The organism is Oerskovia sp. 140933, from assembly GCF_059651515.1.
Genome location: NZ_JAMXIO010000007.1, coordinates 55,710 through 113,380, shown reverse-complemented (window position 1 = coordinate 113,380; position 57,671 = coordinate 55,710). Strand labels below are relative to the sequence as shown.

The window sequence follows — 57,671 nt, the reverse complement described above, 5'->3', positions numbered from 1 at the left end:
AACGGGACCAGCACCGCCAGGACCGTGAGCGCGACCCGCAGCGCCGGGTTCCGCACGCGCTGCGCGAGGAGCGCGAGCGTCAGGTAGAACGCCGCGGACGCGCCCGTGTGACCGCTGGGGAAGCTCGACGTGGGCGGGGCGTGGTCGAGCATCTCGACCTCGGGCCGCGTGCGACCCACGACGATCGACGACGTGAGGAAGATCAGGGCCTGCAGCGACACCGCGAGCGCGGGGACCAGGGCGAACCACCACTGCCGGGTGCGCCACCAGATCAGCGCGACCGCGAGCACGCACGCCCCGATGATGAACTCGGTCATCCCGATCGCCGACAGCATCTCCGTGACCGTGTCGAGGGACGGGGTCCGGACCGAGACCAGGGCCTCGTTGACCCCCGCCTCGCCCGGCAGGTTGCCCAGCGGGCCCTTGATGAGGAAGCCGACCCCGACGATCACGACCCACAGCGCAGCACCGGGCAGGAACGCGCGCAGCAGCAGGTCACGGGCGACTTCACGGCCGGTCGGGCGCGAGGTGTCGAGCTCGTAGCGGTGGACGAACGGGTGCACGGGGCCTCCTGGTGACGGTCGGTGCCCGCCGACCCGTGGGGGTCACGGTGGGGACGTCCCCGGACATTACGCGCAGAGGGGGCGACTCGCGCGGCGAGCGCCGGACGAGGTGCGCGGCCTGGCTAGGCTCGCCCGGTGCACCCACCACGACACGTGATCGAGGCCTTCGGGGCCGTCGGGCTCCCCGTGCGGCTCGACGGCGGACGCGGCACCGCGTGGCGCGTCGGGGACACCGTGCTCAAGCCGCTCGACCTGCTGCCCGCCGAGCTCGAGTGGCTGCGGGACCATGCGCCGTCGGGAGGGAGCGGTCCACGGTTGAGCCTGCCGCTCGCAAGCACGTCCGGCGACCTGGTCGTCGACGGGTGGACGGCGTGCCCGGCGCTCGCGGGCGAGCACGTCCCGGGGCGCTGGGCGGAGATCGCGGAGGTCGCGCGGCGCTTCGCCGAGGTGTTCGACGGCGTCGCGCGGCCCGGATTCCTCGACGAGCGCACGCACGCGTGGGCACGGGCGGACCGGCTCGCGTGGGGCGAGGAAGCGGTCCACGTGCCCGACGACGTCCCGCACCTCCCCGCGCTGCTCGCGGCCCGGCGGCCGGTCGCCGAGTCGCCGACCGTCGTCCACGGCGACCTGACGGGCAACGTGCTCTTCGCCGACGGCCTGCCGCCCGCGGTCGTCGACCTCACGCTGTACTGGCGGCCCGTCCGGTACTCCGTGGCGGTCGTCGCGGTCGACGCGGTCTGCTTCGAGGACGCGCCGTCGTCGCTGCTGGAGACGATCGACCCGGGGGACGGGTTCGCTCAGCACCTCGTGCGCGCGCTCGTGTTCCGGATCGCGACGGACTGGTTCAACGAGCTGCCGCTCGACACCCACGACGTGTACGCCGCGACGGTGGGGCGGGTGCTCGACCTGGCTGCGCGCGGGCGGTGAGGTCGGTCTCCGGTCGGAGGCCTCAGCGCGCGCCGGTGACCGTCGCCGCGGGGCGCGGCAGGACCGCCGCGACGACACCCCCGGCGATCGCCAGGACGGGCCCGAGCACGAACGCCGCGACCTCCGCAGGCATCAGCCGACCGACCGACTGCGTCTCGTCCGCGGCGACGCCCTCGGCATAGCCCGTGTACGCGCCCGCGGCGAACAGCAGGGCTCCGCCGATGATCGCGAGCCAGCACAGGCCGAGCACCGTGCGCCGCAGTCCTGGTGTCATCTCTTGTGCCCCCTGTGCGCGTCGCCGGTGATGGCGGGAACCCTAGCGCAGCGGTGGCCGCTGTCAGGCAGGTCTGGAGCGCGGCCCACGAGGCTGCGAGGATGCCCGGATGACCGACGCGGAGACCTGGGACCTGCTCGACGAGCGGGGCGCCCCCACGGGCGAGACGCACCGCCGGGATGATCCGCGGTGGCCGACGAACCGCTTCCACCTCATGGTGGCGACGTGCGTCGTACGGTCCGACGGACTGGTCCTGCTGACCCGTCGGGCCGCGACCAAGGCCTTCCCGTTCATGTGGGAGATCCCCGGAGGCAGCGTTCTCGCGGGCGAGACCGGCGCCCAGGCCGCCGTACGCGAGGTCCGCGAGGAGACCGGGCTCGCCGTCGACGGCAGCGATCTCCGCCGGGTGGGAAGAGGCGCCGAGTCCACCGCGCTGCTCGACGTCTACGTCGCGGCCGTACGAGGTCGCCCGCGCCTCCACCTCGACCCGGCCGAGGTCGATCGCGCTGCCTGGGTCACGTGGAGCGAGGTCGAGACGCACCGCGCCGCCGGGCGGATGCCGGCCCCCTGGGTGGGATGCTTCGCCCCGCTCTGGCCGGACCTCACGAGGGCGGTGGCGCAGGCGGCGCAGGGTGAAGGAGCTTCCGGACCATGACGAGCCGCGAGACGGTGACTCCGGAGAGCCACGCGAGGTAGGTGCGGGGGAGTCCCTGCGCGGGGGCGCCGATCGTGGTCATGACCGTACGATCGAGCCTCGAGCCGGTCGAGGGTCGAACGGGCCCCAGCCGACCTCCTCTGGTACCGGGCCGCCGACGTCGACGGGTTGCGGCGGGTCCTCTCCGTGTGGTCGGTGGCGCGCTCACGAGCCGGTACAGTTCCCGCCGGGTCCCGTTCCCGGTCGTCGTCGACCGGACCCGTCGAGCCGGGGTAGACGGGCTTTCCGCTTCGGCGAGGACGGCGGTGCAGGGGTGGTTGCAGGGCGGGTGCGTCGCACACGGTGGATGCTGCGTGCCGGGTCGGGGGGCGCGTTCGTGTGCGTGCTCCTGCTCGGTACCCCGACGGTCGCGAGTGCAGACCCGGACGACGGGCTGTCCGAGACGTCCCGTACCCGGTACGAGGTCGACGGGGTGGGCCCGGTCCGGGTGACCGTCACGACGACGATCCGCAACGAGCAGCCCGCCGGTGCGCAGTACTTCTACTACTGGGACGAGTACGGGATCCTGCTTCCCGCGGGAGCGGCCGACCTCTCGGCCACGAGCGACGGAGCCGCGCTCGAGGTCACCGTCGAACCGACCGAGGACCCGTCGACGAGCGCAGCCCGGGTGTCGTTCCCGCCGCTGAACTACGGGCGCGAGCGGACCGTCGAGTGGGCCTACACGATCCCGGGGGAGCCGATCCGCTCGGAGGGGTACACGCGCGTCGGCCCCGGATACGCCACGTTCGCGGTCAACGCCGCAGGCGACCCGGGTCAGGTCGTGGTGGAGATCGTCGTGCCCACGTCGATGGACTTCGACAGCACGTGGGACGGATTCACGCCGATCCTCGAGGGCGAGACCCGGACGCACCGCGCTGCCGACAGCACGGACGACTACGGCACGTGGGCGTTCGTCTCGCTGCGCGACCCCGACCAGGCGGAGATGACGACGGTCGAGGTGGGCGGTACGGAGCTCGTGCTGGAGAGCTTCCCCGGTGACACGGAGTGGAGCGGCTTCGTCGCCGAGCAGGTCACCGCAGGTCTGCCGCTCCTCGAGCGCTCGGTCGGCATGCCGTGGCCCGGCGACCTGGAGCGGATCCGCGAGGACGTGTCGCCCGGGGTGCTCGGGTACGCGTGGTTCGACTCGGCGGCCTCGGAGGTCGTCATCCCCGAGGACCTCGACGCCGAGCTGCTGTTCCACGAGCTCTCGCACGCGTGGCTCGACGGTGAGAGCTTCGAGGACCGGTGGTTGTACGAGGGCCTGGCGGAGGTGGTCGGGAAGAGCGTGGCCGCTGAGATCGGGGGACCCGCAGAGCCGTCGCCCGCGCCCGCGAGGGACGCGGCGGACGCCCTGCCGCTCACCGCCTGGGAGGAGGTCGACGTCGACGACGGTGCGGACGCCGTCGAGGAGTACGCCTACGCCGCGGCAGGGGCCGCGATGTCGGAGCTCGTCGGTGGTCTGGACGGCGAAGCCCTCGGGTCGCTCGTCGCGGCCGCCCACGCGGGCGAGAGCGCGTACGACGAGCCCGGCATCCTCGACCACCCGGGCCGGACCGACGGACGTCGTTTCCTCGACCTCGTCGAGCTGCGCGGTGGGGTGGCCGAGGCCGAGGCGACGTACCGGACGTGGGTCGCCGATGCCGCCGAGCTGGCGCTGCTCGACGCGCGGGCCCCGGCCCGCGCGGCGTACGTCGTCCTCGACGAGGCCGACGGCGCGTGGTTGCCGCCCGCGGGGCTGCGCGCCGCGATGACGGACTGGGCGTTCGAGGACGCCGAGGCGGCCCGGCAGGAGATCGGCGCCGACGCGGCGGCATCCGCCGGGCGCGTGCAGCAGGCTGCGGATGCCGCCGGGCTGCCGGACCCGGCCGCCGTGCGCGATCAGTACGAGAGCGCGGAGAGCGCAGAGGAGTACGCGGCGCTCGTGACCGTACTGCCGCGCGCGGCCGAGGTCGTGGGGGAGGTGGGCGACGCGATGGCCTCCGCCTCGGGTGGCGGCCCGCTCGCGGGCCTCGGGCGAGGGCTCCTGGACGTGGACGGCGCCGTCGACGGTGCCCGGGCCGCACTCGACGACGGACGGCTGGACGACGCTTCGAGGGTGGCCGGTGACGCCTCGTCCCGTGCCGCCGTCGCGCCGTGGCTCGGTGCCGGCGCCGTGGTGCTCGTGCTGGGTGCGCTCGGCGGTGGCCTCGTCGTCCTGCTGCGCCGCCGTCGTCGCCGGACCGTGAGCGCGGTCGAGGCCGCGGCGCCGGTGGCTCCGTCGAACGACGGTCCCGGTCGGTCGGCTGACGTCGACACCGGCGAGGGGCCGCAGTGATCTGAGGGTGATGCAGGTCGTGCCGGCGGCCGGGTGGCGGCTGGACTCACCTGTCCACCGTTCTGCCGGGGGGACAATGGGAGACAGCAACGTCTGCCGAGAAGAAGGAGTCCCACGTGCCCCAAGGAACTGTTCGATGGTTCGACGCCGACCGAGGGTTCGGTTTCATCGACCTCGGGAACGACGCCGAGGACCTGTTCGTGCATGCGTCCGAGATCCTCGGTGACGACGGACCGAAGGTGCTCCGCGAGGGGCAGACCCTCGAGTTCGAGGTGGGCGAGGGAGACCGTGGCCCGCAGGCGCGCCGCGTCCGTGTCACGGGCGACCGTCCCGCCGACGCTCCCATGGGCGTGCTCGGCACCGTCAACTGGTACGAGCCGACCAAGGGCTACGGGTTCGTCACGCCCGACGACGACCGCACCGAGATCTTCGTGCACAGCTCGGCGATCGTGGGGGGCGGTGTGATCTCGGAGGGCCAGCGGGTGGCGTTCCTCGTCGTCGACGGCGAGAAGGGGCCGCAGGCCGACCACCTGCTGCCGCTCAGGGCCGAGGCCGCACGGCCGGCCTCGGACGGCGCGGACGGCACGGTGTCCTGGTACGACGAGGTCAAGGGCTTCGGGTTCGTCGCCCCCGACTCCGGTGGCGGCGACGTGTTCGTCCACGTCAGCGCGCTCGGCTCGGGTCTGACCGAGCTCTCCGAGGGAGACCGCGTGACGTACGACGTCGTCGACGGCGACAAGGGGCCGAACGCCCGCAACGTGCAGCTCGCGCGCGGCTCCGGCGGCGGACGCGGCGCCGTGGACCGTGGACGGCCGGGCCGTCCCGGGGCATCCGGTGGGCCCGTGCGTGGAGGCGAGGGCACGGTCGCCCGCTACGACGAGGAGCGTGGCTTCGGCTTCATCACCCCCGACGACGGGGGCCTGGACCTGTTCGTGCACGTGTCGGTCGTGCGGGGCGACGAGGTCCTGGAAGAGGGCGACCGGGTCCGGTACAAGGTGCGCCAGAGCGACCGGGGACCGCAGGCGGACGGCGTCGAGCTGATCTGAGCGAGGGGCGGGCGGCCTGTCTGAAACCCAGGGCGCTCGTCCCGTTCCGCGTGGGCGCCCTGCTTCTCCGTCGGCGCAGCCACCGTGCACCGTCGGGAATACTCCCCTCCGTCCCAAGGTTGAGCCTAGTGGACTCAAGTTCGGCCGTCCCCGCTTGCGCAGCGGCACCGACCGGCATAACTTGAGTGAGGACGACTCAACCGGCAGCCGGGTGGCGACACCCACACCGGGGCAGGGGAAGGTCCGGGCGTGCGCGCCATGACGCGCCGCCGGGCAGGGAACCACCACGGTCTGCCGCACGGACATCGCACACGTAGCAGCACCAGCAACAACGGAGGCACGAACATGGCACGAGCGGTCGGAATCGACCTGGGCACCACCAACTCGGTGGTCGCCGTCCTCGAGGGTGGGGAGCCCACCGTCATCGCGAACGCCGAGGGCGCTCGCACGACCCCGTCGGTCGTCGCGTTCTCGAAGACCGGCGAGGTCCTCGTCGGCGAGATCGCCAAGCGCCAGGCGGTCACCAACGTCGACCGCACCATCACGTCGGTCAAGCGCCACATGGGCACCGACTGGTCGGTCGAGATCGACGACAAGAAGTACAGCGCGCAGGAGATCTCCGCGCGCGTGCTCGGCAAGCTGAAGCGCGACGCCGAGGAGTACCTGGGCGAGCCCGTCACGGACGCGGTCATCACGGTCCCGGCGTACTTCAACGACGCCGAGCGCCAGGCGACCAAGGACGCGGGGCAGATCGCGGGCCTCAACGTCCTGCGCATCATCAACGAGCCCACCGCTGCCGCTCTGGCCTACGGCCTGGAGAAGGGCAAGGAGGACGAGCTCATCCTCGTCTTCGACCTCGGTGGTGGGACGTTCGACGTGTCCCTGCTCGAGGTGGGCAAGGACGAGGACGACTTCTCGACCATCCAGGTCCGTGCGACCTCGGGTGACAACCGCCTCGGTGGCGACGACTGGGACAACCGGATCGTCGAGCACCTCATCCAGCAGGTGAAGAACAGCTCGGGCGTGGACCTGTCCAAGGACAAGATCGCGCTCCAGCGTCTGCGTGAGGCTGCCGAGCAGGCGAAGAAGGAGCTGTCGTCCGCGACGAGCACCAACATCTCCATGCAGTACCTCTCGATGAGCGAGAACGGCCCCATCCACCTGGACGAGAAGCTCACGCGTGCTCAGTTCCAGCAGATGACGCAGGACCTCATCGACCGGACCAAGGCGCCGTTCCACGCGGTCATCCGTGACGCCGGCATCTCGGTCAACGACATCGACCACGTCGTGCTCGTGGGTGGTTCCACCCGTATGCCCGCCGTGACCGAGGTCGTCCGGGAGCTCACGGGCGGCAAGGAGCCCAACAAGAGCGTCAACCCGGACGAGGTCGTCGCCGTCGGTGCCGCACTGCAGGCCGGTGTCATCAAGGGCGAGCGCAAGGACGTCCTCCTGATCGACGTCACCCCGCTGTCCCTGGGCATCGAGACCAAGGGTGGCGTGATGACCAAGCTCATCGAGCGCAACACGGCCATCCCGACCAAGCGCAGCGAGGTCTTCTCGACCGCCGAGGACAACCAGCCGTCGGTGCTGATCCAGGTCTTCCAGGGTGAGCGCGAGTTCGCCCGCGACAACAAGCCGCTGGGCACGTTCGAGCTCACGGGCATCGCCCCGGCGCCGCGCGGCCTGCCGCAGATCGAGGTCACCTTCGACATCGACGCGAACGGCATCGTGCACGTCGGCGCGAAGGACCGCGGCACCGGCAAGGAGCAGAAGATGACCATCACCGGTGGCTCCGCGCTGCCGAAGGAGGACATCGACCGCATGGTCAAGGAGGCCGAGGAGCACGCGGCCGAGGACAAGAAGCGTCGCGAGGAGGCGGAGACCCGCAACCAGGCCGAGGCGTTCGTGTACTCGACCGAGAAGCTCGTCGCGGAGAACAAGGAGAAGATCCCCGCCGACGTCGTGACCGAGGTCGAGGCCGACATCGCGTCGGTCAAGTCCGCGCTCGAGGGCGAGGACGCCGAGGCCGTGAAGTCCGCCCACGAGAAGCTCCTGGCCTCGAGCCAGAAGATCGGCGAGGCGCTGTACGCCTCGGCCGAGCAGGAGCAGGCGGCGGGCAACCAGAGCGCGGCTGACGCGGACGCCGCTGCGGCTGCCGGCGCGCCCTTCGCGCCCGACGAGGACATCGTCGACGCGGAGATCGTGGACGAGGACGACAAGAAGTGACGAGCGACGCCCAGGGCCCCGAGGAGCGCAACGGCTCCGAGGACCAGCCCTTCCAGTTCACGGACAAGCGCAAGGTGACCCCGGAGGGGCAGCCCAAGGAGGCTGCCCCCGAGGGGGCCGGCTCGGCCGGGGACGACGCCGAGCAGGACCCGCTGGCCGGGCTCGACTTCGAGCCCACCGGCGAGGCCGGGGACGACGCAGCCCTGCTGGCTGCGCAGTCCGAGGCGGCGGCCCACCTCGACGCGCTCCAGCGCGAGCGGGCCAGCTTCACCAACTACCGCAACCGGTCGCTGCGTGACCAGGAGGCCGCGCGCGTCAAGGGCATCGAGGACGTCCTGGCGGCGCTCCTCCCGGTCCTCGACGACATCGACCGGGCGCGCCAGCACGGCGAGCTCGACGGGCCGTTCGTCGCGATCTCCGACAAGCTCGACGCGAGCCTGGCGAAGTTCGGCATCGAGCGCTACGGCGCGGTGGGCGAGGAGTTCGACCCGGCCGTGCACGAGGCGCTCATGCACCAGGTCGACCCGGCCGCGACGTCGGCCACGGTCAACATGGTCATCGAGCCGGGCTACCGGATCGGCGAGAGGATCGTGCGCGCGGCGCGCGTGTCGGTCGTCGGACCGGAGTAGGACGGCAGGTGGGTGCGGTGTCCTGAGGGACGCGGCACCCACCGGACCCGGAGGCCCGACGACGGAGCCCACCTTCCGCGTGAAGGTGCGGCTCCGCCGTCGGGCACCGGGAGCAGGACACCGATGGACGTAAGCAGGAACTGCCGGCCCCGGGGCCGGTGACACACCGATGAGAGGAGGCGCCTTGACCGGTCAGGACTGGATCGAGAAGGACTTCTACGCCGCGCTGGGCGTCCCCAAGGATGCCGACGACGCCGCGATCAAGAAGGCGTACCGCAAGCTGGCCCGCACCTACCACCCCGACCAGAACCAGGGGGACGCGAAGGCCGAGGCCAAGTTCAAGGAGATCGGGGAGGCCTACGCGGTCCTGTCCGACCCCGAGCAGCGCCAGCAGTACGACGCGATCCGGGCCATGGCCGGCGGGGGCGCCCGCTTCTCCGCAGGAGCCGGCGGTCCCGCCGGTGGAGCCGGGGGGTTCGAGGACATCTTCGGCGGCATGTTCGGCGGTGGCGGTGGCGGCGGTGGCGGCGGAGGCCGCGTGCGGTACTCCACCCAGACCGGCGGAGGCGGCGGCTTCGAGGACATCCTCGGGTCGATGTTCGGCGGCGGGGGAGGCCAGACCGGCTTCCGCCCCAACGCCGGGTACCAGCGCCCGCAGCCCGGCGCGGACGTGCACTCGTCGGCGACGCTCGGGTTCCGACCCGCGGTCGAGGGGTCGACCGTCAACGTCACGACCGAGGGCCGCACCATCACGGCCCGCATCCCGGCGGGGGTGCGCGACGGCCAGAAGATCCGGCTGCGCGGCAAGGGCCGCCCCGGTGTCGCGGGCGGACCGCCCGGCGACCTGGTCATCACGGTGCACGTCACGCCGCACCCCGTGTTCTCGGTCGACGAGAAGCACAACCTGCGCCTGACGGTCCCCGTGACGTTCGCGGAGGCCGCGCTCGGCTCGACCATCGAGGTCCCGACGCTCGACGGCAAGCCCGTCAAGGTCAAGGTCCCCGCGGGCACGCCGTCCGGCCGGACGCTGCGCGTCAAGGGCAAGGGCGTCAAGACCGCCAAGGCGACGGGCGACCTGCTCGTCACGATCCAGGTCGTCGTGCCGCAGAAGCTCTCGAAGACCGCCAAGGAGGCCGTCGAGGCGCTCGCCGCGGCGACCGACGGCGAGGGCGACGTGCGGTCCGACGTGTTCGCGCGCGCAGCAGACTAGGGGACTGGTAGCGGTGCTGCGGGTCGGACCCGCGGCACGGACCGGTCGGAGCACGAAGCAGCGAGAGGAGGCAAGCATGGCCAGGAACGAGTCGCCCGCAGGGAACCACCTGCCGTTCAACGCGTACGACGACGCCCCCGTGCTCGCCATCTCGCAGGCCGCGGTGCTCGCGGGGATGCACCCGCAGACCCTGCGCCAGTACGACCGCCTGGGCCTCGTGACGCCGCGACGCACCATGGGTCGGGGGCGCCGGTACTCGCAGCGGGACGTCGCCAAGCTGCTCGAGGTCCAGCAGCTCTCCCAGGAGGAGGGCATCAACCTGGCGGGCATCCGTCGGATCCTGGCGCTCGAGGAGCAGGTGGGTCGCCTGGAGGCCCGGCTCGACGCGATCTCGACGCAGCTCGAGGGAGGCCGCGTGTTCGCGGCGGGGGTGAGCGGCGACGTCGTCATGGTGCCGCGCGGACGCCGGGTCCGGCGCCGCAGCGCGGAGGACGTCGGGCGCGTCGTCGGCGGGCAGGACACCGAGACCCGGGCGCTCGTCCTGTGGCGGCCCGGGCGCGGGGACTGACCCTCTGTCGACGTGCCCGGACAGGACGATCCACGGCCCGGCCCGCAGCATCCGGATTCCCGCGACGAGCATTTACGTGCGTTCCGCGTCACGTAAAAATGGCGGAATTCCGCCGAAGTGAGTGAGGCCTTGCTTCCTGTACAAGGGATGCGGCAAGGAATACCGTGAAGGAAATGCACGGTTGAACGCCCTCCCCTTCGAGCAAGGAGAAGTCCCATGAGCAGCCTGATGGAGTTGCCCCAGGTCGTCGAGTGTTCGATCGACGGCTGCGGATACAACCACGAGCACGGCTGCCACGCCGGCGCCGTGACGATCGCCGCGCACGGCACCGACGCCGAGTGCGCGACGTTCATCCCGCTGACCGCCAAGGGCGGCCTGGAGAAGGTCATCGCCCACGTCGGCGCCTGCCAGCGGGGTGAGTGCGCGCACAACGAGGCGCTCGAGTGCAACGCCTCCTCGATCCGCGTCGGAGCCGGACCTCAGGGTGCCGACCACGCGGACTGCCTCACCTACGCCCCCCGCTGACCCTCGCGCCGACCCGGCGCGCCCCCTCGACGCCCCGCTCGTCCCTCGCCGGACGACGGGGCGTCGAGGCGTGGTGGCGTCAGCGCGACAGATCCTGGAGCATCCTGGCGGCGTCGGCGTGCTGCGGGGGAAGCGGCTCGACCCAGATGCGGGGAGGCCGACGGAGGATCGCGGTCACCCCGAACGTGAGGGCCGTGCGCTCGATCCTGTGCCGGAGCTCGGCGCGCAGCGGGGCGAGGTCGGTCGTGCGCACGCAGAGCGCGGCGTAGATGCCCCCGCCGAGGGTCGCCACGGGATGTCCGAGCCCGAAGGTCTCGGAGAGGACCTTGCCCATGGCCGCCGCGCGAGCGACCTTCTGCCACCCGTCGATCCGCTCGATCGCGACGTCCACCATGACGAGGCAGTGGGTGGTCGAGGCCGGCGCCCCGAGCCGGTCGGCCACCCCGTACGTCTCCTGGAGGCGCTGGACGAGGTACGGGACCGTGACGAGACCGGACCGAGGGTCGGTGGTCGGCGGGGCCCCGGGGACCAGCTCGTTCCCCACCGCCCACCCGGTGCTGATCGCCCGCAGCACGCGTACGTCGGGGGCCGTGCCCCAGAGGTCGAACAAGCAGGTGAGGTCGTCGATCGTCTCGCCGATGCTGATGCCGTCGCGGCCGCGGGCCTCGCCGAGCCGCTCTGCTGCGGGAGCCGGGCACCTGGCGTCCGTGATGGCTTCGACGAGCGCCTCGACGGCAGGGTGGTACCAGTCGCCAGGCCGCAGCCAGACGCTGTTCGTGCTGGCCGCCTGCCACTCGTCGAGCAGCGAGGCGACGGCTGGCTCGGGGTAGCCAGGTCGTAGGTCCATACCCATGAGACGTCCGGACCCGTCCCTCATGACGCGACAGCGGCCGTCCGGTTTATCTTTCATCCGCTCGACACACCGGCGCATATGCAGCACACTCGGCCCGTTCTGTCATCCTGAGAAGCGGACAAGAAGGGTGAAGTGCGGGTGAGACGTAGGCAACACCATGCACTCTGCCGTCTAGGATGAGCGGGAGAGCCTCACCTGCTGATGAGGCGGAGTCAGAGGCGGTAGGGCATGACCCAGGTCGAGACGTCGAGGGACGATGCTGCGACGAGTGACGCCGAGCTGATCACCGCTGTCCGTGCGGGGGACTACACGGCGTTCGGTGCGCTCTACGAGCGGCACGCCGCCGCGGCCCGCACCGTCGCGCGCCAGTACGTCCGCTCGGGCTCCGACGCCGATGACATGGTCTCGGAGGCCTTCGCGAAGGTCCTGGGGATCCTGCAGGCGGGCGGGGGACCTGACGTCACGTTCCGCGCCTACCTCTTCACCGTCGTCCGACGCCTGTCCTACGACCTCACGAACGCAGGCCGACGGACCCAGCCCACCGACGACATCGAGACCTTCGAGAGCGCGTTCGGTCCCATGGCGTCGACCGAGGACCCCACGCTGGAGGGTTTCGAGCGCTCTGTCGTGACGAAGGCCTACCAGGGCCTGCCCGAGCGGTGGCAGGCCGTCCTCTGGTACACCGAGGTCGAGGAGATGACCCCGGCGCAGATCGCCCCCCTGCTCGGGCTCACCGCGAACGGCGTCTCGGCGCTCGCCTACCGGGCACGTGAAGGGCTCCGCCAGGGGTACCTCCAGCAGCACCTGACGGGTGCGAGCAGCGCGGGCTGCGAGGGCGTCAACCCTCTGCTCGGGTCCTACGTCCGCGGCGGTCTCGCGAAGCGCGAGACGGGCAAGGTCGACGCGCACCTCGAGGAGTGCGGAGAGTGCCGCGCGCTCGTGCTCGAGCTCGGCGACGTCTCGCACGGCATGCGCGCCGTCATCGCACCGCTCGTCTTCGGGGTCGCGGGTCTGGGCCTCGTCGGGACGGCGCTCCCGCTCGCGGGCGGTGCCGCCGTGGGTGCCGGTGCAGGTGGCGTGACCGGCGCCGGTGGCGGGGCGACGGGTGCTGGTGCGGGCGGCGGAGCGACCGGCGCGGGTGCCGGTGGCGGGGCTGCCGGGGCCACGGGCTCAGGCGCTGCCGCGGGCGGTGGGAGCGTCGCGGCAGGAACCGGCGCCGTGGGCGGCGGAGCTGCGGGCACGGGTGCCATGGGCGGTGCCGCCGCGGCGGCGGGTGCGGCGGCGTCCGGCGGCGGGTTGGGTGCCGCGGCTGCGGTCGGCGCGGTCGGAGCCACCGCCGCGGTCGGCACCGGAGCGGTCGCTGCTGCTGGTGCGACCGGCCTGGCGGCCTTCATCGCGGCGTCGCCCCTGATCGCTGCGGCGGTCGGGGTGGTCGCGGTCGCTGCGGTCGGTGCCGGCGTCGTCGCCGTGTCCGGCGGCTTCTCGACCACCCCGCCACCGAGCGCCGGGTCCTCGCCGGACCCGTCGGCGACGACCTCCCCGACCGGCGATCCCTCGGTCGCGCCGACCGGAGACCCCGCCCCGACCCCGAGCGGCGACCCCACGGCTCCCACGAACACGACCCCTCTCGAGGCGGCGCCGGCCGAACCGGCGACCCCTGCCGCACCGCTCCCGACCGAGGGCACGACGGTCGGGAACACTGCTCCGGAGCAGCCCGGCACGCTCCCGCTCACGCCTCCCACGATCCTCGTGCCGCCCACCACTCCGTTGGTCCCCGTCGTCCCGATCGTGCCCGGCACTCCGGATCCCGTCGTCCCGGTGACCCCTCCGGCCCCGGCATCGCTCGACCTCACGTTCGCCCCGCTCACGCTCGCGGCCCGCGACCCGGAGGACCTGACCGTCACGGCGTCCAACGCGGGCGGTACGTCCGCGGAGGAGGTCGTGGTCGACGTGACGCTCCCGGCCGACGTGTCGGTCGTGACGTCGACGGTCACGTCCGGACGTGGTGTCGTCCCGGCGATCAGGCTGGCTGCTCTGCCGTGCGGTCCGGCGGTCCCCGGGGAGGGGGGCACGTCGCTCGTGTCCTGTTCCGTGGGCGTGCTGGCACCCGGTGAGAAGAAGGACCTCGTCGTCACGGTCCAGGCCTCGCGCGGCGGGGAGTACACCTTCGACGGTGCCGTGCACGGCAAGGGCCTGAGCCCGGTGAAGAAGACGTATGCCCCGGCCCCCGTGCCCGCCTACGGCCCGGAGATCGACCTGGCGACGCCGGTCGTCGGGACCCTGGTCAACCCGGGCGCGACCTCGGTCCGTCTCACGGCCCGCAACACCGGTGACGTCGACGCGCAAGGCGTCACGTTCGCGGTGGGCAGGCTGCCCGACGGCGTGACCGCCCAGGCGCTGACCGGCGGGTGGGGCTGCACGACGGCCGGCGCGTCCCTCACGTGCGCGAACCCGCTCGCATCGCTCCCGGCACCCGCCAAGGGGGGGAGTTCGGGTCCGCCCGTGACCCTCGACGTCCAGCTCGTCGCGGGCGACGGCGCCCAGCAGTCCACGACGGGTTTGAGCTTCTCCGCGACCACGGGCGCGAGCCTGAAGGACTCGGCGAGCGCCGACCTCGCGGTCGGCGAGCCGTGGGCGGGCGCGACCCGGGTCGTCCCGGCGGGCGCCAAGGTCGCCCCGCAGTGCGTGGGCGACAGGGCGACGCTTGCGTTGCGCGGGGTGGGCAACACGACGTCCTACGACGACCTGAAGGCGCGCCTCGACGCGGTGGGTTCCGTCTCGGAGGTGGCATTGCCGCGGGAGGGCAGTGCTTCCCTGGTGATCGACGACGGCTACCGCTTCCCGGCGGGCAGGGCGGCCCTGACGCTGACGACGACGGTGGCAGGCGTCGAGCACAGCCGCATCGTTGATCTCGGCGAGGGCGGCGCGTTCGCCGGGCTCGACTGTTACCGGGTGCCGGACGGAGACTGGCTGTCCTCGGCAGACGTCGTCGCTGAGAACGACGGGGGGACCGTCCGGCTCGTGGGGCGGGCGAAGAATGTCTCGGGGACGCCGATGGAGGTGCGGATGCTCGCGCCGAAGGGCCTGGCGGGCGTCGACGACTCAGCGACTCTGACGCTCGAGCCAGGCGGCGTGCCGAGCACGTTCGTCATCGACACCGGCCTGACCGTGGTCGATGCCGGCAAGATCACGTTCCGGCAGAGCCGGTGGGTCAAGGACGTCGGGCCGGGAGACGACGCCGAGTCCGACGCCAAGGAGTACACGCACACGACCAGTGCGGCGCTCGAACGGGCCGAGATCGCGCCCATGTCGACGGCCGCGGTCGGGCAGTGCAGCTACGACGCGGACGCCCTCGCATCCACGGCCCCGGTGACGCTGACGCTCGACAACAAGTCCTCGTCGCTGCCCGTGCCGTTCTCGGTCGACGGGGAGATCCCGGTCGTGGTGGAGCCCGGCCAGGTCGCCACGGTGACAAGGTCGGTCGGCTATGCGGGTGCGACGTTCGTGGTGCTGGCCGATGGGCGTCGGATCGCCGGTCATGAGGTTGCTGGTGTGAGCTGCTATGTGCCGTCGTGGTCGCGGGAGGTGTCGGTCGTTGCGGAGAACGTGGGTGGTCAGGTGCGGTTGACCGGCACGGTGGTGAACTCGACGGCTGAGGCGATGGATGTGCAGATGTTTGCTCCGAAGGATCTGGGGGTGGCGGACTCGGAGAAGGTCACGGTGGCTGCGGGGGAGAGTGCGTCGTTCGTGATCGACACGGGTCGTGGGTCGGTCCATGCCGGGCAGGTCACGTTCCGTCAGGACCGGTGGGTGGTGGAGCAGGGGTCGGCGGGCCAGGAGTATTCGCACGTGGAGTCGGCGTCGTTCGACGGGGCGGTGATCGCTCCGACGGTGGCGGCTCCGACGGTCGGGCAGTGCACCTATGACGCGGCGGCAGGTGCGTCGGTCGCGGACGTGGTGTTCGTGTTCGACAACTCGGCGTCGACGTTGCCGGTGGAGTTCGGTGTCGTCGGGCAGGACGGGCTCGGTGCGGTGGTCGGTGCGGGGCAGTCCAGGACGGTGAGGGCTCCGGGCTTGTTGCGTGGGTTGGAGGCGCAGGAGTTCGTGGTGCTGGCCGATGGGCGTCGGATCGCCGGTCATGAGGTTGCTGGTGTGAGCTGCTATGTGCCGTCGTGGTCGCGGGAGGTGTCGGTCGTTGCGGAGAACGTGGGTGGTCAGGTGCGGTTGACCGGCACGGTGGTGAACTCGACGGCTGAGGCGATGGATGTGCAGATGTTTGCTCCGAAGGATCTGGGGGTGGCGGACTCGGAGAAGGTCACGGTGGCTGCGGGGGAGAGTGCGTCGTTCGTGATCGACACGGGTCGTGGGTCGGTCCATGCCGGGCAGGTCACGTTCCGTCAGGACCGGTGGGTGGTGGAGCAGGGGTCGGCGGGCCAGGAGTATTCGCACGTGGAGTCGGCGTCGTTCGACGGGGCGGTGATCGCTCCGACGGTGGCGGCTCCGACGGTCGGGCAGTGCACCTATGACGCGGCGGCAGGTGCGTCGGTCGCGGACGTGGTGTTCGTGTTCGACAACTCGGCGTCGACGTTGCCGGTGGAGTTCTCGGTCGACGGCCACGCCCCGGTCACGCTGGTGCCGGGTGAGATCACCACGGTGAACGACTCGGTCGGCTACCAGGGCGGCACCTTCACGGTCCTGGCCGACGGCCGCGCGATCGCGACCCACGCCGTCCCCGGTGCGAGCTGCTACGTCCCCGACTGGTCGGCGCAGCAGACGGCCCGGTCGGAGGTCGTCGACGGCAGCGCCATCCGGATCGTCGGGTCCTACACGAACAAGTCCAAGGGGCCTGTGCGGGTCCAGATGTCCTCGAAGACGTATGGCGACACCGGACCAGCGGTCACCGTCCCCGCGGGAGCCACCCAGGAGTTCTCCCTGGCGACGGGCGTCCGCGTCCTCCCGCCGGGATCGGTCGAGTTCACGCAGTCGGTCACGGCCGACGGCACGCCGCGCACGAACAAGGTGACGGCCCGGTACGAGGCCGCGCGCTACGAGACGTACGCCCCGACGGTCGGCGTTCCGATCCTCGGTGTCTGCTTCTACGACGAGCAGCAGCAGCAGTCGTACCGTCCCGTGACGTTCGTGTACGACAACATGGCTTCGTCGGCGGCCGTGACGTTCCACGTCGAGGTGGACGGGGTGCTCGCCCCGGAGACCCAGCGCGTGGTGCAGAACCAGAAGCGGGTGCAGCTCAAGGTGCCCAGCGTCCCGGAGGCTGGGGCGTCCTACCGCGTGGTGACGGACACCGGCCACTCCTGGACGTTCGAGGTCGCGGGCCAGACGTGCCTGCCGACGTGGCGGTGGACCGAGCTGTACGCGAAAGGCGACAGGGTGACCTACGACGAGCAGCACTACGTCGCGAAGGCCCGGAACATCGCTGTCCTGCCCTCGATCGGCAAGGGCTACTGGAAGCTGGAGAAGGGCGGGTCCGACGACTGACCCGGACCCTGGGGGCGGGGGAGGGGCTGGGGCACGCGCCCCAGCCCCTCCGTCGTCCGGGGCAGACCGCGTCAGCCCTGAGGCCTCGCCGCCTGCGGCTCCCCCTCGACGGGCACGGCGAGCGGGGCGAGGTGGTAGGACGCGAGGTCGGTCGCGGCGGTCGGTGCGCTGCCGTCCCCGAACGGTGATCCACCGAGGGCCTCGCGGCCGTGCGGGTGAGCCAGCCGGACAGGTCGGGACCGTCGGGCACGATCCCGCTGGGGTTGAGCTGGGAGTGCACCCGGTAGTAGTGGTGCTTGATGTGCTCGAAGTTCACGGTGTCGCCGAACCCGGGCGTCTGGAACAGGTCACGCGCGTACCCCCACAGGACCTTGTCCTCGGTGATCTTGTTGCGGTTCGTCTTGAAGTGGCCGTGGTAGACCGCGTCGAAGCGGACGAGCGTCGTGAAGAGCCGCACGTCGGCCTCGGTGATGTGGTCGCCCACGAGGTAGCGCCGCTCGGACAGCCGGTCGGAGAGCCAGTCGAGGCGCTCGAACAGGATCCCGAACGCCCTGTCGTACTTCTCCTGCGAGTCGGCGAACCCGGCCCGGTACACGCCGTTGTTGACGTCGAGGTAGACCTTCTCGGCGACGTCGTCGATCTCGTCGCGCCACGCCTCGGGGTAGAGGTCGGGGGCGCCGGGGCGGTGGTGCGCGGTCCACTCGGTCGACAGGTCGAGCGTGATCTGCGGGTAGTCGTTGGTCACGAGCAGGCGCGAGGGGACGTCCACGATCGCGGGCACGCTCACGCCGCCGTCGTCCTCGGGGTCGCGCGCGAGGTAGTGCTCGGCGAGGAAGCGCGAGCCGAGCTCGGGGTCCACCCCGTCGCGGTCGAGCGTGAAGCGCCAGGACCGGGAGTCCTGGATCGGGTCGACGATCCCCAGCGAGATCGCGCCCTCGAGCCCGAGCAGCCGGCGCACGATGATCGACCGGTGCGCCCACGGGCACGCGAGGCTCGCGACGAGGCGGTAGCGCCCGGCCTCGACGGGCCACCGGCCCTGCTCGTCGCCCTGCCCGCCGGGCCCCGAGCCGCTGTCCGCGGTGATGCGGTCGGTGAAGTGCGGGCCGCGGCGCTTCCAGCCGCGGGGGACGGGGTTCGATCCGGTGGTGTCGCTCATGGACCGAACCTACGCCGGGCCCTGGGCGTCCGCAGCGACCCGGGTCACGGGGCGGGTGTGACGTCCGTCCGGACCGGTCGCAGGCGGGACCCGACCACCCGGGACGTGCCGTCGTCGTGCACCTCGACGAGGACCGTGACGGTCTGCGTGACTGTCCATGCGGACAGGCTCACGCCCGCGGGGACGGTGCCGAGCGTGTCGGTCGCGGGGGTGGGCGCGGTCCAGCCGTCGGTGAGCGTCACGGTCTGGGTGCACTCGACGGACGCGAGCGCGAAGATCCCCTCGGCGGCCACGAGCCACGCCGGTTCCGGGCCCTCGTACGCGCACGACCGCTCCTCGGTCCCGCTCTCGGGCGAGAGGCCGGGGACGGGGAAGCCCTGGGTGTGCGCGGTCGCGAGCTGGTCGGCGTCGGTGACGTCGAGCGTGGGTGCTGCCTGCCCGGTGAGGGCGAACCCGAGCACGTCCTCGAGGGCGTCGTCGCCGCGGGCGCGCGCGGCGTCGTCGGGCCCGACGGCGGAGCCTCCCGCGAGCACGGGCTGCGGCAGGGCGACGGCCGGGTCGGTCGCGAGCTGGTAGGTCAGGAGCCAGGGCGCGTCGGCCGACGCCCGGGTGAAGAACGTGGACTCGACGAACTCGCCGTCGGAGGCCGCGGGGTCGCCTGCCGCGCGCAGGGAGTAGAACCACCTCGTAGTCGCGGCCGCCGCGGGGGCGGCGATCGTTCCCGACGTCGAGGCGTACGGCGCGACCGGCGGGAGTCCCTGCGCGACCTGGGTGGCGAACGCGAACGCCGAGGAGCGGAGGACGGGTCCGGTCGCGACCTGCGCGAGGGCCTCGGCGTCCTGCGCCTCGTTCGCGGCGCTGCGCGCCGTGGTGAGGGCGGCGAACAGGTCGTCGGCGGCCGCTCGGTCGATCACGGGGTCGGGCTGCGGCGCGGGTGCTGCCGAGACCCCGGAGGCCACGCACCCCGACAGGAGGGCGACCGCGGTCGTCGCCCCGACGAGGCCTGCGAGGGTGCGGGCGGTGGGACGTGGCGCAGGCACGACGGCAGGGACCTCACGGGACGGGACGGGCGGACGTGCTCATCCAACCCCGAACGGGCGTCTCGACCAAACGGGTCCAGGCGTCGTCCCCGTGGGTGTCGTGCTGCCGGGCCGGGCGTGGTCCCCCCACGAGACCGTCGGTGCCCGGCCCGGCAGCACACCGGTCCTCAGGCGGCGTCCCCCGAGCCGCTGAGGACGACGTGGGTCTGCGGGTCGAACCGGTAGCCGAGCCCGCGGACGGTCGTGATGACGTGCTGGAGGCCGAGCTTCTCGCGGAGCCGGCGCACGTGGACGTCGATGGTCCGGCTGCCGTCGCGCACGGCGTCGGACCCCCAGACCGTCGCCAGGAGCTCGTCCCGGGTCACGACGCGGTGCGCCGAGCGGGACAGGTGCGTGAGGAGCTCGAACTCCTTGTAGGTGAGGCGTTGCACCGACCCGTCGACGGTCACGCGGCGCCCCACGGGGTCGATGACGACGCGCGGGACCGGCGACAGCGCCGCGAGGCGGTCGCGGAACGCGTTGACGTCCCCCAGCGCTGCGAGGTCCGGGTCCGGGGTGGGAACCTCCGCGCGTCTCGCGGCGACCCGGCCTCGCGCCTTGCGGCGTCCCTCGTCGACGATCTGCTCGTGCTGGTCGGTCGCGGGCTCGGACAGGGTGAGGGCCGTGTAGGTCTCGGCGTCGGGCAGCCACTCGCTCGCGAGCTCGCCCAGGGCCTCGGCGAGCTCGACGAGCTCTGCCTGAGGGTGCTCCCCGGCGGCGGCGTCGACGCCGACGTACAGGACGAAGCCGGGGTGGTTGCGGCGGTGGGGTGCGTGGGGTCGAGCGTTCTGGGGGGGCAGCGTGGTCATGCGAGTCTCCGTGGGTCTTCCCGCTCGACGGCCGGGGCCGGAGCGGCGCCGACGACGGTCGGCAGGGTTGTCAGAGGACTGAGCGGGTCAGGCCGGACAACAGACGCAGGAGGACATGCCGAGGACCGGGCGCCGGTCGGCGCCTCGGGAGCTCAGCGAGGGGGACATGAGGCGAGCATGGCAGCGGGGCGCGGGGTCGCCAAGAGGAAGAGTCAGGAATCTCACTGGGCGAGACTCGAAAATGGGACGGACGTGACGTCGTCGGGCACCGGGCGCAGGGCGGGCCGCCCGGAGGTCCCGGCAGCCCGCCCCGAGGTGCGACGCGCGAAGGTCAGACGACCCCGTACAGGCGGTCGCCCGCGTCACCCAGGCCGGGCACGATGTACGCCTTCTCGTCGAGGCGCTCGTCCACCGCGGCCACGACGAGCTGGACGTCGACGCGGTCTCCGATCGCCTTCTCGAGGACCTCGATGCCCTCCGGGGCCGCGAGCAGGCACACGGCCGTCACGTCGCGGGCGCCGCGCTCGAACACGTAGTCGATCGCCGCGACGAGCGTCCCGCCCGTCGCGAGCATGGGGTCGAGCAGGAACACGTGGCGACCCGTCAGGTCGTCCGGGAGGCGGTTGGCGTACGTGACGGCCTCGAGCGTCTCCTCGTCGCGCTGCATCCCCAGGAAGCCGACCTCGGCCGTGGGCAGCAGGCGGGTCATGCCCTCGAGCATCCCCAGGCCCGCGCGCAGGATCGGCACGACGAGGGGGCGCGGCTCGGCGATGCGGACCCCGACGGTCGTGGTGACCGGGGTCTGGACCTCGTGGGGCTCGACCCGGACGTCCCGCGTCGCCTCGTAGGCCAGCAGGGTCACGAGCTCGTCCACCAGGAGGCGGAAGGTCGGGGAGGCGGTGTCCTTGTTGCGGAGGACGGTGAGCTTGTGGGCGACCAGCGGGTGGTCGGCGACGTGCAGGCGCATGCTCCGAGGGTACCGCCCGGTAGCCTCAGGAGCATGGTCCCCGACGACGTCGCCCCCGCCACCGAGTCCGGCGCCGCAGCACCGGGTGCCGACGGCTCCGCGCCCGGTGCCCCCGGGCTCGAGCTCCCGTGGGCGGCCGGGACGTTCCCGCCCGACACCGTCACCGCACGCCGCGCCGTGTGGGACGAGCTCATGGGGCTCGCGCTGCACGAGGCGAGCCACGCGCTGGCCTCGGGAGACGTGCCCATCGGTGCGCTCGTCGTCGGGCCGGACGGGCGTCTGCTCGGGCTCGGCCGCAACCGGCGCGAGGAGATCGGCGACCCCACGGCCCACGCCGAGGTGCTCGCGCTGCGCCAGGCCGCGGCCACGCTCGGCTCGTGGCGCCTCGAGGGGTGCACCCTCGTCGTGACGCTCGAGCCGTGCGCCATGTGCGCCGGGGCGACCACGCTCGCGCGGGTCGAACGCCTCGTGCTCGGCGCCTGGGACCCCAAGGCCGGCGCATGCGGCTCGGTGTGGGACATCGTGCGCGACCGGCGCAACCCGCACCGCGTCGAGGTGATCGGCGGAATCCGCGACGTCGAGTGCGGCGACCTCATCCGGGAGTTCTTCGAGACGCAGCGCTGACGACGCTGACGGCGCTGACCGCGCCGGCGGTCGCGCCCGCGCGCACCTGCTGCGCCGTGTCGTGACCTTCCGTCCGGACGCAAGATGTTTGCGTTGCCAGAATGTCGGATGTTTACGTTGACATCCCTGAGGGGGCCCACCTAGCCTGACCGCATCAGGTCGCGGAGCCGAGGCCCTCACGGGCCGTCGGGCACCGCGACGGGCAGGACACGAACAGAGAGGTTCGCAGCATGCAACGTCGCATCACGCGGCTCGCGGTGGCACTGGTCGCGGTCGGGCTCACGGCATCGGTCGTGAGCCCGACGGCGGCCGCACCCCCCGCGCCGGCCACCCCGGCCACGTCCCCGACGTCCACCACGTCCACCACGTCCGCCGGAGGAGGCGTCCCGGTCCTGACCGGGCCGGAGCTCGCGGCGTCGTGGGACGCGCCGCTCAGCACCCGCGGCCGGTACGTCGTCGACGCGGACGGGGAGCGGTTCAAGCTCAGGTCCGCCAACTGGGACGGTGCCCAGGGGCACTGGACCGGCAGCGGCGACCGGAACGACCCCGCCAACCACAACAGCGGCATCAGCCACGACATCCCCATGGGCCTCGACCGGGTGCCGATGGCGACCCTCATGAGCGACTTCCACGGGCTCGGGATCAACAGCATCCGCCTGTCGTACTCCAACGAGATGCTCGGCATGACGGCGCCCGTCCCCGACGTCGCCGTGACGGCCAACCCGCAGCTGCGCGGCATGACGCCCCTGCAGGTCTTCGACGAGACCGTCGAGGCGCTCACGGCCGACGGGTTCGCGGTCATCCTCAACAACCACACCACGACGTCGCGCTGGTGCTGCGGTGCCGACGACGGCAACTCGAAGCCCTACAGCAGCCAGACGATCGAGAAGTGGGTCAGCGACTGGGTCATGCTCACCGAGCGCTACGCGGACAACCCCCGCGTCGTCGGCATGGACCTGCGCAACGAGGTGCGTCGCGACATCCTCGACGACCCCAACTGGGGCATGGGGGACAAGAACGACCTGTACAAGTCCTACCAGCAGGCCGGGATCGCCATCCAGAGGGCGAACCCCGACGTGCTCGTCATCATGGAGGGCATCAACTGGCAGGGGATCCCGCTCGACGGCTTCTTCCACGACCGCCCGCACCTCAAGCCCGTCGCCAACCTCTCGAACACCCTCCCGTACCCGGACAAGCTCGTCTACGCGGCGCACATCTACGCGTACACCGGTCCGCGGCACACCGGGGCCACCGGGCTCGGCGAGACCCACGACCCCCGCTACCGCGACCTCAGCGCGAGCGAGCTCGCGGCAGAGGTGAAGAGGGCCGCGGCGTTCGTCACCACGGCGAACCAGCACTACACCGCCCCCGTGTGGTTCAGCGAGTTCGGGATCGGCTCCGCGAGCGACACCAGCGCCCTCGACAAGGCGTGGTGGACGAACTTCACCGACATCCTGGTCGCCAACGACAGCGACTTCGCCGCCTGGCCGCTCGTGACGCACGCCCGGGACGACGGCACCTTCGTCGACGGCTACTCGCTCCTGGCCTACAAGGCCGACGGCACCCGGCTGAGCATCGCCGACGACTGGCGCTACCCCCAGTGGAAGAAGCTCGTGAGCACCACCGCGAAGAGCGGCCCCGTGGCGTCCGTGCCGCGCTGGAACATGCTCGGCAGCGGCAGCCACTCGCCCGACACCAACGCCTCGGCCCTCATGAACACGCGCCCCGACTGGGACCCCGGGCAGTGGAAGGGGACGTGCCCCGACTCGCAGCGCCTCGTCGGCGTCGCGCGCAGCACGAACCGCGGGCTGTGCACCGACACCCTGCAGCCGGCCGTGACGACGGCGCGCACCGTCGTCGCCAACGAGGCGCACGTGCAGAACGACTGGGCGAGCGGCTACAGCAAGCTGCAGTGCCCGGCCGGGGAGCTGGCCGTCGGCTTCAGCCTCACGATCGGCACGACCAACAAGTGGTCGACCTCGAAGCTGCTCTGCGCGAAGAGCCGGACGGCGCTGCCCACGAGCCAGGGACGCACCGTCTGGTTCGACCAGGGGGACGACCGGCCGGTCGGCGGCGGGTCGACCGCGAGCGACTGGGCGCCCGGCAAGCACAAGGGTCAGTGCGCCGACGGTGAGTACCTCGCCGGCATCGCCTTCACCTGGAAGTGGAGCCACGGCGGCGTGCCCGACGCGCTCCTCTGCAAGCCGCTGGGCTGACGCCGGGGTGGACGACGAGGGGCCGGGTCGCGCGTGCGACCCGGCCCCTCGCCGTCGGCCCGTCGACGGCCCGTCGACGGCCTGGTGCCGGCCCGACGGCGGAGCCCGCGTCAGGCGAGCGGCGGCAGCCGGACCTCGCGCAGCACGGTGCCGGCGAGGTCGCGCATCGTGAGGACGAGCCCGTCGGGCGACGCCTCGCCGTCGATCCACGCGGCGGCCTCGTCGGACGTCGGGTCGGCGTCCGGTCCGCCGCTGACGAGCTGCGCGTACGGCAGCTCCTCGGTCGCGGGGAGCCAGGCCTGGTAGTGCGTGTGGCCCGACACGACGACCTGGGCTCCCCACCCGACGAGCGCGTCGTGCCAGGCGTCGCGGCTCGCGCGACTGAACCAGTCGTAGCCCTCGGCGTCGTAGTCGACGACGCTCTCGTCGACCCACCGCAGGGGGATGTGGCAGAACACGACGCGGTACGGAGCGCCCGCGATCTCGGGGCGCGCCGTGACCTCGCGCAACCACGCGGCCTGCTCCGCGCGCAGGGGCTCGAACGCGACCCTGCCCTCGAAGGTCGGGTGAGCGTCGGGCTTGTCCTCGCCCGTGTGCAGCACGACGCACGCGACCGGACCGACGCGGAACGCCGTGAACGGCCGCCCCTCCGGCGTGGCCACGAAGTCCTCGAGCTGGTACGCCCAGGTTCCCCGCACGTCGTGGTTGCCCACGACGATCGAGAGCGGACGACCGTCGCTCACGTCCAGGCCGGCCGGGTCGAGGACCGTCGAGGTGAACCACGACGGGTCCTTCCAGTCGTTGCAGAGGTCGCCGTTCCACACGAGAACGTCTACCTCGGGGGTCGCCTCGTGCAGCGCCCGCAGGGTGTCCTCACGTTGGTGGGTGTCGTTCCACACGGCGAAGCGCGCGGTGTCGGACGTGCCGTCGAGCGTGCGCGCCGTCTTCCAGGCGCTCTCGTGCCGCGACCCCGCGGCGCCGACCTCCTCGGTGACCGCCCGGAGACGGACGGTGGCGCCCGTGGGCAGCCCGCCGACCCGCACGCGCAGCACCCGGTCGCCCTGCGGAACCATGCCGAACGCGTCGCCCGTGACGAGGCCGCGCGAGCCGTCGTCGGCCTCCCACTCGACCCGTCCGCGGCACAGCCGGCTCACGCCCCACACGACCTCGAAGCCGTCGGTGCGGGGGGCCATCACCACCGGGGGGCTGGTCACGAGCGCGGTGGTCATCGGGCACCTCCGAGGTCGAGCAGGAAACGGAAGCGCAGGTCGTCGTCGATCCACATGGTGAAGTTGGTTCCCCAGACGTTGTTGTGAAGGTTCACGTGGAAGCCGTCCTCCGGATCGGGCACGGCGTCGTCGAAGCGTAGGAGCGCAGGACGCCCGACCGCGACGAGGGCCGCGTCGAGCGGGCGCAGCGAGAAGGTCCGCGCTGCGGTGTGCGTGACCTCCGCCACGGCGTGCATCCTGCGGTTGCCGTTGCGCACGACGTGCTGCGGGTCGACCGGCGTGTCGATCTTGGTGAGTCTCCAGTCGCCCGGACCCGTGCGCGGACGGAAGCCCAGCCAGCTCGCCTCGGGCAGCCGGGAGGCGTCCTTGTCCTGCAGGTCGAGCGTCACGGTGATCGGGCCGGGCCCGGCGGGAAAGGCGTACGTCAACCGGATGTCTCGCGGCGCGCCCCACGTCTCGCACGCGGCGTCGGGCAGCGCGAGGTGCACGGACAGGAGCTCGTCGGCACCGTCGGTGCCGACGGAGCCGTTGGTGCCGTCGGCCGAGCGCTCGACCGAGACGACGCGGGGTGCGAAGGTCGTGGCCGGCAGCCGGTCGGCGATCGCGAGGCCAGGCTTCGACTGGTCGGGCACGGCCCACAGGGCGTTCTCGTCCATGTCCCGGCAGTACTCCCGCATCCACCGGGCCTCGTCCCGCTCGTCGAACGTCTCGTAGCGGTAGGCCCCGAGCGGGTGCTCGGGCCCAGCCCACTGGACGCCGTCCGCGTCGACGAGCGAGACGATCGCTCCGTCTGCGCCGAGGCGGACCCGGTAGGTGCCGACCTGCTGCTCGGCATCGAGGTCGACGGGCGTCCCGCCCGGTCGGGCGCCGGGGTCCGGACGGGTCTCGGCGATCGCGGCCTCGGCCTCGGCCCGGCGCTCGGGCGAGAGCGCCGCGAGCGCGCGGTCGAGGTGAGCGCGCTGCTCGGCCCACGAGCGCTCGAACGCGGAGTACGCGAGGCCCTGCGGGCTCGGGTGCTCGGTGTACGCCCAGGCGTACTCGTCGAACGCGGCGGGGTTCCGGGCGGGGTCGACGACGTCGGCCGCGCGGGCACGCGCGAAGTCGGCCTTCTCGTAGCTCACGTAGTCGGGCAGGTAGGTCTTGAGGTCCTCGCCCCAGGTGTGCTCGGGCACGAGCAGCAGGCCGTCGCTGAAGGCGTCGCACTCGGGCGTGCCGGGGGCGAGGTCCCCGGACGCGACCCAGCGGGTGCGCAGACGCAGCAGCGCCCGCAGGCGTGCGGTCTGCACCGGGTCGCTCGCGACTCCGTGGATCCAGGAGTCGCCGATCTCCCGCTCGAGCACCGGCAGGCTCGCCCGGGCCGCGACCGCCTCCCGGCTGAACGCGTCGAGCGTCGAGGCGATCACGCGGGCACCCGGGTACGCCGCCTGAAGGTCGGCGAACAGCGCCTCGACGTCCTCAGCGGGCGGAGGCCCGAAGTTGTCGCCCGTGTGCGCGAGGTGGAGGGCGTGCGTGCCGCCGGGCACGACCGCCACGCCGAGCTCGGTCGCCCCGTAGCTCTGCGCGTAGTTGACGACCACCTCGCTGCCGTCGGGAGCGCGCCAGACGAAGAACTCGGGGACCTCCGGTACGGCCGAGGCCCCGTTGACCCCGATGTGCAGGAAGTCGAGGCCGCCACGGGCGAGGAACGGCACGAGGCCGATCGTGTGCCCCGGGACGTCCGTCATCTTCGCGGCCCGGGTGCTGTGCCCGAAGCGCGCGTCGAGCGCCCGGCCGATCGCGATGCCGTGCTCGACGAGGCCGGCGTCCATGAGCTCGGTGTGCGTCGTCATCGGCAGCCCGTGCCAGGTCACGTGGCCCGCGCGGACCGCTCGCTCCAGGGCCGACCGCTCCGCGGGCTCGCCGAGCCGCAGCGCCTCGTGGATCAGCCACGAGCCGGTCGTCCACAGGAACCGGGCGGGCCCGCCCCGACGCTCGAGCTCCTCGGCCAGCGCGACGGCGCGCGGCAGGTACTCGTGCACGTACCGGTCGGTGACGTTCGCGGCGGTGTCGGTGAAGCCCAGGTCGAGGTGGGTCTTGAAGACGACGTGGACGGTGGTGATCACGAGTACCTCCGGACGGTGGTGGCGCAGCGGGGGGTGCGGGTGTCCCCGCGCGCGGACCGCGCCCTGGAAACAGAGGGGTCGAGGTCTGTCGCCTGCATTCGTTACTCCTTCGTGACGTGCGGCAGCTCCGGGCTGTTTGCGTAAACATCATCGTTGCTTATATCGTGCTGGGAACGCAAACACCCACGAAGGAGTGCGGTCGCGAATGTCGAAGAAGTCAATCGTCCACGAGGCGGGGAGCGGGTTGCTCGTCGCCGCCGGTCGGGCGCATGCCGGGCCGTCCGTCGAGGGGTCGGCCGCAGCCGCCGCGCACCCGGCCGCGGGCACGAGGGCGCCACGGCGCCGGGTGCGCCGGGACTGGGCCGGATGGTGGTTCGTCGGGCCGTTCATGCTCGTGTTCGCGCTCGTCTTCCTCGCGCCGCTCTTCTACGCGATCTACCTCAGCCTCTTCCGCGAGACGCTCCTGGGCGGCAACTCCTTCGTCGGCGTCGCGAACTACGCGCAGGCGCTGGCCGACCCGAAGTTCTGGGGCGCCATGGGGAGGGTCGCAGCCTTCCTGCTCGTGCAGGTGCCGATCATGCTGCTGCTGGCGATGTTCGCCGCGCTCGCCCTGGACAGTGCCCGACTGCGCTGGGTGCCGTTCTACCGGCTCTCGATCTTCCTGCCGTACGCCGTGCCCGGCGTCGTCGCCGTCATGATCTGGGGCTACATGTACGGCTCGCAGTTCGGCCTCGTCGCCGACCTGAACCACTTCTTCGGGATCGAGCTGCCCTCACCTCTCGCGTCGAACCTGATCCTGGTCTCGATCGGCAACATCGTGACGTGGGAGTTCGTGGGCTACAACATGCTCATCTTCTTCTCCGCGCTGAAGTCCGTGCCCCAGGAGCTCTACGAGGCAGCCGAGATCGACGGCGCCGGCACGTTCCGGACGATCTTCTCGATCAAGCTCCCGTCGATCCGCGGAGCGATCGTCATCGCCACGGTCTTCTCGGTCATCGGCAGCTTCCAGCTCTTCAACGAGCCGTCGATCCTCCAGACCCTCGCGCCGAACTCGATCCCGTCGTACTACACGCCGAACCTGTACGCATTCAACCTGTCGTTCGCCGGCTCCCAGTTCAACTACGCCGCCGCGATCGCCATCATCTCGGGAGTCATCACCATGGTCGTGGCCTACCTCGTCCAGCTCGGCGGCGAGAAGAAGGGGGCCGGGGCATGAGCGCCGTCGGGACCCGGCACGGCTCGGGCCGCACGCCGAGCCGCCTCGCGAGCGGTCGGCTGCCGGGGCGCGGCGCACGAGGCACCACGGCGAGGCCGCGGCACAAGCGCCCGTCGCTCACGCTCGGCATCCTCATGACGCTGATGCTGCTGTACTGCCTCGTCCCGCTGTGGTGGCTGCTCGTGAACTCGACCAAGACGATGGACTCGCTCTACAGCTCGTTCGCGTTCTGGTTCAGCGGCGAGTTCTCGCTCTTCCAGAACATCGCCGACACCTTCACCTACCAGGACGGCATCTTCCTGCGCTGGCTCATGAACACGCTGTTCTACGTCGTGATCGGTGCCGGAGGAGCCACCCTGCTCGCGACCCTCGCGGGCTACGGCCTCGCGAAGTACAGCTTCCCCGGCCGCCGGTGGGTGTTCGCGATCATCCTCGGCGCGATGGCCATCCCGGGCACCGCGCTCGCGGTCCCGCAGTTCCTGCTCTTCAGCGGGCTCGGCCTGACGAACACGCCGTGGTCGGTGATCATCCCGTCGATGGTGAGCGCCTTCGGTCTCTACCTCGTGTGGGTCTACGCCAGGGACGCGATCCCCGACGAGCTGCTCGAGGCGGCACGGCTCGACGGCGCCGGAGAGATCCGCATCTTCTTCGTGATCGCCCTGCGACAGCTCGCCCCGGCGCTGATCACGGTCCTGATGTTCGCGGTCGTCGCGACCTGGAACAACTACTTCCTGCCGCTGATCATGCTCAGCGACGCGCAGTGGTACCCGCTCCCGGTCGGGCTGGCGCAGTGGTCCGCACAGGCGAGCTCCGTCGGCGGGCAGGCCATCCCGAACCTCGTCATCACGGGGTCCCTGCTGACCGTCATCCCCATCTCCGCGGCGTTCCTCTACCTGCAGCGTTACTGGCAGTCGGGGTTGACCGCCGGGAGCGTCAAGTAGTCCGGCCCGACCGGTATCAGAAACTCACCTACCAACCGCAAAGGAACCACCTCAATGAAGAGAATCTCCACTCGCCGGTGGGAGCGGCTCGGCGCCGCCGTCGGCGCCGGCGCACTGCTCGTCGGAACGCTCGCGGGCTGCGGGAGCGGCACCGCCGGGACGGACAGCGGCTCGACCGACACCGACGCCGCGCTGGCCGAGGACGTCACCCTCACGTGGTGGACCTGGTCGGACGACACCCAGGTGATCGCGGACGGCGTCTCCGAGAAGTTCCCGAACGTCACGTTCGACGTCGTCAAGCTCGAGAACCCGGACGCCGTGGTCACCAAGCTGCAGAACGCCGTCAAGGCGGGCAAGGGAGCGCCCGACCTGGTGCCGGTCGAGTACCAGACCCTGCCGCAGCTGACCCTCGGGAAGGCGCTCGCCGACCTGGAGGGGTACGGCCTCGGGTCGTACGAGGACGCGTTCACGGCCTCCACGTGGAACGCCGTGAACGTGCAGGACAAGCTCGTCGCGCTCCCCATGGACTCCGGTCCGATGGTCATGATCTACAACAAGGACATGTACGACAAGGCCGGAGTGACGGCCGCACCGACGACGTGGGACGAGTTCGCGGCTGCGTCCGCGGCGATCCGCGCGGCGGACCCCGAGGCCTACATCGCGAACAGCGGCGACGCCGGCTTCTTCACCAGCATGATCTGGGCCTCGGGCGGCCAGCCGTTCCGGACCGACGGTGAGGACGTCACGATCGACCTGCAGGACGAGGGCACCAAGAAGTTCGCCGACTTCTGGGGCGAACGGCTCACCGCCGGAGAGCTCTCCGGGCTCGCGACCTGGTCGGACGAGTGGTCCAAGGCGCTCACCCAGGACAAGCTGGGGACGCTCCTCATGGGCTCCTGGATGATCAGCGGGATGGACGACTACGGTCCCGCGGGCAAGTGGCGCGTCGCACCGATCCCCACCTGGGACGGCAAGGCCGCCTCGGCGGAGAACGGCGGCAGCGCGCTCGCCGTCACCGAGCAGAGCACGAAGAAGGCCGCCGCGGCCGGGGTGCTCAAGTACCTCGCCGAGGGCGAGGGGCGTGCGCTGCTGAACACGACGGGCTTCCCGTCGACGGTCGACGACCTCAGCGCCCCCGAGTTCCTCGACCACCCGTTCGACGCCTACGCGGGTCAGCCCGCGAACGAGGTCGGCGCGGCGTCGGCGGAGTCGGTCGTCCCCGGCTGGCAGTACCTGCCGTACCAGGGGTACGCCAACAACGTCTTCGGGGACTCCGTCGGCAAGGCGCTCGGCTCGGACGGCGACCTCAACGCGGCGCTCCTCGAGTGGCAGGACACGCTCGTCGCGTTCGGCAACGAGCAGGGGTTCAGCGTCAACAAGTAGCAGCGACTGCACCATTCCGCGGGGCGGTCGCCGGCTCGGTGACCGCCCCGCGGGCCATTCCTCGACACAACAGGATGATGCATGCCCAGCTTCGCCATCGGTGAGACAGACTTCCTTCTCGACGCTGCGCCGTTCCGGGTCCTCGCGGGCGCGATCCACTACTTCCGGGTCCACCCCGACCAGTGGGCCGACCGGATCCGCAAGGCCCGCCTCATGGGGCTCAACACGATCGAGACCTACGTGCCGTGGAACGAGCACTCGCCCGTGCGGGGCGAGTTCCGCGCCGACGAGCAGCTCGACCTCGGCCGCTTCCTCGACCTCGTCCGCGCCGAGGGCATGTACGCCGTCGTGCGCCCGGGCCCGTACATCTGCGCCGAGTGGCACGACGGCGGACTGCCCGCGTGGCTCGTCGCGGACACGTCGCTGACGCTGCGCTCGAGCGACCCGGCCTACCTCGCGGCGATCGCGGAGTACCTCGACGAGGTCTACGCGATCGTCCGACCGCGACAGGTCCAGCACGACGGCCCGGTGATCCTCGTGCAGATCGAGAACGAGTACGGGGCCTACGGGGCGGACCACGACTACCTGCGGGAGCTGACCTCGATGACCCGCGCACGGGGAATCGACGTGCCGTTGACCACGGTCGACCAGCCGACCGACGAGATGCTCACCAACGGTGGGCTCGCCGAGCTCCACCGCACGGCCTCGTTCGGTTCGCGGGCGACCGAGCGGCTCGCCGTCCTGCGTCGGCACCAGCCCCGCGGCCCGCTGATGTGCTCGGAGTTCTGGTGCGGCTGGTTCGACAGCTGGGGCGAGATCCACCACACGGCCTCCGCGGAGGAGTCGGCGCGCGAGCTCGACGACATGCTCGCTGCAGGAGCCTCGGTCAACGTCTACATGTTCCACGGCGGCACGAACTTCGGGTTCACGAACGGTGCCAACGACAAGGGCACCTATCGTCCCATCGCGACCTCGTACGACTACGACGCACCGCTCGCCGAGGACGGCACGCCGACCGAGAAGTACTGGCGCTTCCGCGAGGTGATCGCGAAGTACGCGCCCGTGCCCGAGGAGCGACCGGAGGAACGGATCGACGCCCCCGTGCTCGAGGTGGAGCTCGACCGCAGCGTGCCGCTCTGGTCCGTCCCGGTGATCGACCCACGACGCTTCGACCACCTGCCCGACGCGACCGAGCTGGGCTCCGCGCGCGGGTTCACCTGGTACTCGGCCCGCGTCGAGCACGGGGGCCTGCTCGCGTTCGCCGAGGTGCGCGACCGCGCCCAGGTCTTCCTGGACGGTGCGCTGGTGGGCACGCTCGACCGCGAGCTCCACGAACGGCTGCTTCCCCTGCCCTGGGACGCCAGGGGGGAGCTCACGGTGCTCGTCGAGAACCTCGGCGGGGTGAACTACGGTCCCCGGCTGGGAGAGGTCAAGGGGCTCGTCGGACCGGCCACCCTCGACGGCACCGAGATCGTCGAGTGGACCGCGGGACGCGTCCGGCTCGACGACCTCGACCCGGTCAGGGATGCGCTCGCGTGCGCCTCGGCCGGACGCGCGGGATCCGACCGTCCGACGGCTCCGGGGCCCGCGGTCAGCGGACCGGCGTTCGCCCGGGGCACGTTCGTGCTCGACGGACCCGCCGATCTCCACCTCGACCTGCACGGCTGGGGCAAGGGCGTCGTCTGGGTGAACGGCTTCAACCTCGGCCGCTACTGGAGCCGCGGGCCGCAGCGGACCTCGTACGTCCCGGCGCCCGTGACCCGGGCGGGGGAGAACGAGGTGATCGTCCTCGAGACCATCGGGGCCCTGGCGGCCACCGCGCGGTTCGTGGCGCGCCCCGAGCTGGGCCCGACGGAGGCGTGACGGCGGTGCGCGGGGGGCTACGCGCCGCGGACGGGGCCCGTGCTGTCGCGGACGACGAGCCGGGTCGGGATGAGGATCTTGTGCTTCTCGCTCGGTCGGCCGTCGATCAGCGAGAGCAGGAGCCTCGTCGCGTGGCGGCCGACGTCGTCGAAGTTCTGGTGCACGGTCGTCAGGGCCGGCCAGTACGACGCCGCGTCGTCCGTGTCGTCGAAGCCGACCACGCTGACGTCCGCGGGGACGCCCCAGCCGCGCTCGTGGATCGCGTGCATCGCGCCGAGGGCCATCTGGTCGTTGCCGGCGAACACCGCGGTGGGCGGCTGCTCGGACGCGAGGAGCTCGCGGGTGAGCTCGCGCCCCGAGCTCGCGGTCCAGTCGCCGACGAGCACCGGGCGCGCCGGCAGGCCGGCCTCGGTCATGACCTGCCGGTACGCGGCGGCACGGCGCTTGGCGGAGAACGAGGTCGGCGGTCCGGAGATGTGCACGATGTCGCGGTGCCCGAGGTCGAGCAGGTGCTGCAGGGCGATGTGAGCACCCTGCTCCTGATCGGTGTCGACGATCGTGTAGGGCAGGTTGGCGTCGGAGTCGACGATCACGACCGGGAGCCCCGCGGTGAGCTTCAGCTCGTCGAGGGACTCCACCTCGGCCGACATCACGAGGATGATGCCGTCGACGGCCTGCTCCTCGAGCCGGCTGAAGGCGCCGGCCACGTCGAGCTGGGTCGGGGCGTTGACCGGCAGCAGCGTGGTCGTGTACCCGGCGGCCTCGGACGCTTCCGCGATGGCGTTGAGCGTGCGCTCGGTACCGAGCGTGGCGAGGTTGAACGTCACGAACCCGATGCTGCGGAACCTGCCCGACTTCAGGTTGCGGGCCGCGCTGTTGGGGCGGTACCCGAGCGCCTGCATCGAGGCCTTGACCCGTTCGCGGGTCGCGGGCCGGACGTTCGCCTGGCCGTTCGCGACGCGCGAGACGGTCTGCGCCGAGACGCCGGCGTGCCGGGCGACGTCGTTGATCGACGCGCGCGGTCGGGGGGGAGTGTCGGCTCCCGACGAAGTGCTCGTTGAAGACTCCATGATGACGCAAACACTAGCGGATGCGGCTCGGCCCGTCCCGCGTCGTCCCGAAAGACTCCACGCTCCAGCTCCTCACCCACAGAGAGGTCCCCGATGACCATCGACCGACCAGGCCACGGCCTGATCCTGCGCTCCGGCGGAGTCGCGCTCGCCCTCGACCTGACCGGCGACGCCCTGCCCTCCGTCGTGCACTGGGGCGCCGACTGCGGTGCCCTCGACGAGCGCGGGTTCGACGCGCTGCGGCGGACCGCGGTCCTGCCGGTCGGCGCGAGCGAGGTCGACGTGCCGGTGCTGGTCGCGATCCTGCCCGAGCACTCGCGAGGGTGGATGGGCCGACCGGGCCTCAGCGGGTCGCGTGCAGGCAGCGCCTGGTCGCCGCGCTGGCGCAGGACCTCGGCACGGCTCGACGGCGACGAGCTGTTCGCGCCCGGTGCCCCCACCGTCGTCGACCGCGCGGCCGGCACGCTCGTGGCGACCGCGGTCGACGACGACGCCGAGCTCGCCCTGGTGCTCACGGTCGAGCTCTCGGCGGCCGGGGTGGTGCGGGTGCGCGCCGAGATCGAGAACACGGGCGAGGGCCCCTACCAGCTCGACGAGCTGCTGCTGAGCCTGCCCACCCCGCCCGTGGCGAGCGAGATCCTCGACCTGGCGGGCCGGTGGGGCGGCGAGCGGGCACCGCAGCGCAGCACCGTGACGGTCGGGGCGCACCGGCGCGAGGGGCGCCGGGGGCGGACCGGGCTCGACGCGGCGACCGTGCTCTCGGTCGGCACACCCGGGTTCGGGTTCGGCCACGGCGAGGTCTGGGGCGTGCACACCGGCTGGTCGGGCAACCACGTCCACCAGGTCGAACGGGTGCTGAGCGGCGAGCAGCTGCTCGGTGGCGGCGAGCTGCTCCTGCCGGGCGAGGTGCGCCTCGCCCGCGGCGAGCGGTACACGAGCCCGTGGGTCCACGGCATCTACGGGGCCGGCCTGGACGACGCGGCGCGACGGACGCACCGGCACCTGCGCGCTCGCCCTCAGCACCCTCGTTCGCCGCGTCCCGTCACGCTCAACGTGTGGGAGGCCGTCTACTTCGCGCACGACGTCGACGTCCTGCGCGACCTCGCTGATCGCGCGGCCGAGATCGGCGTCGAACGCTTCGTGCTCGACGACGGCTGGTTCGGCGGGCGTCGTGACGACCGCGCCGGCCTGGGCGACTGGTTCGTCTCGCCGGACGTGTGGCCCCAGGGACTGCACCCCCTCGTCGACCACGTGCGCGGGCTGGGCATGCAGTTCGGGCTCTGGTTCGAGCCCGAGATGGTCAACGTCGACTCGGACCTCGCGCGAGCGCACCCCGAGTGGATCATGGCGACCGGCGGCCGGCTGCCCGTGGAGTCGCGCCACCAGCAGGTCCTGGACCTCGGGATCCCGGAGTGCTACGCCCACGTCCGCGACGCGATGTGCGCGGTCCTCGACGAGTACGACATCGCGTACGTCAAGTGGGACCACAACCGCGACCTCGTCGACGCGGGCACCGGTCCGGCGGGACGACCAGGCGTGCACGAGCAGACCCTCTCCTTCTACCGGCTCGTCGACGAGCTGAGGTCCCGGTACCCGGGCCTGGAGATCGAGTCGTGCTCGTCGGGCGGTGGGCGCGTCGACCTCGGGGTGCTCGAGCGCACCGACCGCATCTGGGCGTCCGACGACAACGACCCGCTCGAACGTCAGCAGATCAACCGGTGGACGGGCCAGCTCGTGCCGCCCGAGCTCGTCGGCGCCCATGTCGCGTCGGGGGCCTCCCACACGACGGGCAGGGTCCAGGAGCTGTCGTTCCGCGCCATCACCGCGCTGTTCGGGCACCTGGGTGTCGAGTGGGACCTGCGCTCGGCGAGCGCCGCCGAGCTCGCCGAGCTCGGGGAGTGGATCGCGTTCCACAAGGAGCACCGGGGGCTGCTGCACGGCGGTGACCTCGTGCGCCTCGACCACCCGGACGCCTCGCTCGCCCTCCACGGTGTCGTGGCGCCCGACCGTGCGGAGGGACTGTACTCGTACGTCTCGCTCACGCGGGCAGCCGTGGCGAGCCCGGGACGCATCCGGCTCCCCGGGCTCGACGCCGGGGCGACCTACCGCGTCGAGCCCGTCCGCGTCGGCGGGGTCCCGCACGGAGCCGACCCCGCGCCGTGGTGGGGCGACGGGCCGGTCTTCCTGAGCGGCGCCGTCCTCGCGACGGCCGGCGTCGTGATGCCCGCGCTGCGTCCTGAGCAGGCCGTGCTGATCCGCGCGGTCCGCACGGAGCCGGGCTCCGGCGTCGGGGTGGCACCGGGCCTCGCACGGTGACCGGGTCGGTCGTCCTCGTCGTCCTCGGGGCCGCGCTCCTGCACGGCACCTGGAACGCGATCGCCAAGGCGATACCTGCCCGTCTGGTCTCCTCGACGCTGATCGCGCTGGTGTACCTCGTCGTCGGGGGGATCGGCTGCCTGGTGCTGCCGCTCCCCGACCGGGCGGCCTGGCCGTACCTGCTCGTCTCGGCCGCCGTGCAGACGCTCTATCTCCTGCTGCTCACGGCGGCCTACGCGAGGTCGGAGTTCGGCAGCGCCTACCCCCTCACGCGGGGCATCGCGGTGCTGGGCATCACCCTCGTCTCGACGACCTTCCTGGGCGAGGTGATGACCCCGGTGCAGCTCGCGGGCGTGGCGGTCGTCGCGCTGGCGCTGCTCGCGCTGGCGTGGACGCCCGCGGCGCGCGCGAGGACCGGGGGCACGCTCATCTCGGTCGTGGTCGGCCTCACCATCACGGCGTACTCGGTGCTCGACGGCGTCGGGGTGCGCCTCTCGGGGGAGCCGCTCGGCTATGCGGCCTGGCTGTTCCTGCTCCAGGGGGTCTCGATCCCGGTCACGTGCCTGGTGCTGGCACGTGACCGGAAGGCGTTCGTGCGCGGGCTGCGCAGCCACGCGCGGATGGGAGCGCTCGGCGGTGCGCTCTCGCTCGTCGCCTACACGATCGTCGTCTGGGCCCAGTCGATCGCGCCGCTCGCGGTCGTCTCCGCGCTGCGGGAGACGGGGGTGCTCGCCGCCGGAGCGATCGGCTACCTGGTGTTCCGGGAGCCGCTCAGCGCCCGGCGGGTCACGGCGACGGTCTGCGCGGTGGTGGGCATCGTGGCGATCCGGCTCGGTACGTGAGGCCCCCGGGGGTCAGGCGAGCAGCCCCAGCCGCGCCCCCGTGAGGGCCAGCGCTGCGCCCACCAGCATGTACGGGCCGAACGCGATCGCGGTCGTGCGCGACGCGCGTCGCGAGGCGAGCAGCGCCACGGCGGCCAGCCCTCCCACGAGGAACGGGACGAGCGCGACGCCCCACAGGACGGGCCACCCGTACCAGGCGCCGACGGCGCCCAGGATCCCCGCGAGCTTGACGTCGCCGAACCCGAGGCCGGCCGGGTTGACGAGGTGCAGCGCCAGGTAGGCCCCGCCGAGTGCGAGACCGCCGAGCGCGGCGCGCAGCAGGGCGTCGAACGCGCCGTCGGCCAGTGCCGCGACGGTGAGCAGGACGGCCACGACCGCGGCCGTCGGGCCGACGATCGCGTCCGGGAGGCGGTGCGTCGAGGCGTCGATCGCGAAGAGCGCCGTGCTCGCGACGGCGAGGACGACGAGCGTGGGGGTGGACCAGCCCGGACCGCTCGCCCAGACGGCCCAGACCGCGGCAGGCACGGCGGCCACGAGGACGGGGGTGCGGTACGGGGTGATCTCGCTGATCGCGCGACGGAGCGTCGAGGGCATGCGCGAACAGTACGCGGACGCGTCGACGGCTCGCGCCGCAGCCCGCGTCAGCCGACCGCGACCCTGCTCCCGACCGCGAGACCCCACCGCTCGAACGACGACGCGGGGGCCTCGAGCACGGCCGCGACACCGTGCCGGGGCCGGGTCATGCCCCACGGGCGCAGACGGTGCACCGCGAGGACGCGGTACCCGGGGTCGAGCAGGGCGACGTCGAGGGGGACGCGCATCCATGCGCCGTGCACCGAGGTGCACGGCCGGAGCAGCAGAGCGTCGGGAATCGTGCCGCGAAACAAGAGCCCTCGGGCCCGATTTATCCATGTTTCAGCTATTTCGAGCGAAGAAACCGTTCTGTCGTCGACGAGCAGGAAGGTCGAAGGGCCACTCTGTGACACGGGTTTTCCTTTCGTGGCATTCGCTTCTATGCTCGGCGCCGCCGTGGTGCTTGCCCGGGCGCACGAAATTCTCGCAGTGTGCCGGTGGCGGTCGCCGAGGGTCGCGACGCGATGCGATGCGTGCAGCGGGCGAATCTCGCGCACCGGCAGGAACAGAAATACTCATGGAGCCAGGGGAGCCTATGTCACGCGCAACGGTGTGCGCCTTCGTCCCGTCCCAGCCCGAGCTCGTCGACCGCCTCCGCAACGATCGCCTCGTGGTCCCGGACACGAAGGACCTGCGCGGCTGGGTCGAGCGTCTCCAGGACACCGGTCCCGTGGTGATCGTCGGGGAGCAGCGGCACGAGCGCCCGCTCCTGAGCGCCGCCGCCGCCCTGTCCGACGCCGGGCTGTCGGTCGCGACGCGCCTGCTGCCGCACGGCCCCGCCGCGGTCGTGCTCGTGGCGCGCGAGGCCGCCTACGCCCCCGTCGACGCGGGGGTGGTCCCGGCGCTGGTCGACGCGATCGCCGCCGAGACGTGGAGCGGGGCCTGGACCGCGAGCGTCGTGGGGCTGACCTCGCCGGCTCCGTCCCTGGGCCAGCACGTCGCCTCCTGGTTCCGCCCGCGGCACGGGTTCGTCGTCACCCTGAGCGAGGCGTCCGGCCGCGCGGTCGCGAGCGCGCGAGCGACCCGCCCTCGCACGGGCCAGGGCTGGCCGGTCCTCACGGTCGCCCACGGGCAGGCGCCGGACGGCGCCCGCGCGGACCTCCTGCGCACCGTCGGCGCGAGCGAGACCGTCGCGCCCGACTGGCTCGTGCTGGACCCCGTCGAGCGGTTCGGGACGCCGCGCGCGCTCGAGGCCGCAGCGCTCCCCGCGAACAGCGCCGCCCTGCTCTCGGCCCTCGGCCCCGTCACCGGCGAGTGCACGGTCTGCGGGTCCTCGCTGCTCGAGAAGTTCTGCCCGTACTGCCGGGTCGCACCGGTCCTGATGAGCTCAGCTGGAGGCACCCTGTGAACCCACGGCAGCGAAGAGGCGTTCTCTTCATCCTGTTGGCCGCACTGATGGCGGTCGTCGTCTTCGCGGCCGTCGCCCTCTACGTGGGCAGCGTCAGCTCGCGGGTCGGGGCGCTGGTGACCGTGTACCGCTCGGCAGAGGCCCTGCCCGCCTACAGCGAGGTCACGGAGGCGTCGCTCGTCGCGGAGGAGGTCCCCCGGCGATGGGTCTCCGACAACGCGATGCTCGACCAGGAGGCGCTCCTCGGCCGTCGGATCGGCGTGAACCTCGACGAGGGCACGATGATCACCTCGGACCTGCTCGTCCCGCCCTCGGACCTCGACGCCGACGAGCGTGAGCTCGCGATCAACGTCGACGCGGTCACGGGCCTCGCCGGCCGCGTGGTCCCGGGCGACTACGTCGACGTGTACGCCGTGTTCGGCGACGTCCCCGGGCTGCCCAAGCAGGTGCAGGTGCTCGTGCGCAGCGTGCGGGTCGTGTCCGTCGCCGGCAGCCAGGTCCAGGTCGACGAGGAGAGCGCCACGGGACAGCAGACCGTGATCCCCGTGACCCTCGCACTCAAGCCCAACGACGCCCTCGCCGTGACCTACGCGGCCGCCTTCGCCCAGGAGGTCCGGCTCGTCGGGCTGCCCACCGGCAGCGCGGAGGACCGCACCGGTGAGCTCGACGACCTCGACGCCGGCGACCTCGGCGGCACCGCCATCCCAGAAGGAGACCGCTGATGCCCGGAACCGTCGTCATCGCGTGCGCCGACCAGTCGCTCGCCTACGAGCTGCGGTCGCAGCTCGCCGAGGTCGGTGACGTCGAGGTGGTGGGTCTCGCGGAGACCACGACCGAGCTCGTCGAGATGGTCACCACGCACGAGCCCAACGCGGTCCTCGTGCACGACCAGATCGGTCCCCTGTCGGTGCACGAGGTCGTCCGTGACCTCGGTGTGCGCCGCCCCGCGACCGTGTCGGTCGTCGTGGCGAGCGACCCCGACCCCGAGGTCCTCGCGGCGGCCATGGACGCCGGGGCCCGCGGCGTGCTCACCTACCCGCTGTCGTTCGACGCGGTCCAGCAGCGGGTCCAGAACGCGCTCGAGTGGTCCCGTCAGATGGAGGCCATGCTCGACGCGACCCGCGCGGGCGGCACGAGCGCACGGGGCCGGGCGACCGTCGTCGTCGCGACCGGGTCGAAGGGAGGCGTCGGGACGACGGCGCTCCTCACGCACCTGGCCTGGGACCTGCGCCGCAGGACGCCGGACCTCAAGGTCGCGGTGGTCGACGCGGACCTCGAGAAGGGGGACCTCACGAGCTACCTCCCCGCGGCGTACCGGACCTCGATCGCGGACCTGGCCAAGGTCGCCGAGGACCTGTCGCCGCGCACGGTCGCCGACGCGATGTTCGAGCACGAGTCCGGGCTGCACCTCCTGCTCCCGCCCGAGGACGTCCGCGAGGTCGAGTTCGTGACCCCCACCGCGGTCCGCCAGATCGTCTACCTGCTGCGCCAGCAGTACGACCTGGTCCTCGTGGACGCCGGGTCGCACGTGACGCCCGTCCAGGTCGCGCTCGTCGAGATCGCCGACGAGGTCGTGCAGGTCGTCACCCCGGACCTCGTGAGCCTGCGCGGCCTGCGACGGGACCTGGGCTGGTGGGAGTCGTTCGGCGCCCGCAAGCCCGACGCCGTCAAGGTGCTCGTCAACCGTCGCTCGAAGGGTGACGAGATCCAGTTCGACGCCGTCCGCCAGCTCTCTCCCGCGCCCGTCCTCCAGACGACGGTCCCGCACCTCGGCCGCCGCCTCGAGGCGGCGGTCAACACGCGGTCGCCCGGCCTCGTGGAGGACCAGGGCTGGTGGAGCGCGCTCCGTGCGCTCGCCGGAGAGCTCCGTGTGGACCGTGCGCTCGCGCAGGACGACGACGCTCCCGCCGCAGCCCGGCCGCCCCGCGAGGCCCGGACGGCTCGTGCCCCCCGGCGCGCGGCGCGGGCCGGCGCCCGGGAACGCGGATCGGCGTCGATCGAGATGCTCGGCACGCTTCCGGTCCTGCTGCTGGTCGCGGTCGTCCTGGTGCAGCTCGCCACAGCCGGCCTGACCTACGTGTGGACGGGCCACGCGGCCTCCCTCGCCGCCAGGGCCGCGGCCGTCGACCCGTGGGACGGAGCCGGTGCCCGGGCGCTGGCCCTCGAGGACATCCCCTCCGGGGTCACCGACGACATGAGGATCGCCCTGTCAGGACAGGGGAACGGGACGGTCGACGTGTCCGTCACGACGAACGTCCCGCTCCTCGCGCCCGGCCTCCTGCCGACGCCCTGGACGCTCACGGTCGAGCGACAGGTGGTGACCGAGCCGTGAGGCGCGACAAGGAGCGAGGAAGCTCGACGATCGAGATCCTCGGCATGCTGCCGGTCGTCGTCGTGACGCTCTTCGTGCTGCTCCAGCTGTGCGCCTTCACATGGGCGGTCGCCGGTGCCAACCAGGCCGTGCGGGACGGGGCGCGTGCCAAGAGCCTCGACCGGCCCGTCGCGGCCGCGGTCGAGGCGTCGCTCCCCAGCGGGCTGAGCGTGCACAGCCTCCGGGTCGAGGGGGAGCGGGTCGTCCTCCAGGTCGAGGTGCCGAGGATCGCGGTGTTCCCCTCCATGACCGTCCAGCGTGAGGCGACCATGCCGGGGACGATCTCGTGAGGGGCGGGTTCGCCGAGTGGAGCTCGGCCCGCCCCGCGGCGACCACCACGTCGTCGAGCCGGAGCGACCTCGACGAGGGGCTCGTCGCGCTCTTCCGCGGCAAGCTGCTCGAGGAGGTCGACCTGCACGAGCTCGGGCGCCTCGACGCGGCCCAGCGCAGGATCCGGCTCGAACGGGTCGTGGCGCACCTCGTCTCGACCGAGGGGGTCATCCTCACGACCCGTGAGCGCAACGCGCTCATCCGCCGTGTCGTCGACGAGTCCGTCGGTCTCGGCGTCCTCGAACCGCTCCTCGCGGACGAGACGGTCTCGGAGATCATGATCAACGGGCACGACACGATCTACGTCGAGCGGTTCGGCCAGGTCGAGCGCGCGGCTGCGGCCTTCACCTCGGAGGAGCAGCTCCGGCAGACGATCGACCGCATCGTGTCGACCGTCAACCGCCGTGTCGACGAGTCGAGCCCCATGGTCGACGCCCGGCTTCCCCCGGACGAGCGGATGCCGCGCGGCGCCCGTGTCCACGTGGTCCTGCCCCCGCTCGCCCTCGACGGCCCGACGGTCACGATCCGTCTCTTCCCCAAGGCGTACGGCCTCGACGAGCTGCTCAACCGTCAGAGCCTCGACCAGCGCACCGCCGACCTGCTCGCGGCGTGCGTCCGGGCTCGGCTGAACATCGTCGTCTCGGGTGGTACGTCGTCCGGGAAGACGACGCTGCTCAATGCGCTGTCGGCCTTCATCCAGCCCCGGCAGCGCATCATCACGATCGAGGACGCCGCCGAGCTCTCGCTCTCGCAGGAGCACGTGGTGCGCCTCGAGACCAGACCGGCGAACGTCGAGGGCCGTGGCGCCGTCACCATCCGTGACCTCGTCCGCAACGCCCTGCGCATGCGTCCCGACCGGGTCATCGTCGGTGAGGTCCGCGGCGGCGAGGCCCTCGACATGCTGCAGGCGATGAACACCGGGCACGAGGGATCGCTCGCGACCGTCCACGCGAACACCACGGTCGACGCGCTCATCCGGCTCGAGACGCTGGCGTCGATGAGCGACGTCGAGGTCCCGTTCCACGCGCTGCGCGACCAGGTGAACAACGCGGTCGACATCGTCGTGCAGCTCCTGCGCGGGTCCGACGGCACCCGTCGGGTCGTGGCGGTCGACTGGGTCGCGTCGCGGCACCGGGAGGACTTCCGGGTCGAGCCGCTCATGCGCTGGGACCCCGAGGCCGTGAACGACCGCGGCGGACGCGGACGCTTCGTGGTCCACGACGTGCCGTCCCGGGTGCTCGACCGGCTGCGGATCGCGGGGGAGACCGCGGTGGTCGAGGACGCCCTGCAGAGGAGCGCGCGATGATCCTCCTCGTCCTGTTCGTCCTCACGTGCGCGCTGTGCGCCTTCCTCGTGGCGGGCCTCGTGGACCTCGCGGCCGTGTCCTTCCGTCGGCGGGCGCTCGTCGCCGCGCTCGACTCGGGGGACAGCGCGACGCTCACCGGGCGGATCGACCAGTGGGACCGCTACTTCCGCAGGACCCCGCCGGGACGATGGGTCGAGCGCCAGCTCGTGCTGGCGGGCGAGGAGGACCGTCGGCCGCTGACCGTGGGTTCGGTGGCGGTCGCCGGCGGCCTCGCCGTCGGCTGGGTCCTCGCGATCGGCCTCGCCCCGTTGTTCGGGCTCCTGGGGATCGCGGCCGTGGTCGGGGGCATCCGGTGGTGGCTGGGGCGTGCGCGGGAGCGGCGCCGCGAGCAGTTCGTCGCGCAGATGCCCGAGCTCGCGCGCGTGCTCTCCAACGCCACGAGCGCGGGCCTGTCCATCGCCGGTGCGATCGCCGTCGCCGCCGCCGAGCTGCAGGCCCCCGCGGGCCCGGAGCTCGCGCGCGTCGCGTCGAGGATGCGCTTCGGGGCGAGCCTCGACAGCGCGATGGACGACCTCGAGGAGCGCGTCCCGTCCCGGGAGGTCGCCGTCCTCGTCTCGACCCTCCTCGTGAGCGCACGCTCGGGCGGGTCGCTCGTCTCGGCGTTGCGCGACATCGCCGAGACGCTCGAGGAGCGCAAGGAGACGCGCAGGGAGATCATGACGACGCTCGCACAGTCCACGGCGACCGGGTACATGGTCATCGTGCTGGGCTTCGGGCTGCTGTTCCTGCTCAACATGATCCAGCCGGGCACGGTCGACGCCATGCTGGCGAGCTGGTCGGGCCGGGCCGCGCTCCTGGTCGCCAGCTCGCTGTTCGTCGCCGGGTTCCTGCTGATCCGTCGGATGACGAGGTTCGACGGGTGACGGGCGCGCTCGTGCTCGTGACCGCGGCCCTGGCCGCCGCGGCGGTGGTCCTCCTGCTCGTGGGCCTGAGGGAGGTCCGGTCGGACGCGCTGGACATCCTGCACGTCGACGACCTCGAGCTCCTCCGCAAGGAGCAGCGTCGGCGTGCCCAGGGCGAGGGACCTCTGGCAAGGATCGCCAGGGGGCAGGTGCCCCGGCTGCGCAGGGTCCTCGGCGCGCGTCGGGTCGAGGGGCTCCAGCGCCGGATCGACGAGGCAGGGCGTCCGGGCGGCCTCACGGTCGACGGTTTCCTCCAGGAGTGCGCCACGTGGGGCCTGATCATCTCGCCCCTGGTGCTCCTGTTCGTCCTCCAGGGCAGCTTCCTGTACGTGCCGCTGTGCCTCGCCGTGCCTGTCCTGCTGCCGATGGGGCGCGTCGCGGGTGCGCAGCGCAAGCGCCGGGAGCAGATGGACCGCGACCTCCCGGACTTCCTCGACGTGCTCGCGGTCACGGTCATGGCCGGGGTGAACTTCCGGGCCGCTCTGGCGCGGGTGTCCTCACGGTTCGAGGGCCCGCTGGCCGACGAGGTCATGCTCACGCTCCACCAGATCGCCAACGGCGCCTCGGTGCGCGACGCGTTCGACGACATGCGCCGACGGTCCTCGTCGGAGTCGGTCGCACAGTTCGTCTCGGCCCTGCTCCAGTCCCAGGAGCTCGGCGCACCGCTGGCCGAGTCGCTCCGGCAGATCGCCGACGACGTCCGCCGGGCCTCGGCGCAGCGGCAGCGCCAGGCGGCTGCGAAGACGGCACCGCGCGTGACGCTCGTGACCTCCGTGGTCCTGCTCCCCGCGGCGATGATCCTGATCGTCGTGGGTCTGGTCCTGGGCATGGACGTGGACTTCGGGTCCTTGCTGGGAAGCATCTGATGCGCACGGGCACCGTCTGGCAGGACGAGTTCAGCCGACGGCTGCTGGGCATCGCCATGCTCGTCCGCCTGATCTCGATCCTCATGGCCTTCGTCGGGCTGGTCGGGGAGCCCCTGACCGCGACGGTGCTCGCGTGCTCCTTGGCGATGAGCGGGGCGAGCCTGGCGCTGCTGCTCTCTCCCGCGGTCGCGTCGTTCGTCGCCCGCCACCCGTTCGTGTGCGTGACCGACGTGCTCCTGTCGCTCGCCGTGGTCGCGCTCGTGGGCGTCGAGAGCCCGCTCGTGATCGCGACCATGTCGTCGGCGCTCGTGGTGGGGTTCCTGTTCCGTCCCGTGATCGCGTCGGCGTGCGGCATCGTCCTGGTCGCCGGGTACCTCCTCGCGGCGGTGGTCGGCGACTTCGGCGAGCTCGGTTTCATGACGGCCATGGGGGTGCCGACCCTGTACGTGGGGCTGATCGTCGTCGGCGGCGCCGTGCGGCACGCGCACGACGCGCAGGCGGAGGCGGTGCGTCTGGTCGCGGAGGCGAGGTTCGCCTCGGCCTCGGCCGACGAGCGGGCACGGCTCGCCCGGGAGATGCACGACTCGCTCGGCAAGACGCTGCACGGGATCTCGCTCGGCGCGGAGGCGCTGCCCCGCATCCTGGCGCGCGACCCCGGCGCGGCCACGTACTACGCGACCGCGCTCGCGGACGGCGCCGAGCGCGCGGCGCAGGAGGCTCGCCAGATCCTGGTCCGGCTGCGGGCGGACCAGCCGGACAGGCCGCTCGTCGAGGTCCTGCGGGAGCGGTGCGCCGCCTGGGAGCAGGAGACGGGGGTGACGTGCACTTTCACGGTCGACGGGTTCGTCGACATCTCGACGGATGCGCGCTACGAGCTGCTGGCGATCGTCGAGGAGGCGCTCGAGAACGCTCGCCGTCACGCCGAGGCGAACCGGCTGGTCGTGCGTCTCGTGGGGCGTGACGGTCGGGTCGGCGTCGAGGTCGAGGACGACGGACGTGGCTTCGTCCCCGCACCGGACGGGACCAGCCCACCGAGGCACTACGGGCTGACGGGCATGGCGGAGCGGGCGCGGGTCGCGGGTCTCGAGCTGACGATCCGCTCGGCACCGGCCCGTGGGACCACCGTGAGCGTGGGCCTGGCGGCCGCGGGTGGTGGCGCCACCGCGGCTGCCGACGGGTACCCGGGCCCGCTGCCCACGCCTCTCGCTCCCCAGGGTGCCGGTGCGAAGGTGGCGTCGGCCGGAGCGCGCGGATGAGCGCCCAGGACGTGGACGCGCGCTCGACCACGGGGACGGTGTCGGTCGGGATCGTGGACGACAACCCGGTCGTCAGGATGGGGCTGCGGGCGATCGTCGAGGCGTCCGAGGCCCTCACCTTCGTCGGCGAGGCGGGCGACGGCGAGGCGGCGATCGCGATGGTCCGCGGCTGCCGGCCGGACGTCACGCTCCTCGACGTCCGGATGCCCCGCCGGGACGGGATCGAGGTCCTCGTGGCGATTCGCGACGTGACCTCGGTGCTGATGCTGACCTACTCGGACAGCCCGGACGTGGTGCGGGCAGCCCTGGCCGAGGGGGCCCTCGGGTACCTCGTGCACGGGCACTTCACGGCGACCGGCCTGGAGCGGTCGATCCTCATGGTGGACGACGGCGCCTTCCCCCTCTCGGCACCGGCGGTGGCCGCGATGCGGTCGACGCTCGCGGTGGCACCGGCCCGGGAGGTCGGCAGGCCGGACTTCGGGCTCTCCGCCCGGGAGGCGGAGGTGGCCACCCTCCTGGCAGAGGGTTGCACCAACCCGGAGATCGCCGCGCGGCTGTTCGTGGCCGAGAAGACCGTGAAGAACCACATCAACAGCGTGTTCGCCAAGATGCAGGTGCGCAACCGGTCGGAGGCGATCCTGGCGTGGCTGGGCCCGTGGGACCGCGATGATTAGGCCCAGGTCTGGGCCCCTGGGCCCGGGCCGAGCGCAGGGTGGCCTCCGTAGGGTTCGTGGAGTCGTGAACGGTGATGGACCCGTTCAGACCTGGACCCACGAGGAGAACTCTCATGACCCGTGCATTCGTCAAGGCCAAGATCCGTCTGCAGAAGTCGCTCGAGGCCCGCGAGGCGGGTCAGGGCTCGATCGAGTACCTCGGTGTGATCGTCGTGGCCGTGCTCCTGGTCGTCGCACTGATCGCCGTGTTCCGCGGCTTCGACCTCGGTGGGAGGATCCAGGAGCAGCTGGACCAGATCAACTAGTGACGCGTCGACGCCTGCACGGCGACGAGGGCCTGGCCTCCAGCGGTCTGCTGGCCACGGTCCTCGTCGTCGTGTTCGCGGTCGCCCTGGTGGCCGTCCTCCCGCTCCTGCGAGGGACCGAGCAGGGGGGCAGGGCACGCACGGTCGCCGACGCGGCCGCGCTCGCCGGGGCCGAGCGGGTGCGTGAGCACTTCCTCGACGAGCTCGCCGGAGTCCCGGTGCGCGACCTGACCGGCGGGAACGACCTGGGTGGCACGTGGTGGCCGACGCGGTCACCGCTGCCGTCCATGGGGTACTCCGCGGCGAACGACTACGCGCACAGGAACGACGGCGAGGTCCTGCCGGCGTGGTACGCGTACGACGTGCGGGGCGGCACCGTGACCGTGCGGGCCCGGCTGCTCGAGCCGGCACCGGGCGGGGGGCGGACCGAGTCGAGCGCGCGGGCACGCCTGGGGATCGACCTGTCGACCTGCTGGGTCAGCGCGGATCGCGAGGAGATCGAGCCGGAGCCCGAGCCGACGCCGGAGCCGACCGAACCTCCGCCGCCCGAGTACACCGACTGGGTCTACTCGTTCGGCTGCGACGGCGTCCGCCGCGTGTCCGGCGACGATCTGCGCGACGTGCTGGCGGAGGCGCGTCAGCGGGTCGTCGAGGCCGCGACCTCGCGGCTCGTCGACCCACCGCCGTAGCCGGGGCGGGTGGACGGGATGCTTCAGCAAGGTGCCTGCAGAGGCCGGAGAGTCAAGGAGGAACGACCATGAGGGTTGCTCGCAGGTGGATGGTGGTCCCCGTGGCTCTCGTCGCGGTGCTGGCCGGAGGGCAGGTCGCGACGGCCGGCTCGTCCGACACGGAGCCCTCGGGTTCCGGCACCGACCTCGACCTCGCTCGCGGCGTGGTCCGTGTCGACGGCACCGACGTCCCGCTGCACGGGACGTTCTCCTACCCGTCCTTCGGCCTGGGGGACGATCCCGTGGTCCGAGGCATCGTCCACGGCGTCTACCGCGTCGACGGCGGGACCGCGCTGTACTACTCCCTCACCGAGGAGACCAAGGGCATCGGCACCGGGGGCACGAACGCCTTCCCGACCGATCTCCAGGTCCCGACGGTCTACGGGTACAACATGGCGTCGGCGGTCGCCCTCGTGGACGTCGCAGGCCTGCAGGGGTACCGGCCGCTCGTGGCCGACGGCGCGGCGCTGACGTCGGCGTCCAAGGACCTCCAGGCCGGTCCTGACGAGCTCGCGGTGGCCTTCGCGCTGTTCCCCGAGCTCCCTGAAGGACTGACGTCCGTGGACGTGCGGATCGGCCGGGACGTCGTCGCGGGGGTGCCCGTCGGCGAGGGCGCCCTGACCCCTGTCGCCGAGGAGCCCGCGGTCCTGCTCGGCCAGGGCTGGCCGGAGCTTCCGCCGAGCGACCAGATCGCGGCAGCGGGGATCGACGGGGCGGTCTTCGGTCTGAGCCGGCGCACCTCCGACCTCGAGCAGGTCGCGGCGACCGAGGAGACGGTCGAGCAGGTGGCGGTGACGCTCGACGCCAACGTCGTCTTCGACAAGGCCTCGGCCACGCTCTCCCCGGGTGCGCAGACCACGCTCGCCGACGTCGCGGCCGACATCGCGGCCCGGGGGACGGGCCAGGTCGTCATCACGGGGCACACCGACTCCGACGGGACGGACGCCGACAACCAGGTGCTCTCCGAGCAGCGCGCCGCGGCGGTCCTGGCGGCGCTCCAGCCCGCCGTCGGCGACGAGGTGACGCTCGAGGCCGTGGGCAAGGGCGAGACCGAGCCGGTCGCGAGCAACTCCTCGGCCGAGGGCCAGCAGGCGAACCGGAGGGTCACTGTCGTCTACTCCGTGCAGGAAGGGAAGCGATGAACGTCAGGAAGCACGGGACCGTGCTCGGGGGGCTGCTGGTGACCCTCGTGACCCTGTCCGCATGCACGGGCAGCCCGGAGGCGCCCGACGCGTCGGGCGGCCCTCGGCAGACCGCGGGTTCCGAGTCACCGTCGACCGCTCCGGAGGTCTCGGCCGAGGAGCTCGCGCTCGCGCTGTCCGCGGCCGAGGACGCGTTCCCGGTCGGCACGGCCACCGGGGACGTCCCGGTGGGTGGCGGGACGACGCGCTCGGTCGTCGCGGACGCGCTCTCGGTCGACGCCTACCCCGACCGGACGCTCGTACGGTTCACCCTCGCCTCGGGGGACGGGCAGACTATCCGGCTCGAGGCGTACTCGCTCGCGGGAGCGGACTGGAACCTCGCTTACGTGGAGGGGCTGGCGGTCGTCGACCCCGAGTCCCAGCAGCGGCTCTCGAGCTACCGGGAGGCGGACCGCGAGAAGGGCGAGAGCGCCTTCCAGACGTGCTCCGCCAAGCCCAAGTCGCTCGAGGCCGAGAAGTTCCCGCAGACCTGCGTGCTCCCGGCGCTCGATCCGGCGACGGAGACCGTGACCGTGGAGATCCCCGACCTGCCCGCGATCGAGAACGTGCCGGTCACCCGGCACGGGGAGTGAGTGAACCACCGTGGGACAGATGACGAGGCCGCGCCGTGCGCGCACGGTTCGTGGCCAGGGCGAGCGTGGCGCGTCGACGATCGAGACGTTCGGTGTCGTCGCCGTCGCGGTGGTCCTCGTCACGGCGTTGATCCTCGTCTTCACCACCTTCAAGGTCGGTGACCGGATCGCGATCGAGCTGTGCAAGGTCGTGACCGCGGTGTCGGGCAGCGGGGCGTCGTGCGGGACCGTGACGGACGCCGCGGCGCCGCAGCAGGACAAGGACTTCCAACCGCCGGTGTGCATGCTCTCCGAGAAGAACGAGTCGTACTCCGCGCAGATCAAGATCGCGTTCGTCACGATCGGTGAGAACTCCGGGTTCATCGTGCAGGAGCAGGCCGACGGCAGCGTCAAGGTGACGGTCACGGACGGCGGTGCGCTCGGTGCCGAGGGTGGTGCCGGTGCCACGTTCAACATCGGCAAGCTCGGCAGCGAGACCAAGGGCGGGGCGGACGTCGACTTCGGCGGTGGCCTGACGTTCGGCTACGGCGACACCTGGGAGTTCACGTCGAAGGCCGAGTACGACACGATGCGCTCCCAGCTCGACGACTACCTGATGCAGCAGGAGATGCTCAAGCAGGAGGGTGGCGCCTGGGCCATCAAGGGGATGGGCGGGTTCGTGGACGCGCCCAAGCCTCCGACCGTCAAGTTCACGACCATCGGCCTCGAGGCTGCGCTCGACGGAGGGATCGGGCTCCGGGAGCCCACGGGGAAGAAGGACGCCGACGGGAACGAGGAGTTCCTCGACCCGAACCTGGGGCTCAGCTTCTCCCTCGACGGTTCGGGCGAGGTGGTCGTGGAGACCAGCTCGAACGGGGACGTGACCTACAACTACCAGCTCAAGGGCAGCGGTGCGGCGGGCATCGAGCTCGTGGCGGGATCCGGGACGGGAAGCCTGAGCGGCGAGGCCGCGTTCTCCGTGAAGCGGGACAAGAACAAGGACGTCACGGAGATCGTGTTCAAGACCGTCGGCGCCAGCTCGCTGGAGGGGCAGCTGGGCAACGACACGTTCGAGCAGGTCAACGGTGGGGCGGGGACGGCCGAGGGCAGCTCGGTCATGACCACCACGACGCTCGTGGTCGACGACTCCAACCGCGCCCAGGTCGACGCGTGGCTGGCCGAGCGTGGCGACGCGCTGCGCATCCCGCTCTCGGCCGTGGTCCCGGACAAGCCGTCCGACGACCCGTTCTCCCAGCTCCTGTACGAGAAGGCCACGGTGAGCCGGGTCGAGTATGAGAACATCCAGGACGGCTTCGCGTTCGGTGCGGCCGTGAAGGCGGGACTCCAGCTCGGGTTCAACTTCAGCATGGAGGAGGCCACGGCCACGGCGGTCAAGGCGCACTTCCTCGGCGCCCCCCAGGCGGACGCGGTCCGACCGTGGGTGGACGACGCGGTGTGCATCGGTGGCTGACCACGTGACCCGGAGGTCCCAGAAGGAGAGAGCAGCGATGCAGTTCGGAAGACGAGCACGTGCGACGACCGCAGCCCTCGTGGCGGCCGTGGCCCTCGGAGGGTGCTCGGGCGACGGCATTCCTGAGGGGTACGAGCAGGTGCAGACGGGCTGGATGCGGGTGGCCGTCCCGGAGGGGTGGGTCGAGGGCGGTCAGGTGACGGACCGTTGGACCGAGTCCTACCAGGACGCCGAGGGCGACGCCGCGACGGTGCAGCTCCTCCTGGCTCCCGAGTGGGGCGAGACGGATGCGCTCGTCGCCACGAGCAGCGTCATCGCCTCGGCTCAGGTCGGTGGCTTCCCGGGCTTCAAGATCGTGGACGGCCCCGAGACCGACGAGGAGCAGAACCACCTCCTCCGGGACCGGGTCGACTTCACCTACGAGGGCGAGGACGGGACGTACGAGGGCGTGCTGTGGGGTCTGGCGGACGACGAGGACCACGTCGTGATGGCGCAGCTCACGGGCAAGGACCTGGACCCCGACCTGGTCGCCGCGATCGACGAGAGCCTCGAGGTGACCGGGTGAGGGTCGCGGCGCGAGAGGCAGACCAGCCGACCAGGGCGCCTCGGCTGGGCGGTCTCTTGCGCGGTTGGGTCTGGGCGCTCGTCGGGTTCCTCGTCGGCGAGTACGCTGCGGGCTTCGCTCTCCAGGTGCTGATGCGCGCGGGGGAGCGCGAGCTCGTCCTGTCGTGGACGTGGGTGCCGTGGATGCTCGCCGCTCTCCTGTGCGGCGCGGGAGCCGGTCTGGCCGTCCCCGCTGCCCGCGATCGCGCCTGGTGGTCGTGGGGCGTGGCGGCGGCGCCGATCCCGGTCGGGGCCTTCTTCGTGACGTGGTGGTACCTGTCCGCGTTCGACGCCGGGTCCGACGGGCTGGTGCTGGCCGCACTGGGTCAGGTCCTCGTCGCCGCAGTGGTCGCCACGGGCATCGGTCTTCTGCGCACCCGGTCGAGGGGCCTCGACGCGGCACAGGCGGGCTGATGTCCTCGGCACGCGTCCGTCCGAAGGCCGTCGCCTACCTCGTGCTGGCCGTCCTGGGCGTGGTGGGCGTCTCCCTGCTGTGGGACAGGACGCCCGCCCCCGAGCCGGTCCCGTCGTCGACCGAGGCGCCGCTCCCGGTCGTGCCGGTCGAGGAGGGGGAGACGGTGAGCGACGACGTGGCGGTGCTCGGGCCCGACGGCGCCACGTACGGAGCGCCGTCGGTCAAGTGGGACTCCTCGGCCGCGGTGAGGGTGAGCCTGGCCGTCACCGTGCCGGAGAGCGAGGGCGTCGTCGAGGTCCGGCCGCCGGAGGTCGCGCTGGTGCGCGCGGGTCGGGAGATCGCCCCCCTCCCTCCCGTCGAACCCGGCTCCGAGGACCGGGGGACGCGCCTGCGCGGCGGCGGTGCCGCCGGCTTCACGTGGTACTTCGACGCGGACGACGACGGGACGCAGATAGAGCCGGGTGACCTCGTGACGGTGCGTGTGCGCACCCCGGACGGCCTCGTGTACGACGTCGAGGGGGTCGAGGTCGGGCGGCCGTCGGGACGGGGCCTGTCCCGGTAGGACCTGCCCGGGCAGGGTGGGTCGGGCGGGTCGCCCCGGTCCCCGGCGCCCGCCCCGGCCCCCGGCCGCCCGGCGCCCGCCCTGCGGCCCGCCGGCTCAGAGCCGGTCGGCCAGCGCTTCGAGCGTCTCGGAGACCCCGGCCTCGAGCTTGAGGGTGGCGAGCGGGTCGCCACGGGTCGCACCGCGGTTGACGATCACGACGGGCTTGTCGTTCTTCACGGCGTGCTTGACGAACCGCAGCCCGCTCATGACGGTCAGCGACGACCCGGCGACGAGCAGCGCGTCGGCGGCGTCGACCATGGCGTAGGCGCGCTCGACGCGCTCGCGGGGCACGTTCTCGCCGAAGTACACGATCTCCGGCTTGAGCATCCCACCGCAGAACTCGCACGCGGCGGGCACGAAGTGTGCGGTCGACTCGATCACGGCGTCGGCGTCGGGGGCGGTCTCGACGTCGGCGAGGTCGCCGACGCTCTCGAGGAAGTGGGGGTTGAGCTCGGTGAGCCGCTCGGCGAGGTGCTCGCGCGAGATGACGCGTGAGCACGACAGGCAGATCACGCGGTCGTAGCGGCCGTGCAGGTCGATGACGTTGCGCGAGCCTGCGTCCTCGTGGAGGAGGTCGACGTTCTGGGTGATGATCCCCTCGAGGACGCCTCGCTCCTCGAGCCGCACCAGGGCCTTGTGCCCGGCGTTGGGGTGCGTGCGGTGCACGCGTTGCCAGCCCACGTGGTTGCGCGCCCAGTAGTGGCGGCGGAACGCCTCGTCGCCGACGAACTGCTGGTAGGTCATGGGGTTGCGGGGCGGGGAGTCGGGCCCGCGGTAGTCGGGGATGCCGGAGTCCGTCGAGATGCCCGCGCCGGTCAGTGCGGTGAGCCGCTTTCCGCGCAGGAGGTGGACGACGTCGTCGAGCGAGGGCTCTGTCACGGGAGATCCTGAGGTCTGCTGAGCCACCCTTCGAGGGTACGACGGCCCTGCCGGAAGGTTCCACAAGAAGCGGTGTGACGTGCGGCGGCCCGCGCGAAACGGGCGAGTTGGACACCCGTCCAAGGGCAAATCGGGCCAAAGGCGCAACACGGCTGGGTGATTGGTTAAGGGTCTTGGCAAAGCAATGCGCCACGGCTAGTGTGCGAGGCGTCCGAACAAAGTTCCGGGCGTGCCCGGAGGAGAGCAACGAGGCCCTCAATGAACGCACCACGACGCCGGCTCGCGCCGGTAGCGATCGCCGCCGCAGCGGTGCTCGCGGCATCACTCGCCGCGGCCCCCGCGACGCAGGCCGCCACCCCCACCGCCAAGCCCGCCGTCACGTCCGCCGGGCCCGACGACATCAACGGCTACCGCAGCGTCGGCTATTTCATGGCCGACGGCCCGATCACCAGGAACTTCCACGTCGCCAACCTGGTCTCGACCGGCGCGATCAAGGACCTGACGCACCTCAACTACGCGTTCGGAAACGTCACGACGGACCTCGTCTGCGACATCAACCAGGTTCCCGGTGAGGGGGACGCGCAGAACGACTTCCTGCGCCTGGTCCCGGCCAAGCAGTCCGTGGACGGCAAGGCCGACAAGGCGGGGCAGGCCCTCGCCGGCAACTTCAACCAGCTCCGCAAGCTCAAGGCCGTCAGCCCCGACACCAAGATCCTCGTGTCGCTCGGCGGGTGGACCTGGTCGGACAACTTCTCCGAGGCGGCCTCGACGGCCGAGGGGCGCACGAGGCTCGTCGACTCGTGCCTGGACATCTACATCAAGGGCAACCTGCCGAAGATCGGCGACAAGGGTGGTGCGGGTGCGGCCGCCGGCATCTTCGACGGCATCGACATCGACTGGGAGTGGCCTGTCACCGGTGGTGAGACCGCGAACGCCCGCCCCGAGGACAAGGAGAACTTCCTGCTCCTCATGGAGGAGTTCCGCAGCTCGCTCGACGCGCTGGGAGCCCAGAGCGGGCAGGACTACCTGTTGACGGGCTTCGCCCCCGCCGGCGGCTGGAACGCGGGGCAGGGCGGCTGGCTCGACCCGCGCCTGTTCGCGGTGGTCGACTTCCTCAACGTCCAGGGCTATGACTTCCACGGGGGCTGGGTCCCCGACAAGACCGGGCACCAGGGCAACCTGCACCCGGACGGCGCCGAGAACTGGGGCCTGGGCCTCGACGGTGCGATGAGCATGTACGTGAAGGCGGGCGCGGACCCGCAGCAGCTCAACGCGGGCCTCGCGGCCTACGGCCACGGTTGGTACGGCGTCGCGGACGGCAGCGCGGGCTGGAAGCCGGCAGCGGGCTACATCGGCACCAAGACGTACGCCGAGCTGCGGACGGTCGGCACCGCGTACTTCGACCCGAAGATCGGCGCCTCGTGGCGCTACGACGGCGACCAGTGGTGGAGCTACGACGACAAGGCGTCCGTGAACGCGAAGGCCGAGTGGTTGGCGGTCCAGGGCTACGGCGGTGCCATGTGGTGGGACCTCACGGGTGACTACAAGAACGAGCTGGGCTCGACGCTCGGCTCGACGTTGCGTGCGTCCACGCCTGGACCGCAGGTCGACGCCCGGTGCGCCGCCCCGTGGTACGGCTCGGGCGTCTACACCTCGGGTGACGTGGTCTCGCACGACGGCACCGAGTACAAGGCCAAGTGGTGGACGCGCGGCACGGCCCCGGCGGCGACGTCGGGCAGCCCGTGGCAGAAGATCGGCCCGTGCGGCACGGCTCCCGTGGTCGAGGTCGTGAAGTGCGCGCCGGCGTTCTCGCTCGGGGCCACCTACGCGGGCGGCGCGGTCGTCTCCCGTGCGGGTGTGAACCACACCGCGCAGTGGTGGACCCGTGGCGAGGTGCCCGGGACCGACGTGTGGGGCGTGTGGGACGCGGGGCGTCCCTGCTCGGCATGACGTCTGCGTGAGCACGGCCCCGGGGCGTTCCGGGGCCGGCAGGGGTGCCCCACCGGCGGGTGCGGCCCCCCGGGGGGGGCGCCACCCCTGCTGCGTCCCGGTGGGTGCCCGACGGCGTCACGCGCCGCTCGTGGTCGTCCCGCCCGTGGTCCCGGCCGAGCCGGTCGAGCCGTCGGCCCCGGGAGCGCGACCGCCGCCGCCCATGCCTCCCATGCCGCCGCCCGCGAACTCGCCCGCGACCGCTGACGCGGCCTGGGTGGCGCCGTCGGTGCTGCCGTCCTCCGAGAGCCCCGCGGCGCCGGGGGTGCCGAGGGACCCACCGGTCTGGAAGACGTACGTCTCGCCCGTCTCGACGTCGGGCGACGAGTACACGACGTTGGCGGTGTCCTTGGTGACCTCGTAGGACACGAGGGTCGTGCCGTCGTCGGTCACGACGTGGACCACGGTCCCGGCGGTGGCCGTCTGGTCGAGGTTCGCCGCGACCCAGCCCTGCGACGAGTCGGCGTCGGGGGCGACGGCCATGCCGACGCTGCCCGCCGCGAGCAGCGTGCCGCCCGTGATCGTGAACGTGCCGTCGACGTCGAGCGCGCCGTTCCCCGCGTCGGTCGGGCCCTGGACCACGGTCGTGCCGCCCGTGATCTCGAGCGTGCCGTTGCTGTCGATGCCGTCACCACCGGCGTCGACCACGAGCGTGCCGCCCGTGATCTTGATCCAGTGGTCGCCGGTGTCGGCGCTCTCACCGCCGGGGGCGCCGCCCTGGCCGCCCTGCTGCGCGTCGGGCGCTGCGCCGTCGGGCATCGCGGGCCGCTCGCCGGACGGCATCTCGCCGTCGGGCATCGCGGGCGGCTCCTCGCCCGTGCCGTCGCCGGGGGTCGTCCCGTCGGGCAGGGCGGGCCGCTCGCCGTCGGCCGGGGGAGTGAAGTCCTCGGGTGCCTGGCCCTCCTGCGGCGCGGTGCCGTCGGTGGTGGTGCCGCCCTGGGTGGTGGTGCCGTCGGTCGTGGTGTCCGTGCTCGTCCCGCCCGCGGCGTTCACGCCGTCGTCGGACGCGGTGACGTCGACGTCGCCGCCCGCGAGCGTGACCGTGGCCCCTTCGAGGCCCTCGACCGACTCGCTGACGGTGAGCGTGCCGTCCGTGACCGTGAGGTCACCCTCGGCGTGCACGCCGTCGTCGCCCGAGGCGAGCGCGATGTCGCCGCCCGAGACGGACACCGCGCCGTCGGAGTGCAGCCCGTCGTCGGCCGCGGTGACGTCCATGGTCGCGTCACCGCCGACCACGACCCCGACCGTGCCCTTGACGCCCTTGCCGGAGGCGTCCTCGGCGACCTCGGCGCCGGGGCCGCCCGCCGCGGCGATCGTCACGGTCGCGTCGGCGACGATCGCGTCGGTCTCCGCCTGGATCCCGTCGTCGCCTGCCGTGACGTCGACGGTCCCGCCCAGCACTGCGACGTAGCCCATGGTCTCGTCGTCCGCGTTGGTGGACTTGAGACCGTCGGCCGCCGCGGTCACGGTGACCGACGCGTCGTCGGTCACGACCAGGTAGTCCTTGCCGCGCACACCGTCGTCGCCTGCGTCGACCGTGAGGTCGCCCCCGGCGACGACCAGGCCGTCCTTGCTCACGATCCCGTCGGTCGCGGCGCTGACCACGTCGAGCGCACCCGTTCCGCCGATCGTCAGGTCGGCCGAGGAGAACAGTGCGCCGTCGGGCTCGTCGGTGCTGCCGTCCGCGTCGGCGTCCGCGGCTGCACCGGTGGCCTCGAGGTGGTTGGTCGAGCCGTCGGCCAGGACGACGACGGCGCTCGCGGCGTCGTCCACGACCAGGGCCGAGGTGGTCGAGGTCGTGATGCTCGCACCGTCGAGCACGAGGCGCACCACGCCGTCGCCCGACGAGGCGACGACGAGCTGCCCGTCGGTCAGGGTGCCCGTGACGCGGTAGGTCCTGGGCTGGGTGATCGTGACGGTCGAGCCGTCGACGCTCACGCCGTCGCCGTCCGCCTGGGCCGAGTCGCCGTCGAGCGAGATCGCGACCTCCTCGGACTCGTCCCAGGTGAGGTCCTCGTCGTCGGCGCCGGAGGCGTGCGG

General features: G+C 72.2%; 49 protein-coding genes and 1 pseudogene (2 of these 50 cut by a window edge). 36 read left to right on the top strand and 14 right to left on the bottom strand.

All coding sequences use genetic code 11. The annotated features are described in order from the left end of the window. Positions 1-563, bottom strand: the 5' portion of a protein-coding gene (locus NHG27_RS06075; RefSeq protein ID WP_497015179.1) for a phosphatase PAP2 family protein. 136 nt of this gene lie to the left of the window's left edge; 563 of the gene's 699 nt are visible here — the first part of the coding sequence; its start codon is at positions 561-563; the stop codon falls past the left edge of the window. 135 nt (positions 564-698) lie between these two features. Between NHG27_RS06075 and NHG27_RS06070 the strand changes: the two genes are divergently transcribed. Then, positions 699-1,490, top strand: a complete 792-nt coding sequence (locus tag NHG27_RS06070) for a phosphotransferase (RefSeq protein ID WP_497015177.1) — start codon at positions 699-701, stop codon at positions 1,488-1,490. 22 nt (positions 1,491-1,512) lie between these two features. Here the strand turns inward: NHG27_RS06070 and NHG27_RS06065 are convergent, their stop codons facing one another. After that, positions 1,513-1,764, bottom strand: a complete 252-nt coding sequence (locus tag NHG27_RS06065) for a hypothetical protein (RefSeq protein WP_193718365.1) — start codon at positions 1,762-1,764, stop codon at positions 1,513-1,515. A 109-nt stretch (positions 1,765-1,873) separates the two neighbouring features. Between NHG27_RS06065 and NHG27_RS06060 the strand changes: the two genes are divergently transcribed. The 8 genes from NHG27_RS06060 to NHG27_RS06025 all read left to right on the top strand — a co-directional run bounded on the left by NHG27_RS06060 (position 1,874) and on the right by NHG27_RS06025 (position 10,976). Continuing rightward, entirely contained in the window at positions 1,874-2,419 is a 546-nt protein-coding gene (locus NHG27_RS06060) for an NUDIX domain-containing protein (protein ID WP_497015175.1), read from the top strand. A gap of 328 nt (positions 2,420-2,747) precedes the next feature. Further along, entirely contained in the window at positions 2,748-4,772 is a 2,025-nt protein-coding gene (locus NHG27_RS06055; protein WP_497015173.1) for a hypothetical protein, read from the top strand. A gap of 116 nt (positions 4,773-4,888) precedes the next feature. After that, the gene (locus NHG27_RS06050; protein ID WP_497015170.1) at positions 4,889-5,818 is read left to right on the top strand and encodes a cold-shock protein; all 930 of its coding nucleotides are present in this window, start codon (positions 4,889-4,891) and stop codon (positions 5,816-5,818) included. Between the two features lie 345 nt (positions 5,819-6,163). Next, entirely contained in the window at positions 6,164-8,044 is a 1,881-nt protein-coding gene (dnaK, locus tag NHG27_RS06045) for a molecular chaperone DnaK (protein WP_497015169.1), read from the top strand. Next, positions 8,041-8,673, top strand: a complete 633-nt coding sequence (gene grpE / locus NHG27_RS06040; RefSeq protein WP_193718370.1) for a nucleotide exchange factor GrpE — start codon at positions 8,041-8,043, stop codon at positions 8,671-8,673. Before dnaK ends, grpE begins: the two co-directional genes overlap by 4 nt. 184 nt (positions 8,674-8,857) lie before the next feature. Further along, on the top strand, positions 8,858-9,883 hold the full coding sequence (locus NHG27_RS06035; RefSeq protein ID WP_497015164.1) for a DnaJ C-terminal domain-containing protein: 1,026 nt from the start codon (positions 8,858-8,860) through the stop codon (positions 9,881-9,883). A gap of 76 nt (positions 9,884-9,959) precedes the next feature. Beyond that, positions 9,960-10,451, top strand: a complete 492-nt coding sequence (locus NHG27_RS06030) for a heat shock protein transcriptional repressor HspR (RefSeq protein ID WP_497015160.1) — start codon at positions 9,960-9,962, stop codon at positions 10,449-10,451. Between the two features lie 216 nt (positions 10,452-10,667). Continuing rightward, positions 10,668-10,976 carry a DUF1540 domain-containing protein gene (locus NHG27_RS06025; RefSeq protein ID WP_193718373.1) on the top strand — a complete coding sequence of 103 codons (309 nt, stop codon included), beginning with the start codon at positions 10,668-10,670 and terminating at the stop codon, positions 10,974-10,976. A 79-nt stretch (positions 10,977-11,055) separates the two neighbouring features. Here the strand turns inward: NHG27_RS06025 and NHG27_RS06020 are convergent, their stop codons facing one another. Next, positions 11,056-11,823: a hypothetical protein gene (locus NHG27_RS06020; protein WP_193718374.1), complete on the bottom strand. Its 768-nt coding sequence runs from the start codon at positions 11,821-11,823 to the stop codon at positions 11,056-11,058. 234 nt (positions 11,824-12,057) lie between these two features. Here NHG27_RS06020 and NHG27_RS06015 point away from each other — a divergent pair, with 234 nt between their 5' ends. Further along, positions 12,058-17,325 carry a sigma-70 family RNA polymerase sigma factor gene (locus NHG27_RS06015; RefSeq protein WP_497015153.1) on the top strand — a complete coding sequence of 1,756 codons (5,268 nt, stop codon included), beginning with the start codon at positions 12,058-12,060 and terminating at the stop codon, positions 17,323-17,325. Positions 17,326-17,396: 71 nt separating this feature from the next. On the opposite strand, the pseudogene NHG27_RS06010 reads toward NHG27_RS06015, so the two are convergent. From NHG27_RS06010 to upp, 4 genes and pseudogenes are all read right to left on the bottom strand, one after another. Continuing rightward, positions 17,397-18,481: pseudogene (locus NHG27_RS06010) on the bottom strand (glutathione S-transferase family protein). Positions 18,482-18,525: 44 nt separating this feature from the next. Then, positions 18,526-19,521 (bottom strand): hypothetical protein, encoded by a 996-nt coding sequence (locus NHG27_RS06005; protein WP_497015151.1) that lies wholly within the window; start codon positions 19,519-19,521, stop codon positions 18,526-18,528. Between the two features lie 167 nt (positions 19,522-19,688). Next, positions 19,689-20,369, bottom strand: a complete 681-nt coding sequence (locus tag NHG27_RS06000) for a winged helix-turn-helix domain-containing protein (protein WP_497015148.1) — start codon at positions 20,367-20,369, stop codon at positions 19,689-19,691. A gap of 331 nt (positions 20,370-20,700) precedes the next feature. Beyond that, a complete protein-coding gene (upp, locus tag NHG27_RS05995; RefSeq protein ID WP_354508913.1) occupies positions 20,701-21,336 on the bottom strand; it encodes a uracil phosphoribosyltransferase in 636 nt (211 codons plus the stop codon). Positions 21,337-21,369: 33 nt separating this feature from the next. On the opposite strand from upp, the gene NHG27_RS05990 reads away from it, so the two are divergent. Continuing rightward, the gene (locus NHG27_RS05990; RefSeq protein WP_497015146.1) at positions 21,370-21,960 is read left to right on the top strand and encodes a nucleoside deaminase; all 591 of its coding nucleotides are present in this window, start codon (positions 21,370-21,372) and stop codon (positions 21,958-21,960) included. 230 nt (positions 21,961-22,190) lie between these two features. Beyond that, positions 22,191-24,176: a glycoside hydrolase family 5 protein gene (locus NHG27_RS05985; protein WP_497015142.1), complete on the top strand. Its 1,986-nt coding sequence runs from the start codon at positions 22,191-22,193 to the stop codon at positions 24,174-24,176. Positions 24,177-24,286: 110 nt separating this feature from the next. Here NHG27_RS05985 and NHG27_RS05980 read toward each other — a convergent pair whose 3' ends face one another. Both NHG27_RS05980 and NHG27_RS05975 read right to left on the bottom strand, forming a co-directional pair. Then, positions 24,287-25,405, bottom strand: coding sequence for a metallophosphoesterase family protein (locus NHG27_RS05980; protein WP_497015139.1), 1,119 nt, complete (start codon positions 25,403-25,405; stop codon positions 24,287-24,289). Beyond that, positions 25,402-27,507 carry a DUF5054 domain-containing protein gene (locus NHG27_RS05975; RefSeq protein WP_497015137.1) on the bottom strand — a complete coding sequence of 702 codons (2,106 nt, stop codon included), beginning with the start codon at positions 27,505-27,507 and terminating at the stop codon, positions 25,402-25,404. The genes NHG27_RS05980 and NHG27_RS05975 overlap by 4 nt, the downstream gene beginning before the upstream one ends. A gap of 205 nt (positions 27,508-27,712) precedes the next feature. Here NHG27_RS05975 and NHG27_RS05970 point away from each other — a divergent pair, with 205 nt between their 5' ends. The 4 genes from NHG27_RS05970 (at position 27,713) to NHG27_RS05955 (ending at position 32,910) form a co-directional block, all read left to right on the top strand. Beyond that, a complete protein-coding gene (locus NHG27_RS05970; RefSeq protein ID WP_497015135.1) occupies positions 27,713-28,723 on the top strand; it encodes a carbohydrate ABC transporter permease in 1,011 nt (336 codons plus the stop codon). After that, entirely contained in the window at positions 28,720-29,664 is a 945-nt protein-coding gene (locus tag NHG27_RS05965; protein ID WP_497015134.1) for a carbohydrate ABC transporter permease, read from the top strand. Before NHG27_RS05970 ends, NHG27_RS05965 begins: the two co-directional genes overlap by 4 nt. Before the next feature lie 54 nt (positions 29,665-29,718). Next, on the top strand, positions 29,719-31,047 hold the full coding sequence (locus tag NHG27_RS05960; protein WP_497015133.1) for an extracellular solute-binding protein: 1,329 nt from the start codon (positions 29,719-29,721) through the stop codon (positions 31,045-31,047). Between the two features lie 81 nt (positions 31,048-31,128). Then, positions 31,129-32,910: a glycoside hydrolase family 35 protein gene (locus tag NHG27_RS05955; RefSeq protein ID WP_497015130.1), complete on the top strand. Its 1,782-nt coding sequence runs from the start codon at positions 31,129-31,131 to the stop codon at positions 32,908-32,910. Positions 32,911-32,927: 17 nt separating this feature from the next. Here the strand turns inward: NHG27_RS05955 and NHG27_RS05950 are convergent, their stop codons facing one another. After that, positions 32,928-33,980, bottom strand: coding sequence for a LacI family DNA-binding transcriptional regulator (locus tag NHG27_RS05950; RefSeq protein WP_497015127.1), 1,053 nt, complete (start codon positions 33,978-33,980; stop codon positions 32,928-32,930). Positions 33,981-34,073: 93 nt separating this feature from the next. On the opposite strand from NHG27_RS05950, the gene NHG27_RS05945 reads away from it, so the two are divergent. Further along, complete coding sequence (locus tag NHG27_RS05945) at positions 34,074-36,296, top strand: alpha-galactosidase (protein ID WP_497015124.1); 2,223 nt, start codon at positions 34,074-34,076, stop codon at positions 36,294-36,296. Next, positions 36,293-37,138 (top strand): EamA family transporter, encoded by an 846-nt coding sequence (locus NHG27_RS05940; protein WP_497015120.1) that lies wholly within the window; start codon positions 36,293-36,295, stop codon positions 37,136-37,138. Before NHG27_RS05945 ends, NHG27_RS05940 begins: the two co-directional genes overlap by 4 nt. A 12-nt stretch (positions 37,139-37,150) precedes the next feature. Here the strand turns inward: NHG27_RS05940 and NHG27_RS05935 are convergent, their stop codons facing one another. Beyond that, entirely contained in the window at positions 37,151-37,732 is a 582-nt protein-coding gene (locus NHG27_RS05935) for a prepilin peptidase (RefSeq protein ID WP_497015118.1), read from the bottom strand. Positions 37,733-37,779: 47 nt separating this feature from the next. Then, positions 37,780-38,124, bottom strand: a complete 345-nt coding sequence (locus tag NHG27_RS05930) for a DUF192 domain-containing protein (protein WP_497015114.1) — start codon at positions 38,122-38,124, stop codon at positions 37,780-37,782. A 182-nt stretch (positions 38,125-38,306) separates the two neighbouring features. Here NHG27_RS05930 and NHG27_RS05925 point away from each other — a divergent pair, with 182 nt between their 5' ends. The 17 genes from NHG27_RS05925 (at position 38,307) to NHG27_RS05845 (ending at position 52,721) form a co-directional block, all read left to right on the top strand. Then, on the top strand, positions 38,307-39,119 hold the full coding sequence (locus NHG27_RS05925; RefSeq protein ID WP_497015112.1) for a hypothetical protein: 813 nt from the start codon (positions 38,307-38,309) through the stop codon (positions 39,117-39,119). 35 nt (positions 39,120-39,154) lie between these two features. Next, positions 39,155-39,841 carry a Flp pilus assembly protein CpaB gene (gene cpaB / locus NHG27_RS05920; protein ID WP_227748030.1) on the top strand — a complete coding sequence of 229 codons (687 nt, stop codon included), beginning with the start codon at positions 39,155-39,157 and terminating at the stop codon, positions 39,839-39,841. After that, positions 39,841-41,451, top strand: coding sequence for a CpaE/TadZ family protein (locus NHG27_RS05915; RefSeq protein WP_497015108.1), 1,611 nt, complete (start codon positions 39,841-39,843; stop codon positions 41,449-41,451). Before cpaB ends, NHG27_RS05915 begins: the two co-directional genes overlap by 1 nt. Next, positions 41,448-41,780 (top strand): TadE/TadG family type IV pilus assembly protein, encoded by a 333-nt coding sequence (locus NHG27_RS05910; RefSeq protein ID WP_193718385.1) that lies wholly within the window; start codon positions 41,448-41,450, stop codon positions 41,778-41,780. The genes NHG27_RS05915 and NHG27_RS05910 overlap by 4 nt, the downstream gene beginning before the upstream one ends. Continuing rightward, a complete protein-coding gene (locus NHG27_RS05905; protein WP_193718386.1) occupies positions 41,777-43,126 on the top strand; it encodes a TadA family conjugal transfer-associated ATPase in 1,350 nt (449 codons plus the stop codon). Before NHG27_RS05910 ends, NHG27_RS05905 begins: the two co-directional genes overlap by 4 nt. Further along, entirely contained in the window at positions 43,123-44,049 is a 927-nt protein-coding gene (locus NHG27_RS05900) for a type II secretion system F family protein (RefSeq protein WP_497015105.1), read from the top strand. Before NHG27_RS05905 ends, NHG27_RS05900 begins: the two co-directional genes overlap by 4 nt. After that, positions 44,046-44,954 carry a type II secretion system F family protein gene (locus NHG27_RS05895; protein WP_497015101.1) on the top strand — a complete coding sequence of 303 codons (909 nt, stop codon included), beginning with the start codon at positions 44,046-44,048 and terminating at the stop codon, positions 44,952-44,954. Before NHG27_RS05900 ends, NHG27_RS05895 begins: the two co-directional genes overlap by 4 nt. Then, complete coding sequence (locus NHG27_RS05890; protein WP_497015097.1) at positions 44,954-46,210, top strand: sensor histidine kinase; 1,257 nt, start codon at positions 44,954-44,956, stop codon at positions 46,208-46,210. The genes NHG27_RS05895 and NHG27_RS05890 overlap by 1 nt, the downstream gene beginning before the upstream one ends. Next, positions 46,207-46,884 (top strand): response regulator transcription factor, encoded by a 678-nt coding sequence (locus NHG27_RS05885; RefSeq protein ID WP_497015091.1) that lies wholly within the window; start codon positions 46,207-46,209, stop codon positions 46,882-46,884. Before NHG27_RS05890 ends, NHG27_RS05885 begins: the two co-directional genes overlap by 4 nt. A 113-nt stretch (positions 46,885-46,997) precedes the next feature. Next, the gene (locus NHG27_RS05880; protein ID WP_497015088.1) at positions 46,998-47,189 is read left to right on the top strand and encodes a hypothetical protein; all 192 of its coding nucleotides are present in this window, start codon (positions 46,998-47,000) and stop codon (positions 47,187-47,189) included. Further along, positions 47,189-47,878: a hypothetical protein gene (locus NHG27_RS05875; RefSeq protein WP_497015084.1), complete on the top strand. Its 690-nt coding sequence runs from the start codon at positions 47,189-47,191 to the stop codon at positions 47,876-47,878. The genes NHG27_RS05880 and NHG27_RS05875 overlap by 1 nt, the downstream gene beginning before the upstream one ends. A gap of 68 nt (positions 47,879-47,946) precedes the next feature. Beyond that, a complete protein-coding gene (locus tag NHG27_RS05870) occupies positions 47,947-49,059 on the top strand; it encodes an OmpA family protein (RefSeq protein WP_497015082.1) in 1,113 nt (370 codons plus the stop codon). Beyond that, positions 49,056-49,691, top strand: coding sequence for a hypothetical protein (locus NHG27_RS05865; RefSeq protein WP_497015080.1), 636 nt, complete (start codon positions 49,056-49,058; stop codon positions 49,689-49,691). Before NHG27_RS05870 ends, NHG27_RS05865 begins: the two co-directional genes overlap by 4 nt. Positions 49,692-49,710: 19 nt before the next feature. Further along, entirely contained in the window at positions 49,711-51,141 is a 1,431-nt protein-coding gene (locus NHG27_RS05860) for a hypothetical protein (protein ID WP_497015079.1), read from the top strand. Positions 51,142-51,178: 37 nt separating this feature from the next. Beyond that, complete coding sequence (locus NHG27_RS05855; protein WP_497015076.1) at positions 51,179-51,706, top strand: hypothetical protein; 528 nt, start codon at positions 51,179-51,181, stop codon at positions 51,704-51,706. Between the two features lie 56 nt (positions 51,707-51,762). Further along, positions 51,763-52,158 carry a hypothetical protein gene (locus tag NHG27_RS05850; RefSeq protein WP_497015073.1) on the top strand — a complete coding sequence of 132 codons (396 nt, stop codon included), beginning with the start codon at positions 51,763-51,765 and terminating at the stop codon, positions 52,156-52,158. Beyond that, entirely contained in the window at positions 52,158-52,721 is a 564-nt protein-coding gene (locus NHG27_RS05845) for a hypothetical protein (protein ID WP_497015071.1), read from the top strand. The genes NHG27_RS05850 and NHG27_RS05845 overlap by 1 nt, the downstream gene beginning before the upstream one ends. 96 nt (positions 52,722-52,817) lie before the next feature. Here NHG27_RS05845 and NHG27_RS05840 read toward each other — a convergent pair whose 3' ends face one another. After that, positions 52,818-53,642 (bottom strand): NAD-dependent protein deacetylase, encoded by an 825-nt coding sequence (locus tag NHG27_RS05840; RefSeq protein WP_497015070.1) that lies wholly within the window; start codon positions 53,640-53,642, stop codon positions 52,818-52,820. Between the two features lie 258 nt (positions 53,643-53,900). On the opposite strand from NHG27_RS05840, the gene NHG27_RS05835 reads away from it, so the two are divergent. After that, complete coding sequence (locus NHG27_RS05835) at positions 53,901-55,592, top strand: glycosyl hydrolase family 18 protein (RefSeq protein ID WP_497015067.1); 1,692 nt, start codon at positions 53,901-53,903, stop codon at positions 55,590-55,592. 117 nt (positions 55,593-55,709) lie between these two features. Here the strand turns inward: NHG27_RS05835 and NHG27_RS05830 are convergent, their stop codons facing one another. Beyond that, positions 55,710-57,671, bottom strand: the 3' portion of a protein-coding gene (locus tag NHG27_RS05830) for a carbohydrate-binding domain-containing protein (protein ID WP_497015065.1). 189 nt of this gene lie beyond the right edge of the window; the window shows 1,962 of its 2,151 coding nt (coding positions 190-2,151); the start codon falls outside the window, past its right edge; it ends in the stop codon at positions 55,710-55,712.

Excerpts from the sequence above, each read along its gene's own strand:
- NHG27_RS06065 (WP_193718365.1), bottom strand. The coding sequence starts at position 1,764 with ATGACACCAGGACTGCGGCGCACGGTGCTCGGCCTGTGCTGGCTCGCG.
- NHG27_RS06060 (WP_497015175.1), top strand. The coding sequence starts at position 1,874 with ATGACCGACGCGGAGACCTGGGACCTGCTCGACGAGCGGGGCGCCCCC.
- dnaK (WP_497015169.1), top strand. The coding sequence starts at position 6,164 with ATGGCACGAGCGGTCGGAATCGACCTGGGCACCACCAACTCGGTGGTC.
- NHG27_RS06030 (WP_497015160.1), top strand. The coding sequence starts at position 9,960 with ATGGCCAGGAACGAGTCGCCCGCAGGGAACCACCTGCCGTTCAACGCG.
- NHG27_RS06025 (WP_193718373.1), top strand. The coding sequence starts at position 10,668 with ATGAGCAGCCTGATGGAGTTGCCCCAGGTCGTCGAGTGTTCGATCGAC.
- NHG27_RS06020 (WP_193718374.1), bottom strand. The coding sequence starts at position 11,823 with ATGGACCTACGACCTGGCTACCCCGAGCCAGCCGTCGCCTCGCTGCTC.
- NHG27_RS06015 (WP_497015153.1), top strand. The coding sequence starts at position 12,058 with ATGACCCAGGTCGAGACGTCGAGGGACGATGCTGCGACGAGTGACGCC.
- NHG27_RS06000 (WP_497015148.1), bottom strand. The coding sequence starts at position 20,369 with ATGACCACGCTGCCCCCCCAGAACGCTCGACCCCACGCACCCCACCGC.
- upp (WP_354508913.1), bottom strand. The coding sequence starts at position 21,336 with ATGCGCCTGCACGTCGCCGACCACCCGCTGGTCGCCCACAAGCTCACC.
- NHG27_RS05990 (WP_497015146.1), top strand. The coding sequence starts at position 21,370 with ATGGTCCCCGACGACGTCGCCCCCGCCACCGAGTCCGGCGCCGCAGCA.
- NHG27_RS05985 (WP_497015142.1), top strand. The coding sequence starts at position 22,191 with ATGCAACGTCGCATCACGCGGCTCGCGGTGGCACTGGTCGCGGTCGGG.
- NHG27_RS05980 (WP_497015139.1), bottom strand. The coding sequence starts at position 25,405 with ATGACCACCGCGCTCGTGACCAGCCCCCCGGTGGTGATGGCCCCCCGC.
- NHG27_RS05970 (WP_497015135.1), top strand. The coding sequence starts at position 27,713 with ATGTCGAAGAAGTCAATCGTCCACGAGGCGGGGAGCGGGTTGCTCGTC.
- NHG27_RS05965 (WP_497015134.1), top strand. The coding sequence starts at position 28,720 with ATGAGCGCCGTCGGGACCCGGCACGGCTCGGGCCGCACGCCGAGCCGC.
- NHG27_RS05960 (WP_497015133.1), top strand. The coding sequence starts at position 29,719 with ATGAAGAGAATCTCCACTCGCCGGTGGGAGCGGCTCGGCGCCGCCGTC.
- NHG27_RS05955 (WP_497015130.1), top strand. The coding sequence starts at position 31,129 with ATGCCCAGCTTCGCCATCGGTGAGACAGACTTCCTTCTCGACGCTGCG.
- NHG27_RS05950 (WP_497015127.1), bottom strand. The coding sequence starts at position 33,980 with ATGGAGTCTTCAACGAGCACTTCGTCGGGAGCCGACACTCCCCCCCGA.
- NHG27_RS05945 (WP_497015124.1), top strand. The coding sequence starts at position 34,074 with ATGACCATCGACCGACCAGGCCACGGCCTGATCCTGCGCTCCGGCGGA.
- NHG27_RS05935 (WP_497015118.1), bottom strand. The coding sequence starts at position 37,732 with ATGCCCTCGACGCTCCGTCGCGCGATCAGCGAGATCACCCCGTACCGC.
- NHG27_RS05925 (WP_497015112.1), top strand. The coding sequence starts at position 38,307 with ATGTCACGCGCAACGGTGTGCGCCTTCGTCCCGTCCCAGCCCGAGCTC.
- NHG27_RS05915 (WP_497015108.1), top strand. The coding sequence starts at position 39,841 with ATGCCCGGAACCGTCGTCATCGCGTGCGCCGACCAGTCGCTCGCCTAC.
- NHG27_RS05900 (WP_497015105.1), top strand. The coding sequence starts at position 43,123 with ATGATCCTCCTCGTCCTGTTCGTCCTCACGTGCGCGCTGTGCGCCTTC.
- NHG27_RS05890 (WP_497015097.1), top strand. The coding sequence starts at position 44,954 with ATGCGCACGGGCACCGTCTGGCAGGACGAGTTCAGCCGACGGCTGCTG.
- NHG27_RS05885 (WP_497015091.1), top strand. The coding sequence starts at position 46,207 with ATGAGCGCCCAGGACGTGGACGCGCGCTCGACCACGGGGACGGTGTCG.
- NHG27_RS05880 (WP_497015088.1), top strand. The coding sequence starts at position 46,998 with ATGACCCGTGCATTCGTCAAGGCCAAGATCCGTCTGCAGAAGTCGCTC.
- NHG27_RS05870 (WP_497015082.1), top strand. The coding sequence starts at position 47,947 with ATGAGGGTTGCTCGCAGGTGGATGGTGGTCCCCGTGGCTCTCGTCGCG.
- NHG27_RS05865 (WP_497015080.1), top strand. The coding sequence starts at position 49,056 with ATGAACGTCAGGAAGCACGGGACCGTGCTCGGGGGGCTGCTGGTGACC.
- NHG27_RS05860 (WP_497015079.1), top strand. The coding sequence starts at position 49,711 with ATGACGAGGCCGCGCCGTGCGCGCACGGTTCGTGGCCAGGGCGAGCGT.
- NHG27_RS05855 (WP_497015076.1), top strand. The coding sequence starts at position 51,179 with ATGCAGTTCGGAAGACGAGCACGTGCGACGACCGCAGCCCTCGTGGCG.
- NHG27_RS05845 (WP_497015071.1), top strand. The coding sequence starts at position 52,158 with ATGTCCTCGGCACGCGTCCGTCCGAAGGCCGTCGCCTACCTCGTGCTG.
- NHG27_RS05835 (WP_497015067.1), top strand. The coding sequence starts at position 53,901 with ATGAACGCACCACGACGCCGGCTCGCGCCGGTAGCGATCGCCGCCGCA.